The organism is Enterococcus sp. DIV0712 (genome assembly GCF_050554855.1).
GTDB classification, from domain to species: domain Bacteria; phylum Bacillota; class Bacilli; order Lactobacillales; family Enterococcaceae; genus Enterococcus; species Enterococcus faecalis.
On sequence record NZ_CP187333.1, the window covers coordinates 2,038,167 to 2,095,837 of the forward strand.

At 38.2% G+C, this 57,671-nt stretch carries 50 protein-coding genes, 1 tRNA gene and 1 other annotated feature (2 of these 52 cut by a window edge); of the genes, 5 read left to right on the forward strand and 46 right to left on the reverse strand.

Features of this window, described 5'->3' with window-relative positions; genetic code table 11:
• The 14 genes from IGL42_RS09755 to IGL42_RS09820 all read right to left on the reverse strand — a co-directional run.
• Window positions 1-52 carry the 5' end (the start) of a CDP-glycerol glycerophosphotransferase family protein gene (locus tag IGL42_RS09755; RefSeq protein ID WP_010710630.1) on the reverse strand. It extends 1,118 nt beyond the left edge of the window, so only the first 52 of its 1,170 coding nucleotides appear in the window; its start codon is at window positions 50-52; the stop codon falls past the left edge of the window.
• 472 nt (window positions 53-524) lie between these two features.
• Window positions 525-1,325 (reverse strand): phosphatidate cytidylyltransferase, encoded by an 801-nt coding sequence (locus IGL42_RS09760; protein WP_002397120.1) that lies wholly within the window; start codon window positions 1,323-1,325, stop codon window positions 525-527.
• Window positions 1,322-2,137, reverse strand: a complete 816-nt coding sequence (locus IGL42_RS09765) for an isoprenyl transferase (RefSeq protein WP_010710631.1) — start codon at window positions 2,135-2,137, stop codon at window positions 1,322-1,324. The genes IGL42_RS09760 and IGL42_RS09765 overlap by 4 nt, the downstream gene beginning before the upstream one ends.
• Window positions 2,138-2,484: 347 nt before the next feature.
• Window positions 2,485-3,303 (reverse strand): MetQ/NlpA family ABC transporter substrate-binding protein, encoded by an 819-nt coding sequence (locus IGL42_RS09770; RefSeq protein WP_002362228.1) that lies wholly within the window; start codon window positions 3,301-3,303, stop codon window positions 2,485-2,487.
• Window positions 3,304-3,317: 14 nt separating this feature from the next.
• Window positions 3,318-4,004: a methionine ABC transporter permease gene (locus IGL42_RS09775; protein WP_002356640.1), complete on the reverse strand. Its 687-nt coding sequence runs from the start codon at window positions 4,002-4,004 to the stop codon at window positions 3,318-3,320.
• Window positions 3,997-5,034: a methionine ABC transporter ATP-binding protein gene (locus tag IGL42_RS09780; protein WP_002356639.1), complete on the reverse strand. Its 1,038-nt coding sequence runs from the start codon at window positions 5,032-5,034 to the stop codon at window positions 3,997-3,999. The genes IGL42_RS09775 and IGL42_RS09780 overlap by 8 nt, the downstream gene beginning before the upstream one ends.
• A 113-nt stretch (window positions 5,035-5,147) precedes the next feature.
• Window positions 5,148-5,395: a binding site (T-box leader), on the reverse strand.
• 53 nt (window positions 5,396-5,448) lie between these two features.
• Window positions 5,449-5,763 carry a glycine cleavage system protein H gene (locus IGL42_RS09785; RefSeq protein ID WP_011109554.1) on the reverse strand — a complete coding sequence of 105 codons (315 nt, stop codon included), beginning with the start codon at window positions 5,761-5,763 and terminating at the stop codon, window positions 5,449-5,451.
• A 5-nt stretch (window positions 5,764-5,768) separates the two neighbouring features.
• The gene (locus tag IGL42_RS09790) at window positions 5,769-6,128 is read right to left on the reverse strand and encodes an arsenate reductase family protein (RefSeq protein WP_002359675.1); all 360 of its coding nucleotides are present in this window, start codon (window positions 6,126-6,128) and stop codon (window positions 5,769-5,771) included.
• 24 nt (window positions 6,129-6,152) lie between these two features.
• Entirely contained in the window at window positions 6,153-7,340 is a 1,188-nt protein-coding gene (locus IGL42_RS09795) for an FtsW/RodA/SpoVE family cell cycle protein (RefSeq protein ID WP_002356636.1), read from the reverse strand.
• A 243-nt stretch (window positions 7,341-7,583) separates the two neighbouring features.
• Complete coding sequence (locus tag IGL42_RS09800; RefSeq protein WP_002380625.1) at window positions 7,584-9,020, reverse strand: helix-turn-helix domain-containing protein; 1,437 nt, start codon at window positions 9,018-9,020, stop codon at window positions 7,584-7,586.
• Window positions 9,021-9,722 (reverse strand): bacterial Ig-like domain-containing protein, encoded by a 702-nt coding sequence (locus IGL42_RS09805; RefSeq protein WP_002356634.1) that lies wholly within the window; start codon window positions 9,720-9,722, stop codon window positions 9,021-9,023.
• 198 nt (window positions 9,723-9,920) lie between these two features.
• On the reverse strand, window positions 9,921-14,663 hold the full coding sequence (locus tag IGL42_RS09810) for a bacterial Ig-like domain-containing protein (protein ID WP_078122776.1): 4,743 nt from the start codon (window positions 14,661-14,663) through the stop codon (window positions 9,921-9,923).
• A gap of 175 nt (window positions 14,664-14,838) precedes the next feature.
• Window positions 14,839-16,170 carry a hypothetical protein gene (locus IGL42_RS09815; protein WP_002391305.1) on the reverse strand — a complete coding sequence of 444 codons (1,332 nt, stop codon included), beginning with the start codon at window positions 16,168-16,170 and terminating at the stop codon, window positions 14,839-14,841.
• Window positions 16,171-16,282: 112 nt separating this feature from the next.
• Window positions 16,283-16,834: a helix-turn-helix domain-containing protein gene (locus IGL42_RS09820; protein WP_002362234.1), complete on the reverse strand. Its 552-nt coding sequence runs from the start codon at window positions 16,832-16,834 to the stop codon at window positions 16,283-16,285.
• Window positions 16,835-17,047: 213 nt separating this feature from the next.
• On the opposite strand from IGL42_RS09820, the gene IGL42_RS09825 reads away from it, so the two are divergent.
• A complete protein-coding gene (locus IGL42_RS09825; RefSeq protein WP_002356628.1) occupies window positions 17,048-17,755 on the forward strand; it encodes an AzlC family ABC transporter permease in 708 nt (235 codons plus the stop codon).
• A complete protein-coding gene (locus IGL42_RS09830) occupies window positions 17,742-18,068 on the forward strand; it encodes an AzlD domain-containing protein (protein ID WP_010710633.1) in 327 nt (108 codons plus the stop codon). Before IGL42_RS09825 ends, IGL42_RS09830 begins: the two co-directional genes overlap by 14 nt.
• A 48-nt stretch (window positions 18,069-18,116) precedes the next feature.
• On the opposite strand, the gene IGL42_RS09835 is transcribed toward IGL42_RS09830, so the two are convergent.
• Window positions 18,117-18,189: transfer RNA gene (locus tag IGL42_RS09835), tRNA-Thr, on the reverse strand.
• 158 nt (window positions 18,190-18,347) lie between these two features.
• Between IGL42_RS09835 and IGL42_RS09840 the strand changes: the two genes are divergently transcribed.
• The gene (locus IGL42_RS09840) at window positions 18,348-18,584 is read left to right on the forward strand and encodes a hypothetical protein (RefSeq protein ID WP_002381528.1); all 237 of its coding nucleotides are present in this window, start codon (window positions 18,348-18,350) and stop codon (window positions 18,582-18,584) included.
• A 73-nt stretch (window positions 18,585-18,657) separates the two neighbouring features.
• On the opposite strand, the gene IGL42_RS09845 is transcribed toward IGL42_RS09840, so the two are convergent.
• From IGL42_RS09845 to IGL42_RS09880, 8 genes are all read right to left on the reverse strand, one after another.
• Window positions 18,658-18,930 carry a membrane protein gene (locus IGL42_RS09845; protein WP_002362236.1) on the reverse strand — a complete coding sequence of 91 codons (273 nt, stop codon included), beginning with the start codon at window positions 18,928-18,930 and terminating at the stop codon, window positions 18,658-18,660.
• A gap of 105 nt (window positions 18,931-19,035) precedes the next feature.
• Entirely contained in the window at window positions 19,036-19,665 is a 630-nt protein-coding gene (upp, locus tag IGL42_RS09850) for a uracil phosphoribosyltransferase (protein WP_002356624.1), read from the reverse strand.
• 131 nt (window positions 19,666-19,796) lie between these two features.
• Entirely contained in the window at window positions 19,797-21,035 is a 1,239-nt protein-coding gene (glyA, locus tag IGL42_RS09855) for a serine hydroxymethyltransferase (RefSeq protein WP_002356623.1), read from the reverse strand.
• A gap of 75 nt (window positions 21,036-21,110) precedes the next feature.
• A complete protein-coding gene (locus IGL42_RS09860) occupies window positions 21,111-22,133 on the reverse strand; it encodes an L-threonylcarbamoyladenylate synthase (RefSeq protein WP_010710634.1) in 1,023 nt (340 codons plus the stop codon).
• A 43-nt stretch (window positions 22,134-22,176) separates the two neighbouring features.
• A complete protein-coding gene (gene prmC, locus IGL42_RS09865) occupies window positions 22,177-23,010 on the reverse strand; it encodes a peptide chain release factor N(5)-glutamine methyltransferase (RefSeq protein WP_002370481.1) in 834 nt (277 codons plus the stop codon).
• Window positions 23,003-24,076: a peptide chain release factor 1 gene (gene prfA / locus IGL42_RS09870; protein ID WP_002356619.1), complete on the reverse strand. Its 1,074-nt coding sequence runs from the start codon at window positions 24,074-24,076 to the stop codon at window positions 23,003-23,005. The genes prmC and prfA overlap by 8 nt, the downstream gene beginning before the upstream one ends.
• Window positions 24,077-24,087: 11 nt before the next feature.
• Entirely contained in the window at window positions 24,088-24,672 is a 585-nt protein-coding gene (locus tag IGL42_RS09875) for a thymidine kinase (protein WP_002356618.1), read from the reverse strand.
• 226 nt (window positions 24,673-24,898) lie between these two features.
• Window positions 24,899-26,416 (reverse strand): flavocytochrome c, encoded by a 1,518-nt coding sequence (locus IGL42_RS09880; protein WP_002356617.1) that lies wholly within the window; start codon window positions 26,414-26,416, stop codon window positions 24,899-24,901.
• 370 nt (window positions 26,417-26,786) lie between these two features.
• Between IGL42_RS09880 and IGL42_RS09885 the strand changes: the two genes are divergently transcribed.
• Window positions 26,787-28,202 carry a Ktr system potassium uptake protein D gene (locus tag IGL42_RS09885; RefSeq protein WP_002385738.1) on the forward strand — a complete coding sequence of 472 codons (1,416 nt, stop codon included), beginning with the start codon at window positions 26,787-26,789 and terminating at the stop codon, window positions 28,200-28,202.
• A gap of 36 nt (window positions 28,203-28,238) precedes the next feature.
• Here IGL42_RS09885 and nifJ read toward each other — a convergent pair whose 3' ends face one another.
• The 23 genes from nifJ to ssnA all read right to left on the reverse strand — a co-directional run bounded on the left by nifJ (window position 28,239) and on the right by ssnA (window position 56,694).
• The gene (gene nifJ, locus IGL42_RS09890) at window positions 28,239-31,772 is read right to left on the reverse strand and encodes a pyruvate:ferredoxin (flavodoxin) oxidoreductase (RefSeq protein ID WP_010710635.1); all 3,534 of its coding nucleotides are present in this window, start codon (window positions 31,770-31,772) and stop codon (window positions 28,239-28,241) included.
• Between the two features lie 20 nt (window positions 31,773-31,792).
• Entirely contained in the window at window positions 31,793-33,211 is a 1,419-nt protein-coding gene (gene gltA / locus IGL42_RS09895) for an NADPH-dependent glutamate synthase (RefSeq protein WP_010710636.1), read from the reverse strand.
• Window positions 33,204-34,061 carry a sulfide/dihydroorotate dehydrogenase-like FAD/NAD-binding protein gene (locus IGL42_RS09900; protein WP_002365019.1) on the reverse strand — a complete coding sequence of 286 codons (858 nt, stop codon included), beginning with the start codon at window positions 34,059-34,061 and terminating at the stop codon, window positions 33,204-33,206. The genes gltA and IGL42_RS09900 overlap by 8 nt, the downstream gene beginning before the upstream one ends.
• A 37-nt stretch (window positions 34,062-34,098) precedes the next feature.
• Complete coding sequence (locus IGL42_RS09905; RefSeq protein ID WP_002392964.1) at window positions 34,099-34,563, reverse strand: flavodoxin; 465 nt, start codon at window positions 34,561-34,563, stop codon at window positions 34,099-34,101.
• Between the two features lie 235 nt (window positions 34,564-34,798).
• A complete protein-coding gene (gene yqeB, locus IGL42_RS09910) occupies window positions 34,799-35,629 on the reverse strand; it encodes a selenium-dependent molybdenum cofactor biosynthesis protein YqeB (protein WP_002356611.1) in 831 nt (276 codons plus the stop codon).
• On the reverse strand, window positions 35,593-36,348 hold the full coding sequence (yqeC, locus tag IGL42_RS09915; RefSeq protein WP_002359659.1) for a selenium cofactor biosynthesis protein YqeC: 756 nt from the start codon (window positions 36,346-36,348) through the stop codon (window positions 35,593-35,595). Before yqeC ends, yqeB begins: the two co-directional genes overlap by 37 nt.
• Window positions 36,336-36,593, reverse strand: a complete 258-nt coding sequence (locus IGL42_RS09920) for a DUF3343 domain-containing protein (protein WP_002356603.1) — start codon at window positions 36,591-36,593, stop codon at window positions 36,336-36,338. The genes yqeC and IGL42_RS09920 overlap by 13 nt, the downstream gene beginning before the upstream one ends.
• 20 nt (window positions 36,594-36,613) lie before the next feature.
• Complete coding sequence (gene yedF / locus IGL42_RS09925) at window positions 36,614-37,201, reverse strand: sulfurtransferase-like selenium metabolism protein YedF (RefSeq protein WP_002388359.1); 588 nt, start codon at window positions 37,199-37,201, stop codon at window positions 36,614-36,616.
• Window positions 37,202-37,216: 15 nt separating this feature from the next.
• Window positions 37,217-38,239, reverse strand: a complete 1,023-nt coding sequence (gene selD, locus IGL42_RS09930; protein WP_002359657.1) for a selenide, water dikinase SelD — start codon at window positions 38,237-38,239, stop codon at window positions 37,217-37,219.
• Between the two features lie 15 nt (window positions 38,240-38,254).
• Window positions 38,255-39,403 carry a selenocysteine lyase SclA gene (gene sclA / locus IGL42_RS09935; protein WP_002394087.1) on the reverse strand — a complete coding sequence of 383 codons (1,149 nt, stop codon included), beginning with the start codon at window positions 39,401-39,403 and terminating at the stop codon, window positions 38,255-38,257.
• A gap of 13 nt (window positions 39,404-39,416) precedes the next feature.
• Window positions 39,417-39,998: a molybdenum cofactor cytidylyltransferase gene (gene mocA / locus IGL42_RS09940; RefSeq protein ID WP_002362594.1), complete on the reverse strand. Its 582-nt coding sequence runs from the start codon at window positions 39,996-39,998 to the stop codon at window positions 39,417-39,419.
• 13 nt (window positions 39,999-40,011) lie between these two features.
• Window positions 40,012-42,585, reverse strand: a complete 2,574-nt coding sequence (gene xdh, locus IGL42_RS09945; RefSeq protein WP_002394088.1) for a selenium-dependent xanthine dehydrogenase — start codon at window positions 42,583-42,585, stop codon at window positions 40,012-40,014.
• 120 nt (window positions 42,586-42,705) lie between these two features.
• Entirely contained in the window at window positions 42,706-43,713 is a 1,008-nt protein-coding gene (locus IGL42_RS09950; RefSeq protein ID WP_002394090.1) for an XdhC family protein, read from the reverse strand.
• The gene (locus IGL42_RS09955; protein WP_002356595.1) at window positions 43,710-44,069 is read right to left on the reverse strand and encodes a winged helix-turn-helix domain-containing protein; all 360 of its coding nucleotides are present in this window, start codon (window positions 44,067-44,069) and stop codon (window positions 43,710-43,712) included. Before IGL42_RS09955 ends, IGL42_RS09950 begins: the two co-directional genes overlap by 4 nt.
• A 93-nt stretch (window positions 44,070-44,162) precedes the next feature.
• Window positions 44,163-45,482, reverse strand: a complete 1,320-nt coding sequence (locus IGL42_RS09960) for a nucleobase:cation symporter-2 family protein (protein WP_002356594.1) — start codon at window positions 45,480-45,482, stop codon at window positions 44,163-44,165.
• A gap of 93 nt (window positions 45,483-45,575) precedes the next feature.
• Entirely contained in the window at window positions 45,576-45,956 is a 381-nt protein-coding gene (locus IGL42_RS09965; protein ID WP_002362244.1) for a RidA family protein, read from the reverse strand.
• A gap of 14 nt (window positions 45,957-45,970) precedes the next feature.
• Window positions 45,971-46,915 carry a carbamate kinase gene (gene arcC, locus IGL42_RS09970; RefSeq protein WP_002362589.1) on the reverse strand — a complete coding sequence of 315 codons (945 nt, stop codon included), beginning with the start codon at window positions 46,913-46,915 and terminating at the stop codon, window positions 45,971-45,973.
• Window positions 46,916-47,155: 240 nt separating this feature from the next.
• Complete coding sequence (gene ygeW / locus IGL42_RS09975; RefSeq protein ID WP_002359643.1) at window positions 47,156-48,349, reverse strand: knotted carbamoyltransferase YgeW; 1,194 nt, start codon at window positions 48,347-48,349, stop codon at window positions 47,156-47,158.
• Between the two features lie 38 nt (window positions 48,350-48,387).
• Complete coding sequence (locus tag IGL42_RS09980; protein WP_002362247.1) at window positions 48,388-49,713, reverse strand: YgeY family selenium metabolism-linked hydrolase; 1,326 nt, start codon at window positions 49,711-49,713, stop codon at window positions 48,388-48,390.
• A complete protein-coding gene (dpaL, locus tag IGL42_RS09985; RefSeq protein ID WP_002372232.1) occupies window positions 49,704-50,897 on the reverse strand; it encodes a diaminopropionate ammonia-lyase in 1,194 nt (397 codons plus the stop codon). Before dpaL ends, IGL42_RS09980 begins: the two co-directional genes overlap by 10 nt.
• 23 nt (window positions 50,898-50,920) lie before the next feature.
• Window positions 50,921-52,294, reverse strand: a complete 1,374-nt coding sequence (gene hydA / locus IGL42_RS09990) for a dihydropyrimidinase (RefSeq protein ID WP_002365023.1) — start codon at window positions 52,292-52,294, stop codon at window positions 50,921-50,923.
• A gap of 29 nt (window positions 52,295-52,323) precedes the next feature.
• On the reverse strand, window positions 52,324-55,329 hold the full coding sequence (gene ygfK / locus IGL42_RS09995; RefSeq protein ID WP_002402540.1) for a putative selenate reductase subunit YgfK: 3,006 nt from the start codon (window positions 55,327-55,329) through the stop codon (window positions 52,324-52,326).
• A 30-nt stretch (window positions 55,330-55,359) separates the two neighbouring features.
• Complete coding sequence (gene ssnA, locus IGL42_RS10000; RefSeq protein WP_002372237.1) at window positions 55,360-56,694, reverse strand: putative aminohydrolase SsnA; 1,335 nt, start codon at window positions 56,692-56,694, stop codon at window positions 55,360-55,362.
• A 403-nt stretch (window positions 56,695-57,097) separates the two neighbouring features.
• Between ssnA and IGL42_RS10005 the strand changes: the two genes are divergently transcribed.
• Window positions 57,098-57,671, forward strand: partial view of a helix-turn-helix transcriptional regulator gene (locus tag IGL42_RS10005; RefSeq protein ID WP_002381503.1) — the 5' portion only. The gene runs 65 nt beyond the window's last position; 574 of the gene's 639 nt are visible here — the first part of the coding sequence; the start codon lies at window positions 57,098-57,100; its stop codon lies off the right edge, out of view.

A 57,671-nucleotide genomic window follows, 5' to 3' on the forward strand; every position in this document is an offset into this window, starting at 1 on the left:
AAAAACAAGCTTTTACGGCTTGGTGCATACTATTCTCTAAAAATTTTTTCATTGAATTAATCCTTTACATTAGATTATCAAAAATATAATCCTAATCTATAATTTTGTATGAAGAACGCGTTCACAAATCTCTAAATTCTCTTCTCTTTACTTGCTTAAATTTATGAATAACTCTCACCACGATTGAACAAGCATGTAAAATACATTATTTTGCTTTTCTTCTTTTAAGTATAAATTTATCTATGCTAAACGTCAATGGCTTTATTGAAATAAACATTCCAGTGTTATTCGATTGTTATAATTTAATTTTTAACAATCGACTTTCCCTCTGAATGTTCAGATATTTAACATCCGATCACCTATTTAATTTTTAGAAACTTTAGCCGCCTTTATACAATTACTCTTATAAATTAAATAACTCACAAGGTACCTAAACTAACCCAATAAACAGCAAAAATCCAGAAGAGAGACTCTTCTGGATTTTTGCTTATTTAACGATACTTTTTTAAATTTTGTTAATCAATTTAAAATAATCCACATAAGTGCATAATTGGGAAAACAAATAATAAACTATCAAAACGATCTAAAATACCGCCATGTCCTGGCAAGATGTTACCAGAGTCTTTCACGCCATAATGACGTTTGATAGAAGATTCAACCAAATCACCGAATTGCCCTACTATAGAAAATAGAACCGTCAATACGAGCATCACCGGCATTGGATAAGGAAATAGCCCTTTATTAGCTGTGAAAACTAAAAACAACGCTGCTACAACCACGGCTGATAAAATACCACCAAGTGCACCTTCTATTGTCTTGTTGGGTGAAACATCTGGCATCAATTTATGACGACCAAATCGGCGTCCAAATAGATATGCACCAATATCCGTTGCCCAGACAATGAATAAAGCAAATAACAAGACTTCAAAACCTGCGGAACGGGCACTAATAAAGTTCTGGAACCCCATCCCTACATATAAACTGACAATAACTGGAAAGCCAGCTTCTTCAATCGTATATGTATTTTTAGAAATCACCGAAGCACCTAACAACAACATTACAGTGACATAAAATAAAATGAAATTTGTTTGCATTTCCGGCAAAAAGTTTAACCACTTAATTGTTGGGATAACTAAAAAAACGGCCCCTAATGCTGATAAAATACCTTCAAAACTTAATAACGTTAATCCTTTCATACGGAATAACTCGTACACGCCGACTACTGCCAAAGCAACAGCGGCAATCTCAATTGCAAAACCACCATACCAGATAATTGGAATAAAGATGATTAATGCGACGATAGCTGTGATGACACGTTGTCTCACTGCGGATCGCTCCCTTCTGTTTCTGTAGTTTCTTTTAGACCTCCAAAACGACGATTACGATTTTGGAAAGAAGCAATCGCGGTTTCTAAAGTGTCCCCTGAAAAATCAGGCCATAATGCTTTTGTAAAAAACAACTCGCTATAAGCAATTTGCCATAGCAAGAAATTACTAATTCTCTCTTCCCCACTTGTTCGAATCAACAATTCTGGATCACGAAGTTCCGTGGGTAAAAAGCCAGTCATTAAGTGATCTGCGATCGTTTCTTCTGTAATCTCATCTGCCGTATATGCTTTTTCTGAAACCTCTGCAGCAATCTGTTTCATGGCAGTTAGTAGCTCCGCACGCGCCCCATAATTCAAAGCAAAGTTCAAAACCATGCCCGTATTGTCCTTGGTTTGCTCAATGGCCCGCTTAACAGCATCTTGCGTATGGCTTGGTAGAAACTCTTGGTAGCCCATTACATTGACTTTAACATTTTCCTTAATTAATTCAGGCACGAATGTATCAAAAAAATCAACAGGCAATTGCATTAAGAAATTGACTTCATCTGTTGGTCTCTTCCAATTTTCCGTTGAAAATGCATAAAGTGTTAAAACTTTAACGCCTAAATGACTAGCATGCTTCGTTATTTTTTTAACCGTATCCATGCCTTCTTTATGTCCGGCAATTCTCGGCAGTCTTCGATTCTGTGCCCACCGGCCATTTCCGTCCATAATAATGGCAATGTGCTGCGGAATTTGGCCTTCTTTATCAAAGGCGTACTGGCTTGGTTCTTCTACATATTTATTTTTTTGCGGAAAAAAACGTAACATCTTTTTCCCTCCATTCCAAAAAATCTATCTTAATTATTATAACAATAACTAATGCAAATGCCTATGCATAGTCCCTGAATTTTCCTGATAATTAAGAAATTCCTTGTAACTTTATCATTTATAGTCCTTTTTTAAAAGAAAAAAACTTAGACTTGGCAAGTAAATCAACATGATGTATCTGCCTAGCTCTAAAATTTTAAATAAACAACGGGACAGGAGCAGCTTCTTCGGAAATAAGCTGAACGTCCTTGAGAGACAAAAAGCATCTTTCAGAACTTTCTTCTTATTTCTTGAAGCTTAACACGCCTGTCCCGACCTCAAGTTTTTATTCTATTGTCTTTTTCTTTTTATTCATTGACTGGAACAATGGCACCGTTCCATTTTTTCGTAATCCAATCTTGGACTTCTTTGCTACGTAACACTTTGACTAATTTTTTTACATTTTCGTTGTTTTCGTCTTCTTTACGAACCGCAATAATATTGGCATAAGGTGAACTTTCTTTTTCTAAGGCAATCGCATCTTTTTTCGGATTTAATCCTTGATCCACGGCAAAGTTTGAGTTAATTAAAACCGCAGCCCCTTCTTCATTGTCATAAAGAGTGGTCATGATTGCTGGATCACTTTCATGATTGAATTTCAACTTTTTAGTATTTTTATCAATATCATCGAAAGTAGCAGTTGTCCGGTCTACCCCTTCTTTCAGCGTGATTAAACCAGCATCTTCTAAAATCGTTAAAACACGTGGCCAATCTGAAACGGAAGAGCTAACGTAAATCGTTGAATCATCAGGAATTTCTTGTAACGATTTGTATTTTTTCGAGTAAAGCCCAACTGGTTCTAAATGAATCGCACCTGCATTCACAAAGTCATAATCATTTTCTTTAACCGCTTCATTAAAGAACGGCACATGTTGGAAATAGTTGGCATCGATATCACCACTTTCCAACGCCTTGTTAGGTAGCACGTAATCTGTATAAGTCGTCACTTCTAATTTTACGCCTTCTTTTTCTAATAAAGGTTTTACATGTTCTAAAATCTCTGCATGCGGAACTGGTGAAGCCCCAACTTTCAAGACCGAGTCATCACTCTTTTTATTGCCGCAAGCCCCTAAAATTAAGACAGCTACTGCTACAGTAATTACTGACCATAATGTACGTTTTTTCATCTTATTCCCTCCATTTATCGTTTATCTATTTTTTTAGCGACTGTATCCCCAAGCCATTGAATCGCAAAGACAATAATTAAGATACAAATCGTTGCTACTAAGGTAACTGTATTTTGACCACGTTGGAAGCCATCTTGATACGCCAAACTTCCTAAACCGCCCGCTCCAATAGCAGCCGCCATTGCAGTGTAGCCCACTAAAGAAATGGTTGTAACGGTTAAGCCAGAAACAAGTGCTGGCAGACTTTCTGGTAATAGCACTTTCCAAATTATTTGGAAACGATTGGCCCCCATTGCTTTGGCTGCTTCAATCACGCCTTTATCGACTTCACGAAAAGCAATTTCGACCATGCGAGCATAAAAAGGTGCTGCGGAAATAATCAATGCTGGTAAGGAGCCTTTGACACCAGACATACTCCCTAAAATAATTTTTGTAAAAGGAATTAACAGAACGATTAAGATAATAAACGGAATCGAACGGAAAATATTTACAAAAATGGCCACTAGCCAATACAGTAATCGGCTCAAAATCCCTTTTCTGCCTGACGTTTCAAAAAGTAGTAGTCCTAAAATCAGCCCTAAAATGGCGACCACTATGATTGAAATCCCTGTCATATAAAGTGTTTCAATCGTTTTTTCTTGTAGTTTACTTATATCAATTTGGGAAAAATCAAAGAAACTTGCTAAGCCACGATTATTCATTTCCAATCACCTCTGTTTCTACACGAAGTTTACGTAATCCTTCAATGGCTGCTAGAATATTTTGCTCTTCGCCTAATAATTGAATATAAAGAGAACCCACTGCACCCTGCTTTGTTTGCTGAATGTTCCCTTGAATAATACTAACTTCTACTTGATATTCTTGGACAATATGCGAGATAATTGGCAATTTCGCTTGTTCACCGTGGAAAAGCAGGCGAACAATTTTTCCATTCGGATATTGTTCCAACATTTCTTCAACAACCAGTTCCGTTTCTTCAATGTTTTTATCCGCTTCTTGTTGGATAAAGCGTTTCGCAATTTCTGTTTGAGGCTTTTTGAAAATATCGATCACTTTACCTTCTTCAACAATTTCACCATATTCCATCACAGCTACGCGATTACAAATTTTACGAATCACGTGCATTTCGTGGGTAATTAATACAACCGTTAAATTTAATTCTTGGTTGATTTTTAGTAGTAATTCTAGCACTTCATCAGTTGTCTGCGGATCCAAAGCACTCGTTGCTTCATCACAAAGCAAAATGTCAGGATTGTTAGCTAAGGCACGGGCAATCCCCACTCGTTGCTTTTGCCCACCAGAGAGTTGACTTGGGTAGGCGGTTTCCCGTCCTTCTAAACCAACCAACTTGATTAACTCTTCTGCGCGGCTTTTCCGATTTTGTTTTGGAACGCCAGCAATTTCCAATGGGAGCATGATATTTTCTAGGACCGTCCGTGACCATAATAAATTAAAATGTTGAAAGATCATCCCAATTTTTTTACGGAAGTTTCTTAGTTCTTTATTTGGCAACAATGCAATATCTTGTCCTTGAATTTCTACTTCACCTTCTGTAGGTGTTTCAAGTCCATTCAATAGGCGAACCAACGTACTTTTTCCTGCACCTGAATAGCCAATAATGCCATAAATATCACCTGATTCAACTGTTAAATCAATATCTTTTAAAGCCGTGACTTTACCCGCTTTACCGGAAAACTCTTTTTTTACATGACGTAATTCAATTAATGCCATTTTGTTCTCCTCTTCTTTCTGTTCTACTTTCTTATTTTGAAGGTTTCGCACTTTTTATGAAACGAATTTGCTTAATAAAAACAAAAAAACTTCCATCCTTTTGCTATTACAGCAAAAAGGACGAAAGTTTGTCATTTCGTGATACCACCTTAATTCGCTATTATTTCTCAATAATAACCTCATACGGTACTTGATTCTTCGCATACCGTTGGCTGTAACGGGCGCCCCGTAGTAAGTTCACTGCTTCGCTCACTTACTCTGCTCAAAGACCATCTTCCATCTTAAATCTGTTACCCATTCTCAGCAAACAGGGCTCTCTTCAAACGTCCTTAACATGTACTCTTCTTTTCAAAGCTTTCTTTTGATTAGATTGAGAAAATTATAGCAATAATCATTGGCCTTGTCAACGTAAGACTAAAGATTTTCAAATTCTGTTGGTTCAACATCTGCTAAAACAGCAATCCAGGCATTTTCTTCATCTAATGCACTTGGCTCTTGATCAGCCGCTTCATTAATCGCAACTACCTTACCAGATAATGGACTACTGAATTCACTGACTGCTTTTTCTGCTTCTAATTCAATTAAAGAGTCACCTTTAGCTAATGTTTGTCCGACTTTGGGAAATGTCGCAAAAGTAATCTTCCCTAAATCCTCTTGGGCTTCGGCGGTTAAACCAATTTTATAACCTGCTTCTGTTGGTAAGATCCATAATTGATCGATTTGTTTCATTTCACTCATTTTCCAAGCACTCCTTCGTAATCTGCTTCTTTAAAACCATTCGTTAGAAATGTATTGTCTTTTAAGAGAATTGGACGCTTAATCAACATGCCATCCGCAGCTAAACGCTGACTTGCTTCTTCAATAGAAAAACTGTCAACAAGATCTTTTAAGCCTTGTTCTCTATATAAAACCCCGCTTGTGTTAAAAAAACGACGAACAGGCAAGCCGGTCTCTTTCATCCATTTTGCTAATTGTTCACTACTAGGCGGTGTTGCTTTAATATCAATTGCTTGGTATTTAACGCCTTGTTGGTCTAACCACGCTTTCGCTTTTTTACAAGTTGAGCATTTAGGATATTCATAAAGTGTGTACATTTCTATCCCTTCTTTCTTCTTTCTTTAACGACCACTTCTGGTACGAACCGTTTCTTGTTGGTAACGCATGGACATAATTAAGCCCACCCCAATCATGTTACCTAAAATGGAAGAACCACCTTGACTAATAAACGGTAATGGAATCCCAGTTAATGGTAGTAAACCAATATTCGCTCCAATGTTTTCAAAAACATGGAACAAAATCATCATGATAATTCCTGTGGCAATGTAGGCATAGAATTCATTATTTGTATCAAAACAAACGCGAATCATGCGGTAGATTAAAATAAAATACAACAAAATAATGAAACAGCCACCAATAAAGCCAAAGTTTTCACCAACAACTGTAAAAATCATATCTGACTCACGAACAGGGACATACACATCACTCACGTTAAAGCCTTTTCCGAAAAGGCCCCCAGAACCAATTGCTGTTAATGCTAGCGCTGGTTGGAATGAGCGATCTGGATCTGTATGGAAAGGATTTAGCCATAAATCAATCCGATCAAATTTATAGGCTTCGACCCCTAACTTAGACAATAAATCTCTACCTGTTTCTGTTGTAATCAAGTAAATAGTTCCTGCCCCCACTAGAGCAGCTAAAATAAAAACTGGCACAATAATTTTCCAAGTAATGCCAGACATTAAGAAAACTCCCCCAAAAATGGCTAAGAAAACTAACATCGTCCCGAAGTCTTTTTGTAAAAGTACTAAAACAATTACCGGAATCGCCACTAATAGCATTTTAGCGATTAGCCAAAAGTCGCTTTTGAGTGTTCGGTCCACATATTTAACATTATGCATGGTCACTATATAGGCCAACATCAAAATAAACGCAATCTTCATCAATTCCGATGGTTGGAATGTGGTGCCACCAAAGCGAATCCAGTTTTTAGAACCTGTTTGCTCTGCTAGCACGGGGTCATAGAATTTCAGTAGTAATCCCATTAATACTAATCCAAGTGCATAAAAAACGGGCGTTAACCGCCAGAGTAATTTTGAGCTAAAATGCATAATAATGACAATACTTAATCCTCCGACTAAATACCACAGTCCTTGTTTCATTAACAAGCTACCAATTTTAGGTTTGCTTGGATCATTGTAAAGCGCTACGTAAAGCGATAGCATACCAATTAGTGATAAAAGAAAAACTGGTAATATCACGCCGTAATCAATTCGACTATCTAAATTTGTTTTCTCTTTTCTATTCATTCGTCATCCCTTTTCCTTTGTTCATACGTTTTTTATTATATCTTTCTCACAGAAGAAAAGAAAGGAATTCTACTATATTTGAGAAAAACTTTAGAGAATTGGTCCTTCACTAGCAATTTTTTCTTTTTCTTCAATCCTATTTGGCTTTTATTTAAAATTTTTTACATCAGTGATAATGAGAAAGTTTACTATAAACATTCAGTAACAAAAAACAGTCGCAACTAAAACACGTTGCGACTGTTTTTATTCGCTTTTTCTTTGTTTCGTTTGTTGTAGCTCTTTATTAATTCGGACAATTTCGTTGCCAAAATTTTGCCAGTCACTGGCTCGCGGGGGCGCTAGCCAAATTAAACATTTTACTGAAAATAACGTTTTTGGTAAATAATCCGAAACTACTAAATCAGTATCTGGTCGAATCGCTGAATGAAAGTGAATGCTGAAAGATTCGAATATTTTGATTTGTTCTTTGATAAACTGAGTATATTTTTCTCCTTGCGTAAAATTCACATAAAGATTGATCGTGCTTTTTTCATTCCTTTGGTCATAAAGACGGGATAACACTAATAGCAAATCAAAAAATAAAGAAAGCTTACTAAACTCAAACGCCGAGCAATCCAACGCAAATAAAAACTGACGACAGCTATTAAAAACAATTGGGTAGCGTTCCTGAAAAAATTCTAAATCCATAATTCGTAAGGTGATATCGATGAACGGCGTAATAAAACGATGTTGATAAATAATCGGAACAATTTCTTGATAAAATTCTTCGTCCGAAATTGTAAACGGCATATAAGAAAAGAATAATGTTTTCGTAGCCGTAATTGCCTCATTGTGAGAACTCAGCAAATGTTCCGAAATAAGTTCACTTTGATAGACCGATAAATTGCCGATAATCCCTTGAATTTCTGCGTTTTTCTCTGCATGAGTCGCCTTCATCACTTCGTTGATCCAACATTGAATTTCTTGATAAATCGAACTTTCTTCGTCAAAAACGAATGGATTTTCTTCTTGGGATAAAAAATAATTAGCTTTTCTTTGCGTTCGTTCTAACGCCACCAATACATAATGTTTAAATAAATGAAAATTAGTGATATTTTCATAAGAGCCTTTCAATTGAGCCAATAATTGGTTCACTGCGCGAAGATCTGTTTGATTATATAATTCTTCAGAATCTTTGTAAATTCGGTAATAAAGCATAGTAAAATATTGTCTAATCGCCATTTCATTGCCGCTAAGTTGTAAATTTTTGGATAACTTAATACCGTATTGACCTAATTCTTTCCGGATATGGTCAACAATTTTGTATACAACCGTTCGACTCATCCCGTGCTTTTCACCGTATTTTTTGATTGAGGTAAACTGATGAAAGAAAATCGTTTTTAATAGATTAAATTCTAACGAGTCTTTTAAATAATATTCTTCAATAATACTTGAAGAAATACGAAGGCTTTGAGATAACAAAATTTCATTATTTTTTTCACTGATTTCCATCTCATTAATCAGACCAAAGCGTTGCAAATCTGCATTGATTTCTGTTATGTTCCGTTCTAGCAAATAAGGAGAAATAGCTAATTGCTTACATAAACGATCTTTTCGTTCAGAAAATGAATATTGTTGCTCTAACTTTCTAATAATCGCTAATTTTAAATTTTCCCGATCATCTAATAACAAGAATTCCATTTAAACTCTCCTTGTTCCATACAAAAGTGAGCCTGACAGGAAGCTTAAAGTGGTGCCAAATTGAGAGGACCCACTTGCCGCTCCTCCAGTAATTTCCACTGGGGCTATCGTATCTATTTTTTTCAACAACTCATCATTTAACAGCACCTTTTTATTTACTCGTTCCTGTTCAATTTTATTTTTCTTTTTCTCCTGTTTTGTTTGTTGCTCCTTGTCCTGTCTCGAGGCAATAATTGGTCTTTCTGGGCCAATCATTGCTTGACTATAAGGAAGCTCTGCAAGCATATTCCCCTCTGCAGCAAAATTAGTAGGGTTGACATACACCTTCGCAATAGAAAGGTATGACTCGTAACGGAAGGTTACAAAATAAAGGCCTACTTTTTGAGTATTTACATTATTTTCTATAATTACATTTTCTAAATTTAAAGGGCGACCCTCTTTATCTTTTAGAAAAACGACATTGTCTAAGGGTGACCATGCTTGATTAACTCCTAAAAACGTGTCTTTTAATTTAAGTTCCGTTTGATTTTCTTTGACCGTAATGGTTGCTGTTTCAATTTTGCCATCCACTTCATAAGTCACGGTGTATTTGCCTGGTGTTGTCGCTTCGTTTGCATAGCTATTCACTGAAGCAATCAACATTCCTGAAGAAAGAAATAAGGCTGTGCCGATACTACCATAATAAATAGTTCGCTGGTTCATCTCGTTTATTATTCCTCCAAACTATTTCATAAAAATAACTATCTTAACAGAAAAACCTGCTAATAGGTGTTCTTAAAATAAAAGTCACTTGTAAAACTTCCTATTTTCCAAGGAAACAGCTACCCTCATTCATGCACTTATTCATCTTTTAAGCGTGGAACAAAAGTTACTTTAAACTTTTGCCCCACGCTCATTTAATTATTTTCGTTTCTTCTTGATGACTATACCACTAATAATCACAATAAGTAACACAACAAGTCCTAGCACACGATATAGACCATTAGTTTGTTCTCCCGTTTTTGGATAACGTCCTTGCTTGTCAGGTTTCACAATATGTGTAACATACTGACTACGTTTTATCGTGGTTTGATTCGTTGAGGAACTAGTCTGGTTGTTCTCATTTTTATCTGGTAGTGGTGTAGGATTACGATCAATCACATGAACAGTTGCTACTGTCGTCAATTGACGAGGTGTTTCGTTTGAAAACATTGCGAAAAGTCGTGACTGCACAGCTGGTTTGGTTTCATTAACTGGCTCAGTGGTATAGGAAATCTGGTACTCTCCTGTTTTCTTTGTATCAACTTCCCCTTTTACTTGAACCTTATCAAAGGATATAGCATGACCGTCACGATCTGTCGCTGAAACGAAATTATCTTCTGGTTTCCACGAATCACCAACATAAATCGTTGTATCTTTGACCTCTAACTTAGATTGGTCGGGTTTGACGGTCACATGGGCTGTTTCTTCTTTACCTTCGTAACTGTATACGATTGGATAAACGCCTGCTTTGCTAGTATCAACTTGACCTGAAACAGTGATTTTTTCGAATGGGACATCTTGACCTGTTTTATCTGTTGCTGAAACAAAGTTCTCTTCTGGTTCCCATGAATCGCCGACATAAATCGTTGAATCTTTGACTTGTAAACGACTATCATCACGGACATGAACGATTGCTTTCGCTTCTTTTGTGCCATTTTTATAGACAATTTCATAATCGCCTATTTTATCAACATTCACTGTTCCCTGAACGTCAATTTTTTCAAACGGAACGTCTTGACCTGTTTTGTCAGTCGCGGAAACGAAGTTATCTTCTGCTTCCCATTTATCACCCACATAAATTGTTGTATCTTTGACCTCTAACTTAGACTGGTCGGCTTTGACGGTCACATGGGCTGTTTCTTCTTTACCTTCGTAACTGTAAATGATTGGGTAAATGCCCGCTTTGGTGTTATCAACTTGACCTGAAACAGTGATTTTTTCAAATGGGACATCTTGACCTGTTTTATCTGTCGCTGAAACAAAGTTCTCTTCTGGTTTCCATGAATCACCGACATAAATCGTTGAATCTTTGACCTGTAAACGACTGTCATCACGAACATGAACGATTGCTTTCGCTTCTTTTGTGCCATTTTTATAGACAATTTTATAATCGCCTATTTTATCAACATTCACTGTTCCCTGAACATCAATTTTTTCAAACGGAACGTCTTGACCTGTTTTGTCTGTTGCTGAAACGAAATTATCTTCAGGTTTCCATTTATCGCCGACATAAATCGTTGAATCTTTGACCTCTAACTTAGATTGGTCGGGTTTGACGGTCACATGGGCTGTTTCTTCTTTACCTTCGTAACTGTATACGATTGGATAAACGCCTGCTTTGCTAGTATCAACTTGACCTGAAACAGTAATTTTTTCGAAGGGAACGTCTTGACCAGTTTTATCTGTTGCTGAAACAAAGTTCTCTTCTGGTTTCCATGAATCGCCGACATAAATCGTTGTATCTTTGACTTGTAAGCGACTGTGATCAATTGTTTTAGTTAATGGAATTTTTAGTTGGTTGTCTCCTTTGACCAGCTTAATGGCTTTGCCTGTCAAATACTCTTCATCCACGGAATATTCCTGCGGTACATTCGTTACTCGCAAAGTATAATCACCTGTCATGATGGCATCAAAGGAGTATTGACCTTTTTCATCTGTTGTAAATTCGGTTGCTGTATGCGTGACATTATCAATTAGTTCAAAAGAAACCTTCGCAATTGCTTGGTTTTCATCCTCTATGTTATGCGTATAGAATGTGGCAGTTGCTAAATAAACAATACCTTCCGCATCGCCTTCTGAGAATTTCAATGTGATTGGTGCAGTGGTGACTTTTTTCTTGTTAGCAGACATCTGGTCCAATGTTTCAGAGTCGATTGTTGTTTCTGTATAGATTTGTCCAGCGTTTGCAGAGACCGTATTGTATTCAATCGTAATGTTTTCTGTCAATGTATAGTCTTTAAAAATGACTTTCGCACCGTTTGTAGTCTTCTCTAATGAATAAGCATCTTCTGGCACGCCTTTCACGGTAATAGAATTCAAATCGATTTGAGCATTGGTTGTGCCTTTTGGTGTTAATTCAATCGTTGGATTTTTCACACGATGTGTTTTATTATCAATATTTTTTGTTGTTACTGTTGTTTTTGTTACATTTTTTAATGTTGGATTCGCCGCTTGTGTTGCACTCAAAATGTCTAACGCTTCATTTTGAACAGAAACCGAAGCAGACCCTTCATTATTATTCGATTGTGGTTCTTTAGCTGTCCCTGTTATAGAAAGAGTTGGCACGTCGATCCAGCCATTGGCGTTTTTATACTCAATAATGTAACGTTTGTTGGTTTTTCCAAAATCAAACGTGTAACTATTGGTATTTTCGTCAAAAGTAATCGTTGGATATCCAGGGCTGTTTGGCGTCATTGGTTTATCAAAGTATTGACCGCGGTCCCAGTATTGTGGATAAATTGAATCTACCTGATCGTTTGAAACATCATAAATGTCAAAAAGAACATCGGCGCCAGCTGGAATTTTTGTACGGACGCTTAGTGAGTCAAAAGAATCATTTCGTGCATTGACAAGGAATTGATTTTTACTACTTTGAAGTGTTCGTTCTGAACCAATGTGTCGATTGGTATTTACTTCTGTTTCGATAGGGGAAATGCCATCAGCACTCATTGTCACAGGAATTTTATCAAAAGGAATACTTTTATCTTTTGGTAAACTATCTGGCACGTAATTAAAGCCAATTGGAATTTCAAGCTCATTTGTAATTGGCGTAGTGAACTTAATGATCGAACCATCTGAGGTTGGTGTGACTGTATAATCTTTCCCTAAAACATAATATGAAAAATAAATATCTTTTGTGGCTCTAACAGATAGATATTGCGGATGTTTTATTTTAATCTCTAAATTTTCAATGGGGTTGGCCTTACTACCTGCTACAGCAATTTCGGTATCACTCATATAAGCACCGTTTCGATCATAATTTCCCCATGTCGCTTCCGCATTCGTAGGATTTAACATAGCGATTGGCTCCACGTATTGATCGGATAGTAACTGAATGGCTTTATCGGGACCAATTACAGGTGTACTTAATGATAGATTAATGTCCTTCTTGTCAAAATCCATTGTTAAATCAGAAATATTTATTCTTAAATAGCTATCTTTTGTGGCCGTTAAGGTAAGCTTGCCACCTTCAGTTTTAATATCAAAATAGTCTTCCAATTTTACATTTTCATATAAAGGACCATACGCCGTAAATTTAGGATTCTTAATTTCTTGACCGTTTGTACTCTCTAATACGATTTGTTGACCCACTTTTGTTTCTGTTAACGTGCCATAAATTGTTACATAATATTTCCCTTTGCTTTGAAAACTGATATAGGACATACTACGCATTTCACGATCAGCAATTACTTTACTTGTTTGACTCGTCTTAGCAGTAAAATCGGTTGTTTTATTCGTTCCTGTCGTACTTTTTAACGAAAGAGAACCTAACTTGGTTGTTGGATATTGCTGATAAAATGAATAACTGTAGTCCGAAACACTCTCTAAATAAATTGTCCGATTAATCGATAAAGAATAGGCTTTTTGTTGATTCATGTTTGGAACAGTTACAGCAATCCGCCCGAGTGAATTATCGCTTAATGTATAATCTTTGCCAGGTGTTAACAGGGTTTGCGTTTCTGGTAAAATTTGACCATTAATGTCGACATCGTAACTGAAAACTTGAGGTTCCAAGTTATCTTGTTTTCCAAAGACAGCGCCTGGTGTCTCTGTTGTCAATAATTCTAATGTTTGATTGCCAGTTAACGTCCGGTCTAAATTATAAAAAATTTCGCCATCTAACCCCGTCGTTCTGGTTCGTTCGTTATATTGAATTGGTTCCACTTGTTCATATAAATCAAACGAGTAGGTTTTTTTATTTTTTCCTGGAGTTTCAATTTTGATTAATGGTTCCGCCTCTGTTGTTAGATAACTTTTTAATTCTACTTTAAAGGAAGTATCTGAAACTCGTTGATTAAACGTAATACTTAATGTTTTGGTTGCCGCATCGACTGCCCAAGTTGCGCCAATGCCCGTCACATCTCCGCTAACAGTTGAATAACCTAAATGTTCTGGTAATTGAACTGTATAAACTGATCCAGGTGCATAACCTGTGTTTCCAACAGCAAATTGGAACGTAGCGGTTACCGGTGTTGTATTTAATTCGCGGTGAACCTCTGTTTGGCTGTATTCTGTTCCACCAATCGGCGCAAGACTCATACTGTCAAGTAGTTCATCTGTAATTGGCGCTTGAACATCTGGTAGGGCTTTTTCATTAAGTGAGGTGTCCTTGTCCTCCGTTGTTTGTTGTTCAGATGGTGTAGCAGCATCACTGGAAGCTGTTGTGCTCGCCTCTGTGGTTTGCGATTCAGTTGTTGCAGTTGGTTGATTCATTTCTGAAGTAGTCGTTGTTGCTAAAGGTAAAGATGGTGTTGAGTTCGATAACTCTGCCTCTTTTTTTGCTGTATCAGTGGTCTCTGTTTGTGCTTCTGTCGTTGTTACAGCATAGGCATTTACGGCAAACCCGAAATTTTGTGCGAGAAGTATACTCAACATCACAAAAGAAAAAGTTTTTTTCTTCATACTAATCCCCTTTCAATAAAATTCATATAACCTAATAATAGCTTGTTAAAAATGAAACAATTGATTAATTTTTTTTGAATCTTCAAAAAAAAAAAACATCTTTTCATAAAAAAATACTTGGAAAATCAGCCACAATCACTGTTTTTCCAAGTATTTTTTTATTAATATTTGTAAATTATCGTTTCTTTTGACGAAAAACGACCACGAAATAAACTGCAATAAACAATAACACTAAGAGCGAGTTACTATTTTTAATAAAAGTTAAAAATTGACTTGTTTGCATTGAAATGCCTTTGCCGCCAGTCAATTCTAATAAAAATTGTGTCGTGCCACCTTTGCCTACTACAGTGACTAACATAAGCGCCATCAAAATAAATTGATGGAATAAACTCCCTTTTGTTTGTGTTGTATATTTGATAAGGATGCGGCTATCTTTTGGCAAATCTGTCTCTTGATAATATCGCCTAGCTAAAAAGCTATTCAATGTGCTTTTGAAAAAACTCAAGAGAAACAGGCCTAAAATAGTCCACGAGGTAAAAAGTAATATTCCCAAACTTCCCGCCAGACCAATCATTGGTATGTTGTTTGACCATTGTTTCGTTTTACTAGCTGCAATCATTGCAAAAATCATCCCTAAAACATAAGGTAAATAGAGATAGATGCCCATATGAGCTCTGCCATAAACCCCTGCAACATAAATGGAACCAAATAAAAATAAATAGTTCCCGACAATCCCGTTAATCAAGGTCGCAAGATTCATTTCTAATGATACTTTATACGCACCGCGTTTGCCATAATGACTAACGAAAAGGACAGCCACCACAAAGAAACAGCAGGCGCCAACAATCGCATAATCAAATTCCACCGCATTCGTTAATAAGCGACCACTTCTTAATAAAAGTAATAACACAAAAAAGATAACAAACAGAATTAATTCTTTTCGTGAAACTTCTGCTGATTCTTCTTCTAGCTCGTTTAATGAAACAGGATAGCTCTTGATTGCTACTAAAGCAACCAGAAAATAGAGCGCGTACACCAATAACGCCAGTCCAATCTCAGTCGCTTTAAAAAATAAAGCGCCAAATAAAACAGCGGTCAATAAGACTGTCGTTAAAAGATTGCTGTGACTGATTTTTTGACCTTCTTCTTTCAAGAAAAAGCGAATTGATTGATTACTTGGTGGCAACAACGCCCCACTAAGTCCTAACAACATTCCTGAAATACTATAAAGCGGGAAAGAAAAAGCGCCGGCGATCCCAATTAAGGATCCTGCCAAGCCTAACAATAGAGAAATCTTTAGTAGACCTAGACTAGTCAAAGACAAATTAATTCCTCGAACTAGAAAAATGCCTGTCATACGCAATGTATAAAATAAGACAAATGGTAAAATTGTTAGAAGGTTGTGTCCATCACTCAATTGAATGTAAAGTAAATAAGGCACAACAATAATCGTATTACTTAGTAAACTTAATGCTGTATTACCAAGACTTTCAATTTTTTTATTCATTTTGACCTCTTCTTTTATCTTTCATTTTCTATTATTTTTAGGGTAGCATTGTTTACTTTTTTTGTCCATAAAATAACAGATGCAGCAATTTTCTAATGTTTATTTTCCACTGTTACGTATAATAGTTAATGACGACTGCTTGGACTTTCTCTGTTCCGTCATTTATATACGTGTGTACTTGATTAGCATCAAAATACATAGCGGCGTCTTTTGGAAGAAGGTATCTCTGACCGCCCACTTCAAGAGCTAATGCTCCTTGAATAACCATGACATATTCTGTCGAACGTTTTGAATGCCCAACAGCTTGATACTTTTTCCCTGGATCTAATTCAAACTGAAAGAGTTCAAAGTTTCTTTCCTGGTTGTCCGAGTAGTAATTAAAGACTCGATAGGAGTGATCTTCAGAATGTTGTGTTACCGTCTCAGTTTTTTTAACCACGGGATTTTCTTTAACATAGTCATCTTCTAATAAATACGTATATGGAACATTGAGTCCATTACTTATTTTCCAAATTGTATTTATGGTAGGATTGGTGGTTCCTTTTTCAATCTGCGAAAGCATCCCTTTACTCACTCCGGTTATCCCAGCTAGTTCATCTAACGTAAGTTTTTTTTCTTGTCTAATTTTTTTTAAATTATTGCCAATAATTGTATTAATCTCCAAAATAGTTGCTCCTTCTGTTTCTTTTTATCATCCAAAAGTTTAATATATTGAACAAAAGTATTCTTTATTGTATTATACAATATATATCTTAGTTGTTCAAAAGGAGTGGTTAATAATGAAAACGCTCATTCGCTCGTTGTGTCTCATTATCGAAGGTCTAGATTTTCATACACACGTGTTTAAATTTTATACAGAAAGAAGGAAAAAAAGAGAATGAACCACCAATTAGATGCACGCACTGGCATTCGTGAAGCCTTGCCAACGGTTTTTGGCTATATTGGTATTGGCATTGCTTTTGGTATCGTAGGACAAGCAGCAGGTTTTTCCCCTCTTATTGTTAGTGCGATGTCGTTTTTTATTTTTGCAGGATCTGCTCAGTTTGTAACAGTTAGTATGTTGACTGGCGGCAGCCCTATCTTATCTATTGTGTTAGCGACTTTCTTAGTAAATGCGCGTATGATTCTTATGGGAATGACCATTGCGCCTTACTTTAAAGCCGAATCTCTCGGTAAAAATCTCTGGTTGGGAACCTTACTGACGGATGAAAGTTTTGCACTAGGAATGAATAAACTAAACCACACCAAAGGACGTTTAAGTTTTGAGTGGTTTAATGCTGCCAATTTGATTTCCTATGCGACTTGGGTTTTTTCGACGATCATCGGTGCCTATCTAGGGCGCTTTATTGCAAACCCTCAAGCATTAGGTCTTGAGTTTGCGGTCGTGGCTATGTTCATTGGTTTACTCTATCTGCAGATAATTAGTGATCGTTCCATGAAAATCGCTTTACAACTCATCATGGTCCTGATTACTTTTGGTTTGATGTCTATTGGTCTAATTTTTATTCCCAGTAATTTAATTGTCTTAGTTGTCACGTTAATCGGGTGTGGAATAGGAGTGATGATAAAACATGCCTTCTTCTGAGTATCTCTTTTTAACAATTTTAGGCTGTACCGTTGCAACCTGGCTTTCAAGAGTACTGCCATTTTTACTTTTAAAAAAAATCAGTCTGCCACAGAAATTATTAGAATATCTAAGTTTTGTTCCCATTGTGATTATGTCCGCCTTATGGTTTAGTAGCTTATTTGAACAAAGAATAGGACATTTACCAAGCCTCAATCTTCCTTATTTATTCGCTTCATTTCCTACCATTTTAGCCGCAATACTTACTAAAAACTTATTACTTATTGTACTGGTAGGCATTGCTTCATTTGCACTAATCCAAAATTTTATCTAAAAAACAGACAGGCACTACCATCTGGTAGTGCCTGTCTGTTTTTTTAGATGCCAGCTGCAGGGATCGAACCTGTGACCTACGCGTTACGAGTGCGTTGCTCTACCAACTGAGCTAAGCTGGCCTGAAACAAATCTATTATAGGACTTTCTACTTTATTTGTAAAGTCTGTTTGTTATTTATTTATGCAAAATCTCTTTAAAATAAGCCAAATAGCGACTTTACAAACTTTTTTCTGAAAATGTGGTATAATAGAGATATCAAGAAAGGATGGTTTTTTGTATGTCAAATTTTAATGGTATGGTTACTCCTGTTGTTCCATCGGATGCTGGTAAGGATTTCGCCGTTGACACCCATGTTACTTTTCTTGTTCACGGACAGCCACAAACAGGCGTTGTTACGAAACAATTAAAAAATGCCGCTGTCGTCGAAATTGACGAAACGCAAAAAAACAATCACTTAATGGTGCACAGCAATGGTGTGATTGTTATTAATTACAAACAATTGAAAAAGATTTAATTCTTCAAGCGTGGGAAATTTCCCCCGCTCTTTTTTATGTACAGAATTGGAATACTTTCCAATTCGTCGGAAACTATAATGCTGTAATAAACGCAAAAAAACCAAAAATAATTCCGGGCACATTAGCAAAAATAATGGACTTATCTCGTGTTTCTCCATCGTCTCCATATAACCCATGAATCGTCCAAAAAATACAATTAATCATTGCCACTAATGGTTGCGTCGGATTGCCTTTTTCCCCATGTAAATTTCCATAAATTTGCGGAATATACGAAACATACATCAAAACTGACATCACACTAGCAATCACAGCGATAGCGTGTAAGGCTTTTTTATTCTTTTTCATAGCTCCTCCTTTGTTTTTTTATTTTTTATTATACACCTAGAAAAGTTCTTTAAGCAAAAGAAAACCGTTAGTAACCATAATCGGTTACCTAACGGTTTTTTGTTATTATTTTGTTCCGAATAAACGGTCACCAGCATCCCCTAAACCAGGAACGATATAGCCGTCTTCGTTTAAGCGCTCATCTAAAGCTGCTGTATAAATATCTACATCTGGGTGCGCTTCTTGTAAAGCTTTCACACCTTCTGGAACGGCCACTAGACATACAAATTTAATGTTGCTAGCACCACGTTCTTTTAATGAATCGATGGCCATAATTGCGGAACCACCTGTTGCTAGCATTGGGTCAACAACAAATAATTGACGACTTGCAATGTCTTCAGGTAATTTCACGAAGTATTCATGTGGTTGCAATGTTTCTTCATCACGATAAAGTCCAACGTGTCCAACTTTCGCTGCTGGAATTAATTCTAAAATCCCATCAACCATGCCAATGCCGGCACGTAAAATAGGAATGATTGCTACTTTTTTCCCTGAAAGTGTTTTTTGTGTTGATTTACCCATCGGTGTTTCGATGACAACATCCTCTAAAGGCATATCCCGTGATACTTCATAAGCCATTAACATAGCAATTTCGTTGACAACTTCGCGGAAAACCTTTGTCCCACAGTTCTTTTCGCGAATCATTGTTAGTTTGTGTTGAATTAGCGGATGATCAATTACTTGAAATTTTCCCATATCTATTCTCCTTCATTATTTTATTCTTTCTTATTGTAAAACAAAAGAGCCTAGGACACAAGTTGAATTCCTTAAATCCTAAGCTCCGACTCTTATTTGTACAGAGAATCGCGCTTCAGCTATCCCTGATGTTAGTTATATAATGGATATTTTTTAGTTAGCGCTGCTACAGCTGCTTTGACTTCATCATGAACTGCTGTATTTTCTGGATCTTTTAAGACTTGAACGATTAATTTAGCAACTTCTACCGCATCTTCTTCTTTAAAACCACGTGAAGTAATTGCAGGCGTTCCAATACGGATACCACTTGTTTTAAATGGACTTAATTGTTCAAACGGAATTGAATTTTTATTGACAGTAATATTTACACTATCTAAAATAGCTTCTGCTTCTTTTCCATTTAAACCAAAACCTGTCACTTCAATCAGTAATAAGTGGTTGTCTGTTGCCCCACTAATTAAACGAGCTTCTGGCGCTTGATTGAAAACTTTCGTCATCGCTTGCGCATTTGCAATCACTTGCTGACTATATTCAGCAAAACTTGGATCCAAAGCTTCTTTAAAAGCTGCGGCTTTTCCAGCAATCACATGTTCCAATGGGCCACCTTGAATGCCTGGGAAAATACTACTATTTACTTTTTTCGCCAATTCTTCGCTATTTGTCAAAATTAAACCGCCACGAGGACCACGCAATGTTTTATGGGTCGTACTTGTTACGATATCAGCATACGGAACTGGATTTGGGTGCAACCCTGAAGCTACCAAGCCTGCAATATGCGCCATATCAACCATTAACTTGGCATCTACTTCATCAGCGATTTCACGGAAACGTTTGAAATCAATCGTTCGTGAATACGCACTTGCGCCAGCAACAATTAATTTTGGACGATGTTCTCTTGCTAAAATTCGCACGACATCGTAATCGATTACTTCTGTTGAAGGATCCACTCCATAACTGACAAAATTATAGGTTTTTCCACTAAAGTTAACGGGCGAACCATGTGTTAAGTGACCACCAGCTGATAAATCCATCCCCAAAATGGTATCACCTGGTTCAACCAATGAAAGGTATGCCGCTGTATTGGCTTGAGAACCTGAATGGGCTTGTACATTCGCGAATTTTGCACCAAATAATTCTTTGGCACGATCGATAGCTAAATTTTCTACGATATCGATAAATTCACAACCACCATAGTACCGTTTGCCAGGGTAACCTTCTGCGTATTTATTCGTTAAAATACTTCCTTGGGCAGCCATTACTGCTTTTGACACGACATTCTCAGATGCGATTAGTTCCAAGTTATTTTCTTGGCGCTCTTCTTCTCTTGCAATTGCATTCCATAAATCTGGGTCATACGTTTTGTAATCCATTCAAACAACACTCCATTTTGTTTTCTTTTGTCTGATTGTATCATACTTCTGTGTCAGCTTCGTTACAAATACCTCTTATTTTTCAAAAAATTTTTGATTGGCTGATTTTTTCAAGCGATTCATGTAAGCAGTGCCTAAACCAGTTTCTGCAAATCCTTGCGCAAAAATCGTGGTAGCTCCTTGCTCATCTAACGCTCTTAACCCTGCAAATAGTTCTTTTGTGGCATTTTCAACCGTTTCTGCACCATAAGAATAAACAAACGCATTTTCTGTATCTAGTTGTGCTGCCTGTTCATCACTTAAAAATAAGCCGATTTTTTCCTGTTGTTCTTTTGCTTGCTGAATCGCCACTTGCCATTCTGCTGTTTGACCGCTTATAATCCAAACTTCCGCATCAGGAGAATAGTGTTTGTATTTCATCCCTGGCGCTTTGGGTGCTGCAGTTTCACTAATCAAATGTGTATCGATTTTCACTTGGGGAATAATGCTTTCCAACTGCTCTTTGGTAATTGCTCCTGGTCGTAAAATAACTGGCACACCATCTTCCGCCGTTAAATCTAAGACCGTTGACTCCACCCCAATCTGCGTTGGGCCATCATCTAATATGGCAGCAATTTTCCCCTGCAAATCATGATAAACATGCTCTGCAGATGTTGGACTAGGCTTGCCAGAAGTGTTCGCACTTGGTCCGACCAACGGAACATTGGCTTGTTCAATCAAAGCTAAGGTCGCTTGGTTATCTGGCATACGAAAAGCGACTGTCTCTAAACCACCTGTTACTGTTTTAGAAAATGTATCCCTAGGCACATTAAAAATTAAAGTTAATGGTCCCGGCCAAAAGGCAGACACCAATTTTGTAGCGACTTCTGGTAAGGTCGCTACGTATTTTTTGACCATCTCAACGTTGTTCACATGAACAATCAATGGATTATCACTGGGTCGGCCTTTTACTTGGTAAACTTTTTTTACTGCCGCTTCATTTAAGGCATCGGCACCTAAGCCATAAACAGTTTCTGTTGGAAAAGCCACTAGCTCGCCTGCTTGAATGGCTGCTGCTGCTTGGGCTATTTCTTGTTTGGTTAATTTTTTTGTTTCCATTGCAAATCGCTCCTTCTAGAAAAGTGGCGACGAAGAACCTTAGTTACTCGGCTATCGCGAGGCGATCGTTGCCAGATAAATCTTTTTCAATTTTAATTGTTTTTTGTGGATAGGCGGCGCTCAATAATTTTTGGAGGGCCGCGCCTTGTTGAAACCCTATTTCAAAATAAATTTTACCGTCTGCTTTAAGCATCGTTTGACTTTCATGAATTAATTGTTGGTATAAAGCCAAACCGTTATTTTCAGCGAATAAAGCGGTTTTAGGTTCATACGTTCGGACACTTGCATCCATTAAATACCATTCTTGTTCACTAATATAGGGCGGATTAGAAATAAGCAGATCAATTTTTTCAGAAGCAACTGGCTGTAAGCCATTCCCATGATAAAATTCGATGCCAGCACCTAATGCTTGCGCGTTTTGTTTAGCGACAGTCAACGCTTTCTCTGAAAGATCAATGGCAATAACTCGCCAGTTGGGCCGTGCCAGTTTCAAGCTAATCGCAATGGCACCTGTCCCTGTTCCGACATCCACGACCGTCAAAGGAGTATCTGGATTGGCTTTTAAGCAACGCTCGACTAATTCTTCTGTTTCTGGCCTAGGAATCAAAGTATGTTCATTAACAATAAAGGAATGTCCATAAAATTCAGCTTGTCCTAGTAAATATTGTGCTGGGTAATCTGTCAATAATTGGGCTAAATCCGTTTTTAATTGTTCCTCTTCTTCTTGGGGCATTTCTTCTTGCATATGCAGGAGCCACTGCGTTTTATCCCAACCTTTACGTTCTAAAAAAACATAGTGAATAGCGTAGCCTTCTTTGCCTTGCGCCTCTAAAAAAGAAGAAGCCCAGTTAAGGACTTCAAAGTAACGTTTAGCCATTTTGCATCTCTTCTAATTTCGATGTTTGATCATATAAGACTAATGCATCAATGATTTCATCTAATTTGCCAGCAAGAATCTGGTCTAGTTTTTGGATGGTTAAACCGATACGATGATCCGTTACTCGATTTTGCGGGAAGTTATACGTTCTGATTCGTTCTGAACGATCTCCGGTCCCCACCGCCGATTTACGGTTAGCATCATATTCACTTTGTGCTTCTTGTTGAATTTGGTCATACACACGAGCACGCAAAACTTTCATTGCTTTTTCACGGTTTTTTAGCTGTGAACGTTCATCTTGCATTGCGACTACGATTCCTGTTGGTAAATGGGTTAATCGAACAGCCGAAGCGGTTTTATTGACGTGCTGTCCACCAGCGCCACTTGCATGATAAATATCGACACGGATATCTTTATCAGCTAATTCGATTTCGACTTCTTCCGCTTCCGGCATAACTACAACGGTTGCTGTCGATGTATGAATCCGTCCTTGTGATTCTGTTGAAGGAACTCGTTGCACGCGGTGAGCGCCACTTTCATATTTTAATTTTGAAAAGACGTTATCTCCTGAAATCATCATAATTACTTCTTTATATCCACCGATTCCAGTGACGTTCGCTTCTAAAACTTCCGCTTTCCACCCTTGTGCTTCTGCATATTTTTGGTACATATTAAATAAGTCGCCAGCAAAAAGTGCGGCTTCATCGCCACCGGCTGCACCACGGATTTCCATGATGATATTTTTATCATCATTTGGGTCTTTTGGTAATAATAAAATTTTAATGCGGTCTTCTAACACTTCTTTTTCTTTTTTCAAATCAGAAAGTTCTTCTTTCGCCATTTCGGCCATTTCCGCATCTAAGTTTTCACTTAAAAGTTCTTCGGCATCGCTAATCCCTTCAACAACTTGTTTATATCGGCGATAAACCTCAACCGTCTCACGTGTATTAGCTTCTTCCTTCGATAATTCCATGAAACGTTTTGTATCACTAATGACTGCTGGGTCACTTAATAATTCGCCCAATTCCTCATAGCGATCTTCAATAGATTGTAATTGATCGTACATAGTGTCTCTCCTTACTGTTCTTCATTCACTGTTTTTGGATGAAAATAATGTTTGCGACAAACAGGATAGTAGGCTTCATTCCCACCAATTTGGACTTGATCCCCTTCATAAACGGGTTTGCCATCAATATAGTGCAAGTTCATAGTTGCTTTTTTATGACAGAACCAGCAAATCGTTTTTAATTCTTCTAATTTGTCTGCATATAAAAGTAAATACTTTGAGCCTTCAAATAATTCATTTCTAAAATCATTCTTTAGCCCAAATGCCATTACTGGAATATCTAATTCGTCAACAATTCGTGCAAATTCAATAACATGATGCTTGTTTAAAAATTGACATTCATCGACTAATACGCAAAAAGGTTTGTAAGACAAATCATTAATCAAGTCAAAGACATTGGTTTCTTCAAAAATTGGAATAGCATCTCTGCGTAATCCGATGCGACTGGATACTTTCCCGACACCATCACGTGTATCTAGTCCACTGGTCATCAAAACAACTGGTTTGTCTTGTTCTTCGTAATTGTGTGCTACTTTTAAGATTTCAATGGTTTTACCACTATTCATTGCGCCATACTTGAAAAATAATTGAGCCATGTTCACTACACCTTTCCGTTAGTTCCTTACGTATTTTACTATATTTTCAGCAAAAAAGCAGTATTTTTAGCTAAAATGGTCGTGCATTTTTCTGAAAAAAACAGAATCTACGCCAAAGTCATTTTAGTAGGGCTATTTATACTCCAACTAATGATCCTGCTAGTATGCAATAAAAAAGCCCGAAATTGTAGTTATTTGACTACAATTTCAGACTTTTTAATGCTAGTTATTTTTGAGCAGAGGCAAATTCTGCTGATTGCGTACCTGCTTGACGACCATAAATGATAATATCGGCGATGGCATTGCCTCCGATACGGTTTTGACCATGTAAGCCACCTGTTAATTCACCAGCAGCATATAGACCTTTAATTGGTGTGCCATCTTCACGTAAAACTTCTGTTTTCGTGTTGATTTTCACGCCACCCATTGTGTGGTGAATCCCTGGTGCAATTTTAATTGCGTAGTAAGGCGCTGTGCTTAAGTCAGCTTCCATTCCAGTTGTCCGGCCAAATTGTTTGTCATCTTTGGCATTAACATCTTGGTTCCAAGTATCAATCGTTGCTTTCAATGTATCGGCAGGCATGCCAATTTTTTCAGCTAATTCTTCAATCGTTTCACCTTTTTCCACGAAGCCTTTTTGATCATAGAAATCAATGGCTTTTGCACGGTCGCGTACGCCTTGGTCAAAGACTAAATAAGCTGATTTTTCTGGTAAGGCATTGATTGCTGCGGAAACTTTGTCGCGTGTATCTAACTCATTAACAAAACGTTCTCCTTTTTGAGAAGCCAAGATTGCGCCTTCTCCACGAACTGCTTCACCAATTAAGAAAGCATCGCTTTGTTGAACAGTTGGGTGAATTTGAATTTCTTTCATATCCACTAACGCACCGCCAACTTTTTGAATCATTTGGATACCGTCACCTGTTGTTCCTTCTTGGTTCGTTGTAACATAGTTTTTCAATTCTGGTTTGTATTGAGTAATTAATTTTTCGTTGGCACCGAAACCACCTGTTGTGACAACGACTGCTTTTGCTTTAACTGTTTTTTCTTTATCATCTTTCATTTTCACTTTTACGCCATCGATTTGACCGTTTTCTTCAACTAAGTCTGTGACGTCAGCATCAACAAACAATGGAATTTTTTCTTCGCGAACGTTACGTACTAAACCGTCAACTAGATAGCCCCCAATTGCTGATCCGTCAGCAGGACGGTGTGTGCGTTTTTCGCTCATTCCACCTGTAATCGTTAAATTGCTCAATGTAATTCCTTTTGTATCTAACCAATCAATTGCTTCAGCTGAATGATCAACAAAATAACGTAGTAATTCTTGATCGTTGGTTCCTTTACCGCCTTTTAGTGTTTCTTCAAAGAATTTATCGTTGCTATCTTTAATGCCTTCTTTTTCTTGGAATTTTGTTTGTGAAGCATTCATTCCTGAAGACGATTTAATTGTATTCCCACCTGCAACAGGCATTTTTTCTAAAATAACTGGATTCATGCCAGCTTCTTTGGCTTGTAATGCAGCGGTCATCCCCGCACCACCTGAACCAACAATAACAACATCATAACTGTCTTTTAATTCACTTGGATCTGTATAACCATTAGCAGAGGCACCAGATGTTGCTTCTGTTTTTTCAGAAGACGCTTTTGTTTTACCAGCGGCTTTTTCTTGATCGCTTGTACAACCTGTTGCTGCACCTAATAATAACCCTAGGGAAAGAACTCCCATTAACACTTTTTTCATTGTTTTCCCACCTTATAAACTATTGATTTCTACCAACACAATTTCTTATTTTTCATTTGAATAAAAATAACAGTTTGTTACATAAAGTGAACACATTCACATATCAACCGAAATAAAAAAGCTACCACTACTTTTTAAAGTTGTATCGTTAGACAAACTGACCAATTAGCAATAAGTTGTTTGGGGAACAACCTATTTTTTCTATTCTTTCATAAAATATCATGTTCTCGCTTGTTTGTGGATGTTTTCCAATTATTTCTAACGAATTTCTTATTTTTATTTGTCATTTCAAGGATTTTCTGGCAGAATTATTCGTTTGAGGCGAAAAGTTTTGGTATACTTAGTTTAATTAGAATTGGGAGGTTATCTAGTGAACCATACACGTTTGCTGTGGCTGGCACAGCGAAAAAGCGATCGATTTATTCGCAAAAATTTTTCATCTATTCAAATCATCGTCGCTTATTACATATTAATGACGGTTATTTCTTATTTATTGTTTTGCCTCCCTATTTTCAGAGAACCTGACTCGCATGTTCCTTTTATTGATTTATTTTTCTTAGCAATCAGTACAGTCAGTGTTACTGGACTCACCACAGTCGATATTAATTCGGTTTTTAATGATCGTGGGATCGTCTTATTGGAGGTTCTTTTCCAAGTTGGTGGCTTAGGGATTATGATGATTTCAACGGTCTTTTTTATTTTATCAAAACGGCGAATCACATTAAAGCAACGTCAGTTAATTATGACTGACATGAATCAGCCGCGACTGAGCGGAATTGTTCGACTGATCCGCACCACTTTTTTGATTTTAATTTGGTTCCAAGTAATCTTCGGCTCGCTCTTTTCGCTTTATTTTTATATAAGTGGTTATTATACGAACTGGCGAGATGCGATATTTTATGGATTTTATCAAGCTATTTCTGCAGTGACTAATTCAGGCTTTGATATTTCAGGTGATTCAATTATCCCTTTTGCTCATGATTATCTCTTTTTACTGGCAATTATGTTCTTAATTTTTATCGGCGGAATTGGATTTCCCGTTTTACTGGAAATTCATGAGTGGTTACATTTTAAGAAAAAGAACTTTCGCAAGAAGAAACGAGGCTTGCCTTTCCGCTTCTCATTGTTTAGTAAAATTGCTTTGCTAGCGTTTATTGTTCTGTTTATTGGTGGGACTATTTTGATTTACTTATTAGAAAAAGATCACCTATTTTTGACAATGAATGAAAGTGGCCGTTGGGTAAGTTCGATGTTTTATTCGATGACTACACGAAACGCTGGCCTCCAAATTAATGATTTAGGGGACTTCCAAATTACAACGTTGATTATTTTTTCTGTGTTAATGTTTATTGGTTGTAGTCCTAGCTCTGTTGGTGGTGGTGTTCGAACAACGACTGTTGCGATTATTGGCTTGTATTTGTTAGCCTTTTTAAAAAGTGAAGATGATATTAGCGTCTTTAGCCGTAAAATAGATGACGATGATGTCAAAAAATCGATTGTCGTCTTCATGTTATCTTTGATTATGTGCTTTTTCGCTGTCGTCTTTTTGTCAGCCACTGAAAATCTGCCCTTGATTTCAATCATTGTGGAAGTCGCTTCTGCCTTTGGGACAACCGGTCTTTCTTTGGGCATTACAGACGATTTAACAACAGTAGGTAAATTAATGATTGCCTTATTAATGTTTATTGGACGTATTGGTATGCTTTATACCTTAATGATTTTTGTACCAAAAGAAACACGTGACTTAGGCTACGAATACCCTTCAGAAAAAATTATTATTGGATAAAAAAACAAAGCCTCTCAAGTAAGAGGCTTTGTTTTTTTATTTTTTCATGTGTGTGACTAGTTTGTTATAACTTTCAGAGCGTTCAATTGCATCTTCTTTAGTTTTATCAAGTAAATGTTCGACTACTTCTTGATTCTGTTTAATTGTATGCAACGCAGAGTAACGTGTTTGTTTTTCAAGGAAATCACGCATTTTGTCAAAATCTGTTTTCTTGTAGTCAATGACCATCGGATCTTTGCCTTTCTTAACTAACTCTGGATTATAGCGATAAAGTGGCCAATAGCCAGATTCAACGGCTTCTTTGGCTTGATCTAACGTCCGAACCATTCCACCTTTGACCCCGTGATTAATACATGGAGTATAACCGATGATAATTGATGGGCCTGGGTACCGCTCCGCTTCGTCAATTGCTTTAATCGTTTGCATTGAGTTTGCGCCTAAAGCTACTTGTGCAACGTAGACATTCCCATAAGTGATTGCCATCATCCCTAAATCTTTTTTAGAGGTATGTTTCCCACCCGCTGAGAATTTGGCAATGGCTGAAGCTGGTGTAGCTTTAGATGTTTGTCCGCCTGTATTGGCATACACTTCGTTATCCATAACAAAAATATTAACATCTTCCCCACTAGCAAGAACATGATCAATGCCGCTAAACCCGATATCATAGGCCCAACCATCGCCGCCGACAATCCATTGACTCGTTTTCACTAATAAATCTTTTTGTTCGTAAATTTTTGTTAAAAGTGGATCTTCATCGGCTTCTTCACTTAATGCCGCCGCTAGTTTGGTTGCTCGCTGTTGTGTTCCTTCCCCTTCAGCCATGTGTTCCAACCAATCATTTAACAAGGCTTGAAGTGAATCTGATCCGACGTTTTTAGCAAGACTTTCTTCAACCAGACTAGCTAAATGTTGACGTTTCGTTCGATTGGCAATATACATACCATAACCATATTCCGCATTATCTTCAAACAGCGAATTACTCCAAGCTGGTCCTTGGCCACATTCGTTCGTTGTATAAGGTGTCACTGGTGACGAACCACCCCAAATTGATGAACAGCCTGTTGCGTTAGCAATCATCATTCGATCACCAAATAGTTGCGTCAACAACTTAATATAAGGTGTTTCGCCACAGCCTTCACAAGCACCTGAAAATTCCATCAATGGCTGGTTAAATTGGGAACCTTTAACAGAAAGTTTTTTGACTGGGTTGGCTTTTTGTTTAAGAGTCATCGCAAAGGCCCAATTCATCGCTTGCTCTTTCTGAGTTTCATAAGGTTTCATTAAAATCGCCTTGTCTTTCACGGGACATGCCTGAACACAAAGACCACAACCTGTACAGTCTTCTAAAGAAACTTGGATACGATACATCAACCCATCTGTGCCACGCATTTCGCGCATGGCAAAACCTGCAGGTGCTTCTTTCAGTTCTTCTTCATCCGCTAAAAACGGTCGAATAGCCGCATGTGGACAAACAAAGGCACATTCATTACACATCGTACACTTATCCATTTGCCACTCAGGCACTTCTAACGCAATGCCACGTTTTTCATAAGCCGCAGTGCCCATAGGAATGGCACCGCCCTTCATTCCGTTTTCAATCAAATCTGAAACGGTCAGCTGATCCCCTTCTTGACGATTGATCGGTTCTAAAATATTTGTCACAAAAGCTGGAGCTTCCGACTCTTGATTTTCTGGTTCTAAAACAATGGTTGCCCAATCTTCTGGAACTACGATTTCTTGCAGCGATTCAAAGGTAGCATCAATCGCTTGGTAATTTTTTTCAACAATTTCCATTGATTTTTTTCCATAAGTCTTTTTCACTTCTTCTTTAAATAACGGTAAATATTGCTCTTTCGTTAAAATATCTGTTACTTCAAAAAAGGCAGTAGACATCACTGTATTGATCCGACGGCCTAAGCCTACTTTGCGAGCTAACTCAACCGCATTGATAATATAAAATTTGATTTGGTGCTCCCCAATATATTTTTTTAACTTAGCCGGTAATAAACGATGAACCTTTTCTTGATCCCAAATAGTATTCAGTAAAAACGTTCCGCCATCTTTTAAACCTTTTAACAGGTCGTATTTATGCAAATAGGAAGCATTATGACAAGCGATGAAATCTGCTTGTTCAATTAAATACGTGGAAGTAATTGGCTCTTTACCAAAACGCAGATGCGAAACGGTTAAACCGCCTGATTTTTTAGAATCATAACTAAAGTAAGCTTGTGCATAAAGGTCGGTATGATCTCCGATAATTTTAATCGCTTGCTTGTTTGCTCCCACAGTTCCGTCAGAACCAAAGCCCCAAAATTTTGCTTGGAAGGTAGTATCTGGCGTTAAATCTAAAGTAGGTTCTTCTGGCAATGATTGATAGGTTACATCATCAACGATCCCTACCGTAAAGCGTTGTTTTAATTCTTTAAATGGCAATAACAAATGGTCATAGATCGCTTTAATTTGATTAGGCGCTACGTCTTTAGAACCTAACCCATAACGTCCACCAATCACAATTGGACGATTTTCATGTTGATAGAGAGCGCTTTGAACATCTAGCAATAACGGTTCCCCTTCGGCTCCTGATTCTTTTGTTCGATCTAAAACCGCAACCTTTTCTACTGTAGCTGGTAATTTTTCAAGAAGGTTTTCGGTAGGAAATGGACGATATAAATGAATATTGATAAAACCAACTTTGCGTCCTTGTTGATTGAGATAGTCGACTGTTTGTTTGATTACTGGCGAAGCCGACCCCATTGAAATAATGACTTCTGTTGCATCTTCAACCCCGTAATAATCGGTTAAATCATACGTTGTTCCACGAAGATTGTTAATTTTTTTCATGTATTTTTGAACAATTTTTGGCATTTCTTCGTAATTTTTATTGACTGTTTCTCTTTGTTGAAAATGAATGTCAGGATTTTGAGCGGTCCCTGAAACAGTGGGATGATTAGGATTCATGCCTCCCATTCTAAAACGAGTTACAGCTTCCTGATTCACCATTTCTTTCAGGTCATCATAATCAATCACTTCGATTTTTTGTAGTTCATGGCTCGTTCTAAAACCATCAAAAAAGTTTACAAAAGGTAAACTACCTTCTAAGCTAGCTAAATGAGCAACTGCCGACAAATCCATCACTTCTTGAACACTCGATTCTGCTAACATACAAAAACCTGTTTGGCGGGTAGCCATCACATCGCCATGGTCACCAAAAATACTCAACGCACTTGTCGTTACTGCCCGAGCCGCCACGTGGAACACAGAAGGCAGCAATTCTCCTGCGATTTTATACATATTGGGAATCATCAACAGTAAACCTTGTGAAGCAGTATAAGTAGTGGTTAACGCACCTGTTTTTAACGAACCATGAACTACTCCCGCTGCCCCAGCTTCTGATTGCATTTCAATAACTTGAACTTTTTGACCATAAATATTTTTTAAACCACTTTCCGCCCATTCATCTACCAACTCAGCCATTGTTGAACTTGGTGTGATAGGATAAATAGCGGCAACTTCTGTAAACGCATATGAAATATAAGCCGCTGCGGTGTTTCCATCCATTGTTTTTTTCATTTTTTCACCTTTTATCTTTCCTAAACATTGCTTGTGACTGTTGTTTTTTGTGTTTTGACATATTGATCAATTGCATTAGCTGCGATTTTCCCAGCGCCCATCGCTAAAATAACGGTGGCAGCACCTGTGACTATATCGCCCCCAGCAAAAACGCCAGGTATTGAGGTTGCTCCTGTTTTAGGATCAGCTTGAATGTAACCCCATTGGTTTAGTTCTATTTCTGGATATGTTGATAACAAGACTCGATTTGCCCCTTGGCCAATTGCCTCGATTACTGCATCAGCAGGAATGGTAAACGTGCTGTTTGGAATTGGTTCTGGCCGTCGTCTTCCAGACGCATCTGGTTCACCTAAAACCATTTTGACACATTCAACACCGGCTAGATTTCCTTGTTGGTCATCTAAATAAGCAATTGGATTCGTTAACCAATAATAGTTAATTCCTTCTTCAAGGGAATGGTGGTATTCTTCAATTCTTGCTGGTAATTCTTCTAACGAACGACGATACACAATGTTCACATTTTCAGCGCCTAATCGTTTGGCTGAACGAGCGGCATCCATTGCAACATTCCCGCCGCCAATCACAACAACATTTTTAGCACGTTTAATCGGTGTATCATATTCTGGAAACTCATAGCTATGCATTAAATTGATTCGTGTTAAAAATTCACTAGAAGAATAAACCCCATTTAAACTAGTTCCTGGGATTCCCATAAAATTTGGTGCCCCTGCACCAACCGATAGATAACAGGCATCAAACTCTGACATTATTTCTTCCATCGTAATCGTTTTACCTACTACCACATTGGTTTCTATTGTTACACCTAAGGCTTCAATACTCGCAATTTCTTGTTTAACAATTTTTTTCGGTAATCGAAATTCAGGTATGCCATAGGTTAATACGCCGCCAGCTTCATGAAGCGCTTCAAAAATAATTACTTCGTAGCCTAGCTTTGCCAAATCCCCCGCAACTGTTAACCCAGAAGGACCAGAACCGACCACTGCGATTTTCCCTTTTGTTGGTTCCGCTGTTTTCTTAGGAAACTTGTGATTTTCTAATGCCCAATCGGCAACTAAACGTTCTAATTTGCCAATTGCCACTGGTTCAAAGTTTTTGGCTTTCCCTAATTTACAAACTTGTTCACATTGTTTCTCTTGCGGACAAACGCGTCCACAAATAGCAGGTAAATTCGTATATTTACTTAAAATATTGGCTGCTTGTTCCATGTTTCTTTCACGAATAGCTAAAATAAATCCAGGAATATCAATCATCACGGGGCATTTAGCAATACAAGGTGCATTTTTACATTGTAAACAGCGAATCGCTTCTTCTTGCCCTTCTGCTAATGTATAGCCTAAGCAAACCTCTTCAAAATTATTCTTTCTGATAGTAGGTGCTTGTTCCGCAATCGGTGTTTTTATACGACTTTTTCTAGCCATTTTTCTCCACCTGCTCTTTCAAACGATCTGTAAAGCAAACTGCTTCTTCTTCCTGATATTGCTTCATTCGATTAATGAATTCATCCCAATTTACTTCATTGCCTTTAAACTCAGGTCCATCAACACAGGCAAATTTCATGGTGCCATCAACAGTGACCCGACAACCGCCACACATGCCTGTTCCGTCAATCATAATAGGATTCAAGGAAACATAAATTGGTAATTGATGTTTTTCAGCTGTCAAGGTACAAAATTTCATCATGATGCTGGGCCCAATCGCCCAACTGCACGCTACAGATTCACGTGCAATAACTTCTTCCATCGCTTCTGTTACTAAGCCCTTTTTACCTAATGAACCATCATCCGTTGTAATGATTAGCTCATCTGAATAACGACGGCATTCTTCTTGTAACAGAACTAACTCAGCTGTTCGTGCTCCCAAAATCGTAATCACTCGGTTGCCGGCTTCTTTTAAAGCCTTGATAATTGGATAAATAGCCGCGATACCAACCCCGCCACCGACAACCATCACCGTTCCATATTGCTTCACTTCTGTGGGCATACCTAAAGGTCCAGTGATATCCAACAAAGAGTCTGAAGTTTTAAGTTGGGAAAGTGCAGCTGTTGTCTTACCGATTACTTGGAAAATAATTCGAATACTGCCTGCTTGTGGATTTGTCTCCGCAATCGTTAAGGGGATCCGTTCTCCCTTTTCGTCAATTCTTAAAATAACAAACTGTCCAGCCTGAGCATGTGTCGCTATTCTTGGCGCTTCCAGCCAAAAATCAAATGTATTACTAGATAATTGAGTCGATTGAAGAATATTAAACATTGAAATACCTACCTTCATCGTTCCTTTTCATTCTGACTCCTACTTTCTTAAACCCTTAGGCAACGCTATCAGATAAAGTTGTGGCGACACTTTTAACAAATGTTTTTAGCATTTCGATGTCTTCTTCTTCTGCATTGTTTTCAATTTCAACTGTTTCAGCTACTTTTTTAGCACCAGCTTTTTCAAAAGCTCCTACAAAATCATGCGCTGATTTACAGAAAAATTCACCATATTCTCGATCACCGGAGCCAACAACACCAAATGGCTTACCTGCTAAATTCTTCTCAGTTAATTCATCAAAGAAATCTTCAAATTCAAAAGGCAGTTCCCCATCACCATAAGTATACGTTGCGATAATACAAGCATCTGCATCATCAAAGAAGTCTACATCAACTTCTGAACATTCTTCACGTTCTACTTCAACTCCAGCTTCTTGAAACTGTTCTTCCAAAATCTCGGAAATTTCTTCTGTGTTTCCAGTCATACTTGCATAAACAATTTTTACTAGTGCCATCTTCATTCATTTCCTTTCTTTTTCCTAAATATTTCAATGCATTCAAATGCAATTGTAACCCCTTACATTAATCCTTAAAAAAATAACTTTTACAAATGATTTTATTCACAAACTAATCTAACTAAGTATGTACTCTTCCCCTTTCGAGATAGAGTATTTTTTACTACGTCTTTACTATACCACATTCCAAACCTTTTTAACAATATTTTTAAGGTAAAAAAAATATTATTTAGGTTCTTTTTTATAAAACGTTTTTCCTTCTTCCAATCATAAAAATTGCTTCTAAAACCGCTCCCCCTAATGCACGAGCTTTGTCGGAGATCGTCAAGCAATCGACTTTCTCAACTGGTCGAGGATCTACATCTGCACACTTCAAACCTTGATAACATGTTACCTTTTCTGAAATCAATCCTCTCAAAGTCCCTGTCAGAGGCGAATAAACTGGAACCTGATCGATTAAAAATAATGCTTCCCCTTTCAACACGAGATCCCCTATGTTTTTAAGGTGGGTAACTTGTCCTGAAGCAGGGGCATGGACAACTCGTTCCGCACTTTTTCCGCCAATTTCACCTGGAATACCTGTATTAGGTAAAGCTGTTCCTTCAAAGTATAAACGTCCCAACCTATGGCCACGCATTGTCTCAATCACAACATCGACATCTTGCGGTGCTGAAAAGCCTGGTCCTAAAGCAATCGTAATCGGTGCCATTCCTCGATGCGTACCTAAATTTTTCTTAGCCAAAATCGCATCGATAACAATCAGTGGTTTCAATTGTTGAATAGCACTTGCTGTTTGATCGACAAAAACAGGCAGCTTATTTTGCTGCCAACATTTCGCGCAATCCTTTAATGAAGTAATTCGAACAGCAACCAAATCTTCCACTCTTTGTTCTTTCTGAAAAATAGCATCACAAACTGAAACAGTCCGCCGAATGGCCAGAGGACATTCTGTTTCTAATACTAGTATTTTAAAGCCAACGTGCCATAATTTTTGGATAACACCTGTCGCTAGATCGCCCCCTCCGCGAACAATCACTAATTTTTCTTGGATGTTTTGACTGATTTCTCCCATAAAATAAGTCCTTTCTCTAATTCCATATTGCAAGCAATAATCTTGTCTAATTTTTCAAAACAGCTTTTGGGTAATTGAAGACAGACATTCATCGCTTGAACGAACTCTCTTCGCGTATGGGTTTGATTTAAACATAAAATTCGTTGGCCTTGGCTCTCTTTAAACAATCCTTTTGGATGATCAATCAGTTGAGCTAACAATGTTTCTGTGATTGGTTCTTGTAGTTGCGCATCGGTTAATTCCAAAAAAAGCGGCAACCGATGAATGGTTGTTTCATCTATCTTTTGACCAATCACAGAAATCGGAAGCACACCAATTGTGGTGGTTGTTTCTTTTAATATCACGGGTTCATAAGAGGACCAGCCTTTCAAAGGTCGTTGTTTGGACCCATCCGCTTCTAAAAAAACTTTCGTGAAGTGCTGAAACAATGTTTGAAACGAGGTCATTGCAGGCATCGTTAGTTTTGTTTGGTTGTTGATAGCGGTTCCTGCTAAAGTGATTCCGCAAATATTCGGCGTTATTTTTTCAAAATGGTTTGTATAAAAATAATCATACAATTGACGTTGGGGAAACCCAATTTTTGTGGTTGTACTAACCAGAACAGCTTCTTTTCGATATGTTTTTGCTAGCGCCCACATTAAGCTTGTTTTCCCACCACTACCAACAATTGACACAATCTCCTTTCCTTGTAAATCAAAACACTTTTTTAAGGACTCCACAGTTGGTACCTCCTTTCCCCAAGGTCATTTTTCACAGAAAAAATAGAGGCTACGCGTACTTTTGCTTCTTCTAAAAAACATACACTGTGAGTTATTTCCGCTTCATTAATGAGTAAACCGATCCCACAGCCATCCGTCAATGATGGTGGCAAAGTAAAGACGCGAACAGCCACCTTTCTTGCCAACAGTACTTGTTCTGCCAGAACAGCATAATGTGTATTCGGAAAGGTTAGCAAATACTCCATCTTTTCACCTTCTTTTTTTGTTAAAGCGTAATTACTTTAGCCGCTTGATTCATTGTTTCAACAATTTCGTACATATTAGTAATAGAGCCGATAGCTAAGGTGTCTGTTAAATGATAAAAATCTAAACAGGCCCCACACGTTTGAATCGTGGTTCCCTTCTCCGCTAATTGTTGCAAATCAGCTAAGGTATTCGCTGCTTGATTCGTTAAAAACGCCCCTCGATTAAAGAATAATAGCTGTGTAGGAACAGTTTCTGCTTCTGATAATGATTGAAGATAACTTTTCATTAATAGTCGTCCTAGCTGCTCGTCTCCAGTACCTAATTGATCGGAGCCAATCGTAATTACTAAATCTGTTGCTGACTGACTTGTTTGTTGAGTCGCTTCTTCTGGTACCGTAATTTTGACAGAGAAAACCGTGGCTTCTATCTGCTTCGCAGTCAAAGTGGCCTGTTTTTTAGTAGCTAATTTTTTTAAATTTTCAACAGCTACTTCGTTATCGACTAATACCTCGATAGTGCCTCCAGCTAAACCTAACTCCGCCAAAGCTTTTTTCGTTTCAATCACAGGTATTGGGCAAGGTTTCCCCAATGCATCTACTAATTTCATATTTGGCCCTTCTCTCTATAAAAGTACTACTGCTTGTTGTTCTTTTGGCAGAACCTCGCCAATAATTTTGGCAACAGGGTCCTCTTTTTGAATAGCTGCTAAACAGGCTGCCGCTTCGTCAGCAGCGACACTAATTAACAGTCCGCCAGAAGTTTGTGGATCAAACAAAAGTTCTTGCATTTCCATAGAAATTTTTGAATAATCGATTGTCGTTCCGATTGTTTGGCGGTTTCTTTGCCCAGCTGCAGTGACTAAACATTCTGCGGCGTAGGCCAACGCTCCTGTAATGGTTGGTAATGCTTCTGTATCAATCAGTAATGTTACCTGATTATCAGCCATTTCTTTTGCATGAATTAATAGACCAAACCCAGTCACGTCAGTACAAGCATGTACTGCGTAGGATCGAGCATTCGCAGCGGCATATTTATTTAAACGTTCCATCGAATCTTGTGCGATTTTTTGTTCCGTCTGCTTCGCCAATTGCCCCCGAACAGCCGCTTGAATAATTCCTACACCTAATGCTTTAGTTAAAATCAAGACATCCCCCACCTGTGGCGTATTATTATGCCACAAATTTTCTGGATGAACTTCTCCGGTTACCGCTAGACCATACTTGGGTTCATGATCATAAATCGAATGGCCTCCCGCCAGTAAAGCACCCGCTTCCTTTAATTTTAAGCTGCCACCCAAGAGCATTTGTTCCAACCATTCTTTTGACATCTTTTGTGGAAAACAAACAAGATTTAGCGCATAAAGGACTGTTCCTCCCATGGCATAGACATCACTTAAAGCATTAGCGACCGCAATTTTTCCAAATGATAACGGATCATTGACCATTGGTGAAAAAAAATCTACCGTTGAAATCAAAGCTTTTTCAGACGTTATTTGGTAAACAGCGGCGTCGTCGGCATGTTCAAATCCGACGAGTAGCCGCTCATTTGCCGGTGTTTCGGGTAAGTGTTGCAACAATTGGTTCAGTACACGGGATTCAATTTTTGCCCCACAGCCACCTGATGTACATTGTGATAAAAAATCCATGCTGTCCGCTCCTTCTCAAATTAGTAGTTCTTGTAAAGCGTGAATTGTCCAAGTAATTTCTTCAGGCGTTGTCTGCCAACCAAAGCTAAAACGTAAGGTGCCAGTTGCTAAAGTCCCTGCTGTTTCATGGGCTAATGGTGCACAATGCAAACCTGCGCGCGTCATAATGCCATATTGTTCTGCTAGTTGCTGTGCCACCACTGTTTCTTCCTGATTCCACAGTGTGATAGAAACAACAGGGACAGTTTGTGCCACGTCCTTGGTTCCTAAAATTGTGACAGGTAACCCTGATAAACCATTTAAAAAATTCTGCATTAAGGTTCGTTCGTGCTTTTGAATCGCTGCTAAACCAATTTTATTCAACTCTTTAACAGAACTATTTAAGCTTAGAATACCTAAACTGTTTAACGTACCAGCTTCAAATTTATCTGGTAAAAAAGAGGGTTGATCAAAGGAATTAGAATGGCTACCAGTGCCGCCCGTTATCAGTGGCTTAACCGCTTCAGCCCCTCGATCACTAAAAGCTAACCCACCAATACCTGCTAATCCATATAAGCTTTTATGTCCAGTAAAGGCTAACACATCAATGGCCATCTGGGTCATTTTTATTGGTAAAAATCCCGCCGTTTGAGCCGCATCCAAAACAGTTAGTAAGCCTTTCTGTTGAGCCCATTGAAAACATTCTTCAATGGGTAAAATGGTGCCTAAGACATTGGATGCGTGTGTCATCACCAAGGCTTTTGTATTCGTTCGCCAAGCTCGCTGAATATCTTCTACATCTAACAGGCCAGTTTTTTGACAAGCAACATACGTCACTGAAATGCCTCGTTCTTTCTCAAGCAAGTGAAGAGGTCTAGCTACTGCATGATGTTCTAACATAGTCGTAATCACATGGTCGCCAGGTTGTAAAATCCCCGCTAATGCAAGATTTAAGGAAGTTGTTGCGTTATTCGTAAACGTAATCTGAGCCGCACTGGGTGCCTGAAAAAAGTCTGCTAACAATTGACGTGTCTCTAAAAGAGGAAGCCCCTCTCTAAGCAAAGGGGCATTTCTTCCGTAATTCATGAACTGATTTTCTGCTAAATAGGCAGTCAAAGCCTCAATGGTTGCTGGAAATTTTTTATAGGAAGTCGCTGCATAATTTAAATAAACCAAGTCCTTCATACGTTTTTCCTCTCTAACTATTGGTTTCTTGAATTAATTTTTGGTACTCTTCTGGCGTGTCGATATCTTTTAAACGGCCAGGAGTCGCTATTCTCAACATCTGAACTGCTTCTGGAAAGCGTTCATAAATCATGCGTCCGCCTGTTTCACCAGTCAATGTTAATAGTTCTTGTCGAAATTGATTACCGAATAATACTGGACTACTAGGACAACCATCTTTTTGTAATGGCACTATAATTTTATTTCTCTGACATTTATCTAACACGGGTTGTAGCATTTTAGGTGTTAACAATGGTTGATCACTAGGTAAGTATAAATAGCCAGCTCCCCGAGCTTGTTCAGTTCCTAAACGAATACTGCTACTTTGCCCTTCTTGCCATTGATGATTGAGAATCAACTGAATGTTCTTAGGTAAAGGAAACGCTGGCTGATTCTCAGGCGAAACAACTAAAATCCGTTCTAATACGTCTAATTGATTCACTAAGGTTAACGTGTGCTCTAAAAATGTTTTTCCTTGATATTTTAAGAACAATTTATTTTGGCCCATCCGTTGTGAATTGCCCGATGCTAGAATAATGACACTAACGAGTGACATGAGTTGTCTCCTTTTATCTTTTTTTCTTTTGATAAGGGGTATTTTCTAAAGGCAGACTTGGTCGGAGCTGACCATCCAAGGCAAAATATGCGCCTGCTAAAGCTGGTGCGGTAGGGATCGTTGCTAACTCACCTACGCCTTTAATTCCATAAGCTAAACCTTCGTGAAGATTGTCAGCATGAACCAAAATTGTTTCAATTGGTGGTACTTGAGTGGCGTTCACTAATCCTAGCGTTGCATATTTTGCTTTAACATAGCCTTCTTCTAAGGCAAATTTTTCAGTTAAAGCATACCCCATGCCCATCGCAATCCCACCTTCAATTTGACCTTCAGCAGCTCGTGGATTCACCACTTGCCCCATATCATACGCAGCCACAAATTTAGCTACTTTTCCTTTGTCATCTAGAATAGCTACTTCAGCAGCATAACCATAACCAGCATGACTAACTGGACTTTTTTTATCATTAATTAATGGATCCGTTTTCGCTGAATATTCCCCATAAAATTCTTCGCCTTCCAAATCGCTTAAAGCACGTCCCATATCAAGCTCATACCGTAATTGCATTGCCGCTCTTCTAGTTGCTTCTCCTGTGAAGAGTGACTGCCTCGAAGCCGTTGTCGTTCCTGAATTCGGTGTTCTTCTCGTATCAGGTGCTTCCGCAACAATCATTTCTGGTGGTAAATTTAATGTTTCACAGGCAATTTGCGTCGTAACGGTTGCCATCCCTTGACCGATACAAGCAGCACTTGTGCGGACATGTATTTTTCCTTCTTCAACAGAAATAATACAACGCCCTGTATCAGGTAGCCCCACACCCACGCCACTATTTTTAAAGAAACTAGAAATTCCAGCAACTTCCGCTTGTTCATAGACGTCTTTAACCGCTAACAAGGCTTCTTTTAACGCCGCATTTTTCGAGACCAATTGTCCATTCGGTAAAGTATCTCCTGGGGCGACGGCATTTTTAAAGCGTATTTCCCATGGTGATAGTCCGACTTTTTCTGCTAACAAGTTTAAATTACTTTCAATTGCAAAAGCCGTTTGGCAAACACCAAATCCGCGAAATGCACCTGCTGGCGGATTATTAGTATATACAGCAAACCCTTCCACATCAATCGTTTGATACTTGTAGGGACCTGCCGCATGTGTACAAGCCCGTTGCAATACCGGTCCTCCTAAAGAAGCATAGGCCCCAGTATCCGCATAAATCACTGCTTTCATTGCAGTTAAATTGCCTTCTTCATCACAGCCGGTCGTAAAGTCCATTTCCATGCCATGGCGTTTGGGATGAACCATCAAACTTTCTTCACGGCTTAGCAGTACTTTTACTGGTTTCTTCAATAACCAAGCGGCTAAGGATGCATGATGCTGAACACTCATGTCTTCTTTTCCACCAAAACCACCACCAACAAGTTTTGATTGAACATGAATTTTTTCCTTGTCTAGTCCTAACATCCTAGCCACTTCCCGTTGTTCATCATAGATACTTTGACCCGCACTAAAGAGTAAAATGCCCTCACCTTCAGGCTGTGCAATCGCACACTCGGGTTCCATAAAGGCATGTTCGTTAATTGGTACGGAATAATGTTCTGACACTACAAACGCAGAATTTGCTAACACTTCCTCTGCATTGCCACGTACCAAGTGTTCATGAGACAAGATATTGCCCTTTTCATGAATAGCTGGTGCACCTTCTGCTAAAGCAGCTTCACAAGAAGTAAGCGGTATCATTTCTTCGTAATCAACTTCCACTAAATTTTTTATCTCTGGTAAGGTTTCTTTTCTTTTTGAAACAACGAGTGCCACTGCATCCCCAACATACCGTGTTATTTCTCCTTCTGGAATCATTACATCCCAATCGGAAATAAATTCTAAATGACCAATTTTATTATTTCCTGGAATGTCTTTAGCTGTGAACACAGCCACACAGTCAGGATGCGCCAATGCTTGGGTACTATCGATTGATAGAACTTTTGCGCGAGGATAGGCACTCCGCAAAGCAGATGCATGAAGCATTCCTTCTATGTCAATGTCATCTACATAAATCCCTGTTCCTAAGGTTTTCTCCACTGCATCGACCCGTTGGAAGTCTTCCCCTAATTTACCATTTGAATGTTCTTCTGGAATGCTCGTTTCTTCACAAAACATTTTAGCAGCTAACTGAATGGCTTCTATTATTTTCACATATCCTGTACAACGACAAATGTTTCCTCGTATAGCTTTCTGAATGTCTTCTTTTGTGGGTTCGGGTTTCTTGTTCAATAATCCTTGTGCCGAAATAACCATCCCAGGGATGCAATACCCGCACTGAACTGCACCCGTTTTTGCAAACGCATAGGCATAGACATCTTTTTGCCGTTGGCTTAAACCTTCGATTGTCGTGACTTCTTTACCAGCTAATTTTTCTAGAGTAAACAAACATGCTTTGGAAGCCCTTCCATTTACTAACACCGTACATGCACCGCAAGAGCCTTGGTTACAGCCATCTTTTGTTCCAGTTAGGCCCAGATCCTCCCGCAAAAAGTCCATTAATTTTTTGTTTGTTTCACAGGTTTCACTTTGACCATTTACAATAATTGAATACATTTCTTGCACCTCGATTTCTGATATAGTTTAGTGTTCAATCACCTAGATTATACCACAAATCTTCGTTCTAAAAATTATTTTTTAGCAAAAAAAGTTTTTTATTTAATTTAAAGGTCCTCATTATTGATAGCGCTGTTGAATTAATTCTCCCGCGATGCTAATCGCTAACTCTTCTGGTGTTTCGGCTGCAATATCTAAGCCAATTGGCATGAAAATTCTTTCAATTTCAGTCATTGTATAACCGACCTCTCTTAACCGTCGAACTTGTGAAGCAATTTTGTGTTTGCTCCCCATCACACCAATATATTTGGCTGGTGTTTCCAATAACTGTTTGGCAACGATGAAATCAAAATTGTGTCCTCTGGTAATTACTATACCATAATCGTCCGCCGTTATTTCAATAAACGCAGCTAAATTTTCTAAAGGAATCACCCGTAGTTCCTCAGCTTGTGGAAAAGCTTGTGCCGTCAAAAATTCTGGACGATCGTCCACTACAACGCAATAAAACGATAAATAGTTTAAAATAGGTACCAATGCGCGTGCGACATGACCACTTCCAAAAATGTACACTTTCCCTACTTGGAGGATCGCTTCTGTTAAAAAAATTATGTCCTCTTTTTGCTCACAATGGATACCTTTAGGTAGCAAACTTAATTCCCCCTCCCAAGAAGTGGAACCAATCAATTCGCCTGTTTCACTATAAAAGGATACTTTTCCTAAATTGTTTTGATCTAGTTCAGTCATTAACCAACCTTGTTGATTATTTTGAAAATGCGTTTCTATGGACTCACACAACTCTTTTAAAAATGGCGTTTCCCATGAAAGATAATGGAAAAAAATCGTGACATTTCCGCCACAGACCATGCCTAAATCAGCAATATTATTCGGGGCTAAAATAAATTGACGTTGTGCATTTTCTTTCTCAATAAGTAGCTTTTTTGCCACTTGTTCAGCCTGAAATTCAACCGCCCCACCACCAACAGTTCCGGCTATTCTACCTTCGGCGGAAACCAGCATTCTAGCCCCTTGACTTCGTGGTGTAGATCCTGAACTTGTACCAATCGTTAATAACATCGTGTCTTGCTTTTCCAATATTGCCTGTTTCAAACGCTGAAATACTTCTCTCATTTCAGTTCCTCCGATACTACATCCTGTTCTTTAAATATTTCTTCAAAGCATGCCTCTACCTGTTGATACACTTTTTTCTCAAATAAAAGATATTGATCAATCAACTCTTTTCCTTGATCCGTAACAATTGACCCGCCACCATTACAACCGCCAACGCTTTTGATAATTAATGGAAAAGATAGCTCTTCTTCAGCTACCCGCACAATCCGCCATGCCTTATTATAAGACATTTTCATCTCTTTTGCCGCTAAGTTTAGTGAACCAGTTTGCTGAATTTTTTGTAAAACTTCGACAACGCCAGGACCAAAAAAGTTCCGATCTGTTTTTAATTTTAAGTTTAGGGAATACGTAAACATCTTCTCCTCCTTTATTCGTTCATTTTTTTATAGATAACGTAAGGGAAAAAGGATACGAAAGCTTACTCACTTTCGTATCAAAAAAAGCAATCTTCACTCAAGTGCTACGCGCTTTTTTGGTTTTAAAATGACATTTAAAAGGACTGCTACCAAAGTGGTTAAGATAACTTCCGAATTACCGAAAATCGTTGTTACCCAAGTTGGAAAACCAGCTAAGCTTCCAGTAGACAATGTGACACCAATTCCAAATGCTAGAGCTGTTCCGACAACCCCAGTATTTCGAGGAGTCATTTCCTGCGAAGCAATCATCCGAATACCTGTCATAGAAATAGAAGCAAAAACTGAAATCGTTGCACCACCAATTACCGCGTAAGGAATCGTAGTTAATAACGCAGCTACTTTCGGAACAAAACCAGCAATTAATAATATAACTGAAGCGAAAACCAGAACATACTTATTAATCACTTTTGTTACCGTAACCAGACCAACATTTTGTCCAAAAGTTGCTACTGGGATTGATCCAAATAAACTGCCAATAAAGTTAGTGAAACCACTCCCCATAATTCCGCCAGATAATTCTTCATCCGTTGCATCCCGATCCATTGCCCCAACCGTTGTTGCTGTAAATTGGCCGATGGCTTGAACAGCATCAACAATAAACATCACCACAAGCGTAAAGATTGGTACCAATTGAAAATCCAGTCCAAAATGAAACGGGGTAATTACCTGAACGATTTTAGCATTTTGAACTGGCTCAAAACTAACCATCCCTAAAGCTAAAGAAATCAAATAACCAATAACCATTCCGTTTAAAATTGCTGATAACTTCAAAAATCCTTTTGCAAAATAATTGAAGTAAAAGACAATCGCAAAGGTTAATAATGCAACTAACCAATTCCGGGCTGAACCAAAATCAGCACTACCAGCTCCTCCTGCCATATACTTAATCGCAACTGGAAACAGGGATAGTCCAATACTTAAAATAACCGTTCCTGTTACTAAAGGCGGAAACAACACACGGATTTTTTTAATGAACAAACCAACAATAATAACAAGAATACTGCCAACTAATTGGGAACCAAAAATTGCTGCAATCCCAAAATCAGCTCCGATGGCCATCAAAATCGGTACATACGCAAAACTTGCCCCCATCATAACTGGTAACCGTGAACCCACTTTTCCAAAAATAGGGAAAAGTTGAATTAACGTTGCAACTGCTGAAAAAATCAATGATGTTTGAATCAAAATAGTCGTATCACTAGGACTTAATTGGCAAACTTTGGCAATCATGATTCCCGGTGTGACAATCCCTACTACTGCTGCGACAACGTGTTGCAATCCCATCGGAATTGCTTCAGAAATTGATAGTTTCGCATCATATTCAAATAATGCTTGCTCTTTTTTTTCATTCATAGGATCGTTTCCTTCTTCTTTTTATTCTAAAAGGATTGTTCCCCTTAATCAATAAAGAATGCAATCCTTTTTCCCTCAGAAACATCTTAAAAATTATCCTTTGACAGCAACTGCTTCAATTTCAAATAAACCATCTTTTGGCAACTTGGCTACTTCTACACAAGAACGTGCAGGCAAAACTTCTGAAAAGTAATTCCCATAGATTTCGTTAATTTTGCTAAAATCAGACATATGTTGTAAAAACACCGTTGTTTTCACAACATTATCATAGGTCATCTCGACCTCTTTTAAAATCGAACCTAAATTGATAAAAGCTTGTTTTGCTTGTTCTTCCACTGTAGTCTTCATTTCGCCCGATTGCGGATCTAATCCTAGTTGTCCAGAAATGTACAACGTATTTCCCGCTAAGACAGAATGTGAATAAGGCCCTACAGCAGCTGGTGCCTGTGCAGAATTAATCATTTTGTTTGTCATCGTTTTCCTCCATTCTATGATTCTTTATTTTCAATTAAAGTCCCTGTTTTTCCAGATAATCCTTCTTTGGCTTTTTCTAATAACGTAATCAATGTTTTTCGACCTGGCTTAGATTCAGCAAACTTAATCGCTGCTTCAACTTTTGGTAACATTGAACCTGGAGCAAACTGACCTTCTTGCGCATATTGTTTCATTTTTTCTGTTGAAACATTCCCTAAGGCTTCTTGATTTTCTTTACCAAAATTAATACAAACTTTTTCAACTGCTGTTAAAATCACGAGCAGATCAGCATCTACTTGTTCAGCCAGTCGTTCACTACAAAAATCTTTGTCGATGACTGCATTTACACCTTTTAGTCGGTTCCCTTCTTGAATGACTGGGATGCCACCACCGCCGCCAGCAATGACTGTTTGGCCAGCATCAACCAATGTTTGAATCGTGAGAAGTTCGACAATATTTTTTGGTTTAGGAGAAGCGACGACTTGGCGATAACCACGGCCAGCATCTTCCATCACTTGTATATTTTTTTCTTTGACTAATTGTTCTGCTTCTTCTTTTGTCATGAAGCGGCCAATTGGTTTCGTTGGTTTTTTGAACGCCGGATCATTTTCATCCACGACCACTTGAGTGACTATGGTGGTGACGGCTTTACTTATATTTCGCTGACGCAACTCTTCTTGTAGCGCATTCTCTAAATCATAGCCAATGTAACTTTGACTCATGGCTACGCACATGGATAACGGAACAACTGGATATTGTGGATTATTAAAGGAAAATTCTTCCATAGCTAATTGAATCATCCCCACTTGAGGACCATTGCCATGAGATAAAATAACTTCATATCCTGCTTCAATCAAATCTGCAATCGCTTTGGAGGTCTGTTTTACGGCAGTCATCTGCTCCGTCAAATTATTTCCTAAAGCATTGCCACCTAAAGCTACTACGACGCGTTTGCCCATTGCTTCACCTCATTTTCTGTTTTATAAAAAGGACGATGCTTTTTCTTTTTCACAACGAGTTTTCGTATTAACTGTCTGTTGTCGTTGCATGAAGTCAACGCACATGACTAAGCGTTCTTGACTCGAGACAATCACACATTCATGAATAGACTTGGGAAGGTCTTATTTGTTCATGTTGAAGAGGCAACTTCTAATGATTCATTGTGTAAAGAAAAAGCATCTGTCTTCATGCCAAATTCATTATTTTACTTCTCTTGGTGTCGCTTTATCCGCTAAGTCTGTTAAGGTTTTTTGCGGATTTTTTACTTTACTTAAGAAAATCATAGCCGCAATAACATACGGTTTGTAGCTAGCTTCTTTGTAAAGTTCGACCCGATAACGATCGAAAACAGAAGCTTCCACTTCACCTTCTTCACAACTTACACCAGTAATATCAGCTGGTAGACAATGCATATACAAAGCTTTGCCGTCTTTCGTTGTTTTCATCAATTCTTCTGTACATTCCCAATCTTTGTGCTTTTTATTTTGAGAAAGTAATTCTTGTTCTAATTGATCAATTCCTGCTTGGTCACCATTGCCATATAATTCAGTTCGCTTTTCCATTGCCGCAAAAGGTGCCCAGCTTTTCGGATAAACAACATCCGCATCTTTGAATGCTTCTGCCATACTATTCGTTTTAGTAAAGTTTCCACCAAATTCTGCCGCATTTTTCTTCGCAACTTCTTCTACTTCTGGCATAATTTCATAACCTTCTGGATGTGCTAAGACGACATCCATTCCTAAACGGGTCATTAGACCAACAATTCCTTGAGGAACAGATAATGGTTTTCCATAAGATGGTGAATACGCCCAAGTCATGGCAACTTTTTTCCCTTTCAGGTTTTCAATGCCACCAAATTCATGAATTAAATGCAACGCATCCGCCATTGCTTGCGTCGGATGGTCAATATCACATTGTAAATTCACTAACGTTGGGCGCTGTTCCAATACCCCATCTTTATATCCTTCTTGGACAGATTCTGATACTTCGTGCATGTAAGCATTGCCTTTACCAATGTACATGTCATCACGAATACCAATGATATCAGCCATAAAAGAAATCATGTTTGCTGTCTCACGAACAGTTTCTCCGTGAGAAATTTGACTTTTTCCTTCGTCTAAATCTTGAACTTCTAAGCCCAAAAGATTACACGCTGAAGCGAAACTAAAACGTGTTCTTGTAGAGTTGTCTCGGAATAAAGAAATCCCCAAGCCACTATCAAAGATTTTAGTTGAAATATTATTTTCTCTTAAATAGCGTAATGTATCGGCAACTGTGAAAACAGCTTCTAATTCATCTCTTGTTTTTTCCCAAGTTAGGAAAAAGTCATTTTCGTACATTTTTTCAAATTCTAATTTATCTAATTTCTCAATATATTCTTTAAACGTTTCCATTCCATCTGCTCCTTTTTTCTTGTCTAATAATCCTTTACTTAACCACAATAGACCGTTGGTAATGCCGCATAAACGGCTGCACAACGAACCAAATCATCTTTCCAAGTTTTTTCATTTGGTGCATGTGCTTGTGCTTCGGCCCCTGGCCCGAAACCAATACAAGGAATGCCATTACGTCCCATAATTGAAACGCCATTTGTTGAGAAGGTCCACTTATCTAACAATGGGCGTTCTTCACGCATTTCCACTGTTTCTACAGAGCCTTTCCGTGTTTCTCCATAGAGATTTTTATGCGTTTCCATCAAGGCTTTTGTTACATCATGATTTTCTGGAATGACCCACGTTGGGAAATAACATTCAATTTCATAAGTTAAATCCGTATAAGAAGGACGATCATAGTTGTACATTGAAACCGTCACATCATCTCCATATTTTTTAACAGCTGGTAAATTGCGAATTTCTTCTAAACAACTTTCCCAAGTTTCTCCAGCAGTCATTCGACGGTCTAGTGAAACGGTACAGCCATCCGCAACAGCACACCGACTTGGTGAAGAATGGAAAATTTGCGAAACAGTCACCGTACCACGACCTAAGAAACGGGCTTCTTGCCACTCTGGATTGTACTTAGGATCTAACATACGAACTAAACCACGAATCGCTGTGCTTTCTGTATCTCCATTGTTGTTTAAGGCACGAACATCTTGTAAGATATCCGCCATTTTGTAAATGGCATTATCTCCACGTTCTGGTGCTGAGCCATGACACGAAACGCCTTTGACATCAACTTTAATTTCCATTCGGCCTCGTTGACCACGATAAATCCCCCCATCTGTTGGCTCTGTTGAAACAACAAATTCTGGACGGATACCGTCTTCTTTGATAATGTACTGCCAGCATAAACCGTCACAGTCTTCTTCTTGGACAGTAACTGTTACTAAAGCAGTATATTTTTCTGATAATAGACCTAAATCTTTCATGATTTTAGCGCCATAAATAGCCGAAACAATCCCGCCTTCTTGGTCAGATGTACCGCGACCACCGATCTCAGTTTCTGTTTCATAACCATCGTAAGGATCAAATTTCCAGTTACTCATTTCACCAATTCCGACAGTATCCATGTGCCCATCAAAAGCAATTAATTTTTCACCAGACCCCATATAACCAAGTAAATTCCCTTGAGGATCAATGTCAATTTTATCGAAACCTAATTTTTCCATTTCGGCTTTTGCTCGCGCAATTTTGTTGCCTTCTTCTGCACTTTCTCCTGGAATTTTGACAAGGTCTCTTAAAAATTTGACCATATCTTCTCTGTAACCTTCTGCTGCTGCATTTACTGCATTAAAATCCATTCCTTTTACCTCCATAAAATTTTTTTATAATTGTCTGGATCAGTGTCCCCTTCGGTAGAAAACATTAAAACGTTTGACGTCTCATCCAGTTGCAATGCCTCACGTAATTCTTGATAGTCGGGATCTTGCATCACTGTAGCTACTAAGCCCATTGCTACTGCCCCAGATTCGCCTGATACAACTTGCGGATCCCCTTTTAATGGCGCGCCCAACATACGCATTCCTTTTTCAGAAACCCAATCTGGTGCTGAAACAAAGAAGGATGTATGATTTTTTAGAATATTAAAAGAAATCGTATTAGGTTCTCCACATGCTAAGCCAGCCATAATTGTCTGTAAATCACCATCGACAAAGCGAATTTCTCCGTCTTTTTTAATTGCTGATTGATATAAACAGTCAGCCGCCTGTGCCTCAACTACGACCATAATCGGTGGGTTTTCTGGAAAAGCATTAGCAAAATAACCAATCACTGCACCAGCTAAACTGCCGACACCAGCTTGAACAAAAACATGACTAGGTCGTTCAGAGCCAAATTTTCTTAATTGTTGAGAGGCTTCTAACGCCATCGTTCCGTATCCTTGCATAATCCAAGTCGGAATTTTTTCATATCCGTCCCAAGCGGTGTCTTGAACCATGACACCGTTTTCAGTTTCTTCGGCCATTTTATTAGCCATTCGTACACATTCATCGTAATTAACTTCTTCAATTGTGACGGTTGCGCCTTCTTTTTCAATATTTTCTTTTCTCGTCTGTGTTGAACCCTTCGGCATGAGTACAACTGATTTTTGGCCTAATTTATTCGCAGCCCAAGCGACTCCTCGTCCATGGTTACCATCAGTTGCTGTAAAAAACGTAGCTTGTCCAAAAGCTGATCGTAATTGATCAGAAGTTAATTCATCATATGTTAGTTCCGAAACATCTTTCTTTAATTTTTCGGCAATATAGTTAGCCATGGCAAAAGAACCACCTAAGACTTTAAAAGCATTTAAACCAAAGCGATAAGATTCATCTTTAACAAAGAAATCATTTAACCCCAGATAAGCGGCCATATGATTCAATTCTGCTAATGGTGTTTCTGAATACTGTGGAAAACTTTTGTGAAAAGCCAAAGCTTTCTCAATTTTTTCTTTAGACATCAGAGGTAAGTACTTATCCTCCGTCTTCGGCATTTCATTTGCTGTCCATTTAATTTTTTCCAAAAATACTTCTCCTCCTTCTATTTTTAAGTTGCTTTACGAAAAACAAATTTTCCTTGATTTGCCAAGATGACTTGCCCAGCTTCAGCAACTTTTTGACCTCTTAAATAAACCATTCGAGCCTGTCCTTGTGTTTCAAATCCTTCATACGGCGTATAGTCGACATTTTGTAACTGCGTTCTCGCAGCAATCACGCCGGTTGTTCTAGGATCCCAAACAACTAAATCGGCATCACTGCCTTCTTGCACCACACCTTTTTGTGGATACATCGAGAATTGTTTAGCAATATTTTCAGAAAGCAAAGCAACCATTTTTTCCAAGGTGATTCGGCCCTTCGCCACACCTTCCGTGTAAATTAATTCTGGTCTCGTTTCAACACCTGGCATCCCATTGGGAATTTTACTAAAATCATCTTTGCCAACTGTTTTTTGTCCGTGAAAATTAAAGCTGCAGTGATCTGTCGATATTGTATTGATTGCCCCCTCTTTAATCCCTTGCCACAAAGCCTGTTGATCCTCTCGTTTGCGTAGTGGCGGTGAGCAGACATATTTTGCTGCTTCAAAATTAGGCGCATCGTACAAGTGATCATCTAGTAAAAGATATTGAGGGCAAGTTTCTACATAAACTGATTGTCCTCTTTGACGAGCCCGTTCCACCGCTTCTAATGATCGTTTTGTGCTTAAATGCACAATGTTAACCGACAAATCAGCCATTTCCGCTATCATCAAATATCTTGCTACCGCTTCTGCTTCAACAGCCGCCGGTCTTGATAACGGATGATAGTGCGGGGTTAGCTTTCCTTGAGAAACATATGATTGGATTAATTCATCTACTAAATCACCATTTTCACAATGAACGCCTAACATTCCATTAACTTTTTTTATTTCCTTCATCGCTTCAAAAATTTCCGCATCTGTGGTCCGCAAATTATCATAAGCCATATACATTTTGAAGGAAGTAATACCTGCAGCAATCATTTCCTGAATTTCAGCAGCTATCGTTGGTTTCCATTCAATCATGGACATATGGTAAGTATAATCACATGAACTCTTGCCTTCAGCCAATTGATTCCAAGTAGCTAAACAGTCTTTCAATGAGCCGCCTTTATTAGGTGTAGCCATATCAATAACCGTAGTCGTACCTTTGGCCACCGCCGCTTGGCTTCCAGTGGTAAAGTTATCCGCCGTACTTAACGAACCTTTGCCATTATTTAATTCCAGATGCGTATGCGCATCAATAAAGCCTGGTAATACATAACACCCCGTAACATCCTCAATCTGAGAATTTTCTACTGGTAAATTTGCCCCCATCTCTACAATTTGCTCGCCGTCAATTCGAATATCCAATTGACGACGATTATATGCAGATACGACGGTTCCACCTTTGAGCAGAATAGACATTTATTTATCCCCCAGTCGTAAATTTCCTTTTATGCTTGCATACAATAAGCATATTCTTCAATCATAGTTACCATTAATGCGATTAAATCTTCTGGTACATCTAATCCTTGATCCGTTAATTGAATTGTTGACACCGTTCCCCATAAACGCAGTAAACAAATTTTATCCACAGGATTTTGAACATAGAAACCTGAATTAGTACTGTCATAAAAATCAGCTTCACTGTTAAATAAGGTAAATTTGTCTTTGTAAGGGGCACTTGCATAAGGGCAAAATGTTTCACAGTTGCCACATTCGTTACACATCCGATCAACATGAACAATTTGTGGTTTTCCTTCGACGTACACAACAATATTTGCTCGGTTTGGACAGACATCCATACAAGATTCACAAATTGTGGAGCATTCTAAGCAACGACTAGCTTGACTACAAGACATTTCGTCTGTCACAAGGATACCCCGTTTGTTTCTAACAAATGCGACATCACTATTTAAATTATCTTTTTCATAGTGATGATTGTGGACAAGACAAATATTATTGGCCGCTTTGGTTGCATCAGCGATTGCTTCAACAATTGTGGCTGGTCCTAAATTAGCGTCACCAATGACATAGACGCCTGGTATATTTGTTTCCAATGTTTCTTGATTTGAAACGACTTTCCCATAGTTGTCTGTGTGAATGCCTAATGCTTGGTAAAATTCTGTATCTACTTTTTCACCAACAGCGGCAATCACTGTATCAGCAGGAATATCAATTATTTCTCCTGTACCAATTGGACGACGGCGTCCAGAAGCATCTCGTTCACCTAGGACCATTTTTTCACAAGTTAATTGTTGATTTTCATGTTTAATTGGCGAAAGTAATTCTAAAAAGTCAACGCCATCTTCTAAGGCTAAATAAAGTTCTTCTTCATCTGCTGGCATATTGCGTTTATTCCGACGATAAACCACTGAGACTTTTTTAACACCAGGTAATGTTGTGGCTGCACGAGCACAGTCCATAGCTGTATTTCCGCCACCAACGACGACAATCTGTTCTCCGTAAGGATTAATCGTTGGATTTTCTCGGTTTGCTTTTAAAAATTCTAACGAGTTCAATGCCCGACCAGATTCTAAACGAAGGACCCCATGTTTCCATGCACCAATGGCATAAATAACATTCGTATAGCCTTGGTTTTTCAATTCCGCCAATGATGGCGCCTCTTGTCCTGTAAGGAATTCAGCTCCCATAAATTCCGCTAACTGAACGTCTTTTTGAACAGATTCCATAGAAATTCGAAATTCTGGTACAATCTGGCTACAAACGCCCCCAATTGTCTTGGATTTTTCAAACACAGTAACAGGCATGCCTTCACGTGCTAATAAATACCCAGCAGAGATCCCTGCAGGACCTCCACCCACAACAGCTGTTTTAGGTGCATTTTCTTTTGGCTGTGGCTTTTCTAGTGTCGTCAATAATTCATCATAAGCATGTTCAGCTGCTTCTAACTTCACTTCCCGAATATGAATAGATTCTTCATAAAATTGACGTGTACATTTAGTCATACAAGGATGTGCACAAATGGTTCCAGTAATAAAAGGCAATGGATTTTTATCGACAATTACTTGCAAGGCCTTTAAATAATTACCTTCACTGACATAACGAAGGTAAGCAGGAATATCCTGATTGATTGGACAACCACCGTCACTTCGACAAGGAGCAATATAACAATCTGTTAACGGAACTGTTTTTCTTAGTTTGGTACTTTCTGGTAATTTAATTGATTTTTGGTAACGTGCTTGTGTTTTAGCTTTCTCAACAACTTGGGCTAATTTATCCAAGTTGACATGAACCATCTGAGGATATTCTGCTGTGCCCAATACATTAGCAACTTGATTCATTCGTTGATAGCCACCAGGTTTCAACAGCGTCGTTGCCATAGTGATTGGCCAAATACCAGCATCAAATATTTCTTTACTATTGAAAATATCTGCACCGCCAGAATAAGAAATTTGTAGTTTCCCATCAAATGCTTCTGATAATTTTTGTGCCAATGAAATACTAAGAGGAAATAGCGAACGTCCTGACATGTACATTTCATCACCAGGTAATTCATTTGCTGCAATCGTTACCGGGAAAGTGTTCGTAATTTTAACTCCGAAGCTTAGATTTTTACTATTGGCTAATAATTGCAGACGTTGTAACATCGGTACTGCTTCTTCAAATTGTAAATCTTCTTTAAAATGGTGATCGTCAAAAACCATATAATCAAACCCTAGCTCATCCATCGTTTGACGCGCATATTCATAACCTAACATGGTTGGATTACATTTAATAAAGGAATGGAGCCCTTTTTCACTTAATAAATAGGCCGCAATTCGTTCAATTTCATCTGATGGACAGCCGTGTAAAGTCGACAGCGTAATAGAATGACAGACTTTAGGACTAATTGCTTCGATATATAAGTCATCTACTTTTTTAAAATAAGATAGATATTTTTTGGCAGCTGCTTGGCATTCCGCCCAAATCGGCGTTCCTTCTGCGTTCTGCATTTCGTTAATATAACGATCAATTTTTGGCGATTGAATCCCTGCCAAATCATAGCCAACACTCATGTTAAAAATGAAACCATTCGGGTCACCTAGCTCGAACTCTTTACTCAGTAACTTCAAAACGAACCATGCTTTGACGTATTCATCATAAGCTTGGGGAACACGCAGTTCTGTGGACCACTCAACGTTGTAACATTCATCCGCTGCTGCGATACATGGTTTACTCACTGGTAAATCTTCTCCATCCAGTATCTGGACTGTCTTAACTTCAAAAAAACGAGAACCTGTTAAATAGGCCGCAATAATATTTTGTGCTAATTGTGTATGAGGACCTGCTGCCGGACCACAAGGGGTTTCCATTTTTTCTCCAAATAACGGAATCGTTTTTGTAGGATCCGCATGATAAAATTTACGAATGCCAAAAATTGTGCCATCTTGTTGATACTCACTAAAAATCCAATTTAATAAAGCCTCAATTGAGATGGGATGCATAATATCACTCATTAACGTCACTCCTTTTATTTATAATGAAAGCTATTGATTTACTCGTTTCCAGAAAGATTGTGCTTGCGTTTGCGCATCATGCCAAACTTTCTCTTCATCAATTCCTTGAACTTCACGATTACGCATCCGAATTTCTCCATTAATCACCGTGTCAGTGACCATCCCACCATTCATGCCGAATAAAATGTGCATGTTATAATTCTCTTTTGTCATTGGCGTCGGGCCATGATAATCAACAATAATGACGTCTGCTGCTCCATTAGGTTCTAAAACGCCTAGCTTTGTTTTAAAATAGCGATTAGCCATTTGCGGATTATTATCAAACAGCATTGCGGGAATTTCTGCCCAAGCAGCATTTGGATCAGCTAAATGATGCTTGTGGATAACATTTCCTACCTTATAAGATTCCGTCACATCATTCGTATAACCATCTGTGCCAAGACCCATCAAAATACCATACTCATTAAACATGCGCATTGCAGGTGGGCAACCGACCGCATTCCCCATATTCGACTCTGGATTCGTGACCACCATTGTGTCTGTATCTCTTAGTAATTCCATCTCATGAGGTCCAATATGGATGCAATGGCCTGCCATTGTCTGTTTTCCTAAAATTCCTAAATCAAATAATCGGTTCACAATCGGCTTCCCATATTTTTTCAAAGAATCATGAACATCGGCTAAATCCTCTGCAATATGAATATGATAACCAATCCCATCTGGCGTATTGGCTGCACATAATTCTAAAGAAGCATCTGATAAAGTAAAGGCTGCATGCATACCCATCATCGCTTTTTGCATATCATCATTTCTTAAGGAACTGGCTTTAATAAAGGCGGCATTTTCTTGAACTGCTTCCCGCATTTTCTGCTCACCATCGCGATCAGAAACTTCATAACAAAGGCAGGTCCGAATCCCTAACTCGTCCGCTGCATTAGATAATTGGGTTAAACTCCCTGTAATTTCTCCGTAACTAGCATGATGATCAAAGACAGTTGTAACACCGTTGCGAATACTATCTAAATAAGCAACCTTACCACTTTGATAAGTGTCTTCTAATGTCAAGGCACGATCAATTCGCCACCATTGATCTACCAAAATATCCATGAAATTTTTAGGATGATAATTCGTTAAACTTAACCCACGTGCAAAGGTACTATAAATATGATTGTGCATGTTAATAAAGCCTGGCATAATCACTCCACCTTTAGCATCAATAAATGTCGCTTCTGGATAAGCTTGTTTTAAATCTTCTGTCGTTCCGACTTGTTTCACAACTTGACCATCAATCGCCACACACCCATTTTCAAAAAAATGATTCTGCGCATCCCGAGTGATTAAACGCCCATTTCCAATTAATAACATGTATTCTCCTCCTATTTTCCAACCTATTCCCCACATGTAGCAAACGCTTACAAATCAATCGCTCAATCATTCACGAATATAGCTTGTCTAGCTTTTCTAATCTATATTTCCTACGAAAAGCATTTGAAGCGCTTGCATTTTTTTACTAACGAACTCATTAACTTGATTAAAGTATATCACCTTACCTTAAAAAAAACAATGCTACCTAAAAAATATTTTTTAGAATTTTGACAGCCGTTATCTTGTATTATTATTTTTATCATGCTATCATTATTTTTCAGAACAGGTAGTACGCGACATTAAAGGATTTAGCCCTGCCTATTCCATTTAAAAATATTATGTTAAATTTGACACAATCTTATAAAAACTGTTTGTGCCAGGCACATTAGAAAGGAGCTTATTTATGTTATCCGACGAAAAACTTACTTTTTTAACACAAATTGCTAAAGGTTTAGCTGGTCAATTTGGGGAAAACTGCGAAGTCGTTATCCACCAAATCAATGAAGACAATATTAACAATTCTATTGTTTCCATTGAAAATGGTCATGTCTCTTCTCGTCATCTGGGCGATGGACCTTCTCAAGTAGTCTTAGAAGCCTTAAAAAAAGACCCTAGTGAGTTGAATGATCATATTAACTATCTGACCCGCACCCATGATGGTCGTATTTTAAAATCTAGTACAATGTATTTTAAAGATGAGAATGGTCAACTCGATGGTATTTTTGCTATTAACTACGACATCACTACATTGATTGCTGCAGAGTCAAACTTAAAATCTTTGATTTCCACTGCAGAACCTGAAGAAGATAAAGACCCTGATTACATTCCTCAGGATGTTAATGAGTTGTTAGACGATTTAATTCATGAATCAGTCAAATTAGTTGGCAAGCCGGTCCCATTAATGACGAAGGACGATAAAATCAAGTGTATTCAATTTTTAAACAATAAAGGCGCCTTCTTAGTCACTAAATCTGGAG

Coding starts and splice junctions, on each gene's coding strand:
- IGL42_RS09860 (WP_010710634.1), bottom strand. CDS start 22,133: ATGGAAACAAAAAAATTAACCAAACAAGAAATAGCCCAAGCAGCAGCA.
- ygfK (WP_002402540.1), bottom strand. CDS start 55,329: ATGAGTGATATTATGCATCCCATCTCAATTGAGGCTTTATTAAATTGG.
- prfA (WP_002356619.1), bottom strand. CDS start 24,076: ATGTACGATCAATTACAATCTATTGAAGATCGCTATGAGGAATTGGGC.
- prmC (WP_002370481.1), bottom strand. CDS start 23,010: ATGGCTAAACGTTACTTTGAAGTCCTTAACTGGGCTTCTTCTTTTTTA.
- IGL42_RS09960 (WP_002356594.1), bottom strand. CDS start 45,482: ATGAATGAAAAAAAAGAGCAAGCATTATTTGAATATGATGCGAAACTA.
- IGL42_RS09770 (WP_002362228.1), bottom strand. CDS start 3,303: ATGAAAAAACGTACATTATGGTCAGTAATTACTGTAGCAGTAGCTGTC.
- sclA (WP_002394087.1), bottom strand. CDS start 39,403: ATGAAGGACTTGGTTTATTTAAATTATGCAGCGACTTCCTATAAAAAA.
- selD (WP_002359657.1), bottom strand. CDS start 38,239: ATGGATTTTTTATCACAATGTACATCAGGTGGCTGTGGGGCAAAAATT.
- yqeB (WP_002356611.1), bottom strand. CDS start 35,629: ATGGGAGAAATCAGTCAAAACATCCAAGAAAAATTAGTGATTGTTCGC.
- IGL42_RS09905 (WP_002392964.1), bottom strand. CDS start 34,563: ATGAAGATGGCACTAGTAAAAATTGTTTATGCAAGTATGACTGGAAAC.
- IGL42_RS09780 (WP_002356639.1), bottom strand. CDS start 5,034: ATGGCATTAATTGAATTACGTCATGTAAAAAAAGAGTTTTCCGGTAAA.
- IGL42_RS09800 (WP_002380625.1), bottom strand. CDS start 9,020: ATGGAATTCTTGTTATTAGATGATCGGGAAAATTTAAAATTAGCGATT.
- IGL42_RS09765 (WP_010710631.1), bottom strand. CDS start 2,137: ATGTTACGTTTTTTTCCGCAAAAAAATAAATATGTAGAAGAACCAAGC.
- IGL42_RS09830 (WP_010710633.1), top strand. CDS start 17,742: ATGCCTTCTTCTGAGTATCTCTTTTTAACAATTTTAGGCTGTACCGTT.
- IGL42_RS09920 (WP_002356603.1), bottom strand. CDS start 36,593: ATGGAGTATTTGCTAACCTTTCCGAATACACATTATGCTGTTCTGGCA.
- IGL42_RS09900 (WP_002365019.1), bottom strand. CDS start 34,061: ATGAAGGTAGGTATTTCAATGTTTAATATTCTTCAATCGACTCAATTA.
- IGL42_RS09840 (WP_002381528.1), top strand. CDS start 18,348: ATGTCAAATTTTAATGGTATGGTTACTCCTGTTGTTCCATCGGATGCT.
- IGL42_RS09965 (WP_002362244.1), bottom strand. CDS start 45,956: ATGACAAACAAAATGATTAATTCTGCACAGGCACCAGCTGCTGTAGGG.
- yedF (WP_002388359.1), bottom strand. CDS start 37,201: ATGAAATTAGTAGATGCATTGGGGAAACCTTGCCCAATACCTGTGATT.
- IGL42_RS09950 (WP_002394090.1), bottom strand. CDS start 43,713: ATGAGAGAAGTATTTCAGCGTTTGAAACAGGCAATATTGGAAAAGCAA.
- IGL42_RS09815 (WP_002391305.1), bottom strand. CDS start 16,170: ATGAATAAAAAAATTGAAAGTCTTGGTAATACAGCATTAAGTTTACTA.
- upp (WP_002356624.1), bottom strand. CDS start 19,665: ATGGGAAAATTTCAAGTAATTGATCATCCGCTAATTCAACACAAACTA.
- IGL42_RS09980 (WP_002362247.1), bottom strand. CDS start 49,713: ATGGAGGTAAAAGGAATGGATTTTAATGCAGTAAATGCAGCAGCAGAA.
- mocA (WP_002362594.1), bottom strand. CDS start 39,998: ATGTCACTCGTTAGTGTCATTATTCTAGCATCGGGCAATTCACAACGG.
- ygeW (WP_002359643.1), bottom strand. CDS start 48,349: ATGGAAACGTTTAAAGAATATATTGAGAAATTAGATAAATTAGAATTT.
- hydA (WP_002365023.1), bottom strand. CDS start 52,294: ATGTCTATTCTGCTCAAAGGTGGAACCGTCGTATCTGCATATAATCGT.
- xdh (WP_002394088.1), bottom strand. CDS start 42,585: ATGTATTCAATTATTGTAAATGGTCAAAGTGAAACCTGTGAAACAAAC.
- gltA (WP_010710636.1), bottom strand. CDS start 33,211: ATGGCTAGAAAAAGTCGTATAAAAACACCGATTGCGGAACAAGCACCT.
- IGL42_RS09790 (WP_002359675.1), bottom strand. CDS start 6,128: ATGTACACACTTTATGAATATCCTAAATGCTCAACTTGTAAAAAAGCG.
- nifJ (WP_010710635.1), bottom strand. CDS start 31,772: ATGAAAAAAACAATGGATGGAAACACCGCAGCGGCTTATATTTCATAT.
- IGL42_RS09785 (WP_011109554.1), bottom strand. CDS start 5,763: ATGAAACAAATCGATCAATTATGGATCTTACCAACAGAAGCAGGTTAT.
- IGL42_RS09795 (WP_002356636.1), bottom strand. CDS start 7,340: ATGAATAGAAAAGAGAAAACAAATTTAGATAGTCGAATTGATTACGGC.
- arcC (WP_002362589.1), bottom strand. CDS start 46,915: ATGGGCAAACGCGTCGTAGTAGCTTTAGGTGGCAATGCTTTAGGAAAT.
- glyA (WP_002356623.1), bottom strand. CDS start 21,035: ATGGATTACAAAACGTATGACCCAGATTTATGGAATGCAATTGCAAGA.
- IGL42_RS09805 (WP_002356634.1), bottom strand. CDS start 9,722: ATGAACCAGCGAACTATTTATTATGGTAGTATCGGCACAGCCTTATTT.
- ssnA (WP_002372237.1), bottom strand. CDS start 56,694: ATGTTATTAATTGGAAATGGGCGTTTAATCACTCGGGATGCGCAGAAT.
- IGL42_RS09875 (WP_002356618.1), bottom strand. CDS start 24,672: ATGGCTCAATTATTTTTCAAGTATGGCGCAATGAATAGTGGTAAAACC.
- IGL42_RS09845 (WP_002362236.1), bottom strand. CDS start 18,930: ATGAAAAAGAATAAAAAAGCCTTACACGCTATCGCTGTGATTGCTAGT.
- IGL42_RS09825 (WP_002356628.1), top strand. CDS start 17,048: ATGAACCACCAATTAGATGCACGCACTGGCATTCGTGAAGCCTTGCCA.
- IGL42_RS09775 (WP_002356640.1), bottom strand. CDS start 4,004: ATGAATAATCGTGGCTTAGCAAGTTTCTTTGATTTTTCCCAAATTGAT.
- IGL42_RS09880 (WP_002356617.1), bottom strand. CDS start 26,416: ATGAAAAAAGTGTTAATGGGAGTTCTTTCCCTAGGGTTATTATTAGGT.
- IGL42_RS09810 (WP_078122776.1), bottom strand. CDS start 14,663: ATGAAGAAAAAAACTTTTTCTTTTGTGATGTTGAGTATACTTCTCGCA.
- IGL42_RS09955 (WP_002356595.1), bottom strand. CDS start 44,069: ATGTTTACGTATTCCCTAAACTTAAAATTAAAAACAGATCGGAACTTT.